This window comes from Variovorax sp. efr-133-TYG-130, from assembly GCF_030208835.1.
Taxonomy (GTDB): domain Bacteria; phylum Pseudomonadota; class Gammaproteobacteria; order Burkholderiales; family Burkholderiaceae_C; genus Variovorax.
In genome coordinates, this window is the sequence record NZ_JARVTD010000026.1 from 1 (window position 1) to 54,971 (window position 54,971).

58 protein-coding genes (1 of these 58 running past the window's edge) are annotated in these 54,971 nt (G+C 67.8%); 32 read left to right on the forward strand and 26 right to left on the reverse strand.

Annotation, left to right across the window (positions count from 1 at the left end; genetic code table 11):
- The first annotated feature begins 120 nt into the window (after nt 1-120).
- The 5 genes from QRN67_RS20790 to QRN67_RS20810 are packed head-to-tail and all read left to right on the forward strand — an operon-like array spanning nt 121 to nt 6,742.
- Nucleotides 121-1,932 (forward strand): branched-chain amino acid ABC transporter ATP-binding protein/permease, encoded by a 1,812-nt coding sequence (locus tag QRN67_RS20790; protein ID WP_081269945.1) that lies wholly within the window; start codon nt 121-123, stop codon nt 1,930-1,932.
- Between the two features lies 1 nt (nt 1,933).
- A complete protein-coding gene (locus tag QRN67_RS20795) occupies nt 1,934-2,668 on the forward strand; it encodes an ABC transporter ATP-binding protein (RefSeq protein ID WP_081269946.1) in 735 nt (244 codons plus the stop codon).
- A gap of 53 nt (nt 2,669-2,721) precedes the next feature.
- On the forward strand, nt 2,722-4,455 hold the full coding sequence (locus QRN67_RS20800; protein ID WP_285413364.1) for a tannase/feruloyl esterase family alpha/beta hydrolase: 1,734 nt from the start codon (nt 2,722-2,724) through the stop codon (nt 4,453-4,455).
- A gap of 14 nt (nt 4,456-4,469) precedes the next feature.
- The gene (locus tag QRN67_RS20805; RefSeq protein WP_285413365.1) at nt 4,470-6,215 is read left to right on the forward strand and encodes an acyl-CoA dehydrogenase family protein; all 1,746 of its coding nucleotides are present in this window, start codon (nt 4,470-4,472) and stop codon (nt 6,213-6,215) included.
- 35 nt (nt 6,216-6,250) lie between these two features.
- Nucleotides 6,251-6,742, forward strand: coding sequence for a MarR family winged helix-turn-helix transcriptional regulator (locus tag QRN67_RS20810; protein ID WP_081269949.1), 492 nt, complete (start codon nt 6,251-6,253; stop codon nt 6,740-6,742).
- Nucleotides 6,743-6,756: 14 nt separating this feature from the next.
- Here the strand turns inward: QRN67_RS20810 and QRN67_RS20815 are convergent, their stop codons facing one another.
- On the reverse strand, nt 6,757-7,410 hold the full coding sequence (locus QRN67_RS20815; protein ID WP_106936876.1) for a TetR/AcrR family transcriptional regulator: 654 nt from the start codon (nt 7,408-7,410) through the stop codon (nt 6,757-6,759).
- 132 nt (nt 7,411-7,542) lie between these two features.
- Between QRN67_RS20815 and QRN67_RS20820 the strand changes: the two genes are divergently transcribed.
- From QRN67_RS20820 to QRN67_RS20835, 4 genes are all read left to right on the forward strand, one after another.
- On the forward strand, nt 7,543-7,986 hold the full coding sequence (locus QRN67_RS20820; RefSeq protein WP_285413366.1) for a VOC family protein: 444 nt from the start codon (nt 7,543-7,545) through the stop codon (nt 7,984-7,986).
- Nucleotides 7,987-8,109: 123 nt separating this feature from the next.
- Entirely contained in the window at nt 8,110-8,529 is a 420-nt protein-coding gene (locus QRN67_RS20825; RefSeq protein ID WP_285413367.1) for a VOC family protein, read from the forward strand.
- 5 nt (nt 8,530-8,534) lie between these two features.
- A complete protein-coding gene (locus QRN67_RS20830) occupies nt 8,535-10,004 on the forward strand; it encodes a DHA2 family efflux MFS transporter permease subunit (protein WP_285413368.1) in 1,470 nt (489 codons plus the stop codon).
- Nucleotides 10,005-10,074: 70 nt separating this feature from the next.
- On the forward strand, nt 10,075-10,434 hold the full coding sequence (locus QRN67_RS20835) for a DUF1428 domain-containing protein (protein ID WP_081269953.1): 360 nt from the start codon (nt 10,075-10,077) through the stop codon (nt 10,432-10,434).
- 18 nt (nt 10,435-10,452) lie between these two features.
- Here the strand turns inward: QRN67_RS20835 and QRN67_RS20840 are convergent, their stop codons facing one another.
- Together QRN67_RS20840 and QRN67_RS20845 are read right to left on the reverse strand one after the other, a co-directional pair.
- Entirely contained in the window at nt 10,453-11,211 is a 759-nt protein-coding gene (locus QRN67_RS20840) for a sulfite exporter TauE/SafE family protein (protein WP_285413369.1), read from the reverse strand.
- Between the two features lie 93 nt (nt 11,212-11,304).
- Complete coding sequence (locus QRN67_RS20845; protein ID WP_285413371.1) at nt 11,305-12,150, reverse strand: intradiol ring-cleavage dioxygenase; 846 nt, start codon at nt 12,148-12,150, stop codon at nt 11,305-11,307.
- A 167-nt stretch (nt 12,151-12,317) separates the two neighbouring features.
- Here QRN67_RS20845 and QRN67_RS20850 point away from each other — a divergent pair, with 167 nt between their 5' ends.
- Nucleotides 12,318-13,247, forward strand: a complete 930-nt coding sequence (locus QRN67_RS20850; protein ID WP_285413373.1) for a LysR family transcriptional regulator — start codon at nt 12,318-12,320, stop codon at nt 13,245-13,247.
- Nucleotides 13,248-13,362: 115 nt separating this feature from the next.
- Nucleotides 13,363-13,836, forward strand: coding sequence for a DoxX family protein (locus QRN67_RS20855; RefSeq protein WP_285413374.1), 474 nt, complete (start codon nt 13,363-13,365; stop codon nt 13,834-13,836).
- Between the two features lie 12 nt (nt 13,837-13,848).
- On the opposite strand, the gene QRN67_RS20860 is transcribed toward QRN67_RS20855, so the two are convergent.
- Nucleotides 13,849-14,577 carry a Crp/Fnr family transcriptional regulator gene (locus tag QRN67_RS20860; RefSeq protein WP_285413375.1) on the reverse strand — a complete coding sequence of 243 codons (729 nt, stop codon included), beginning with the start codon at nt 14,575-14,577 and terminating at the stop codon, nt 13,849-13,851.
- A gap of 65 nt (nt 14,578-14,642) precedes the next feature.
- Between QRN67_RS20860 and QRN67_RS20865 the strand changes: the two genes are divergently transcribed.
- Both QRN67_RS20865 and QRN67_RS20870 read left to right on the forward strand, forming a co-directional pair.
- Nucleotides 14,643-16,304 carry an adenylate/guanylate cyclase domain-containing protein gene (locus QRN67_RS20865; RefSeq protein WP_285413376.1) on the forward strand — a complete coding sequence of 554 codons (1,662 nt, stop codon included), beginning with the start codon at nt 14,643-14,645 and terminating at the stop codon, nt 16,302-16,304.
- Nucleotides 16,305-16,421: 117 nt separating this feature from the next.
- Nucleotides 16,422-16,787, forward strand: coding sequence for an alpha/beta hydrolase (locus tag QRN67_RS20870; protein ID WP_106936869.1), 366 nt, complete (start codon nt 16,422-16,424; stop codon nt 16,785-16,787).
- 27 nt (nt 16,788-16,814) lie between these two features.
- Here QRN67_RS20870 and QRN67_RS20875 read toward each other — a convergent pair whose 3' ends face one another.
- From QRN67_RS20875 to QRN67_RS20905, 7 genes are all read right to left on the reverse strand, one after another.
- The gene (locus QRN67_RS20875) at nt 16,815-17,879 is read right to left on the reverse strand and encodes a maleylacetate reductase (protein WP_285413377.1); all 1,065 of its coding nucleotides are present in this window, start codon (nt 17,877-17,879) and stop codon (nt 16,815-16,817) included.
- Nucleotides 17,880-17,956: 77 nt separating this feature from the next.
- Entirely contained in the window at nt 17,957-18,994 is a 1,038-nt protein-coding gene (gene rtcA / locus QRN67_RS20880; RefSeq protein WP_285413378.1) for an RNA 3'-terminal phosphate cyclase, read from the reverse strand.
- Nucleotides 18,987-19,838 carry a nucleotidyltransferase domain-containing protein gene (locus QRN67_RS20885; RefSeq protein WP_285413379.1) on the reverse strand — a complete coding sequence of 284 codons (852 nt, stop codon included), beginning with the start codon at nt 19,836-19,838 and terminating at the stop codon, nt 18,987-18,989. Before QRN67_RS20885 ends, rtcA begins: the two co-directional genes overlap by 8 nt.
- A gap of 26 nt (nt 19,839-19,864) precedes the next feature.
- On the reverse strand, nt 19,865-20,821 hold the full coding sequence (locus QRN67_RS20890; protein WP_285413380.1) for a ribonuclease Z: 957 nt from the start codon (nt 20,819-20,821) through the stop codon (nt 19,865-19,867).
- Nucleotides 20,822-20,829: 8 nt separating this feature from the next.
- The gene (locus QRN67_RS20895; RefSeq protein WP_285413381.1) at nt 20,830-21,471 is read right to left on the reverse strand and encodes a zinc-ribbon domain containing protein; all 642 of its coding nucleotides are present in this window, start codon (nt 21,469-21,471) and stop codon (nt 20,830-20,832) included.
- A 96-nt stretch (nt 21,472-21,567) separates the two neighbouring features.
- The gene (locus QRN67_RS20900; protein ID WP_503010935.1) at nt 21,568-22,800 is read right to left on the reverse strand and encodes an RtcB family protein; all 1,233 of its coding nucleotides are present in this window, start codon (nt 22,798-22,800) and stop codon (nt 21,568-21,570) included.
- A gap of 83 nt (nt 22,801-22,883) precedes the next feature.
- Complete coding sequence (locus QRN67_RS20905; RefSeq protein ID WP_285413382.1) at nt 22,884-24,035, reverse strand: slipin family protein; 1,152 nt, start codon at nt 24,033-24,035, stop codon at nt 22,884-22,886.
- A gap of 689 nt (nt 24,036-24,724) precedes the next feature.
- On the opposite strand from QRN67_RS20905, the gene rtcR reads away from it, so the two are divergent.
- The 6 genes from rtcR (at nt 24,725) to QRN67_RS20935 (ending at nt 29,722) form a co-directional block, all read left to right on the forward strand.
- Complete coding sequence (rtcR, locus tag QRN67_RS20910; protein WP_285413383.1) at nt 24,725-26,344, forward strand: RNA repair transcriptional activator RtcR; 1,620 nt, start codon at nt 24,725-24,727, stop codon at nt 26,342-26,344.
- A gap of 80 nt (nt 26,345-26,424) precedes the next feature.
- A complete protein-coding gene (locus QRN67_RS20915; RefSeq protein WP_285413385.1) occupies nt 26,425-26,904 on the forward strand; it encodes a 2'-5' RNA ligase family protein in 480 nt (159 codons plus the stop codon).
- Entirely contained in the window at nt 26,901-27,500 is a 600-nt protein-coding gene (locus QRN67_RS20920) for a 3'-5' exonuclease family protein (protein ID WP_503010936.1), read from the forward strand. The genes QRN67_RS20915 and QRN67_RS20920 overlap by 4 nt, the downstream gene beginning before the upstream one ends.
- Nucleotides 27,497-28,363, forward strand: a complete 867-nt coding sequence (locus tag QRN67_RS20925; protein ID WP_285413386.1) for an alpha/beta hydrolase — start codon at nt 27,497-27,499, stop codon at nt 28,361-28,363. The genes QRN67_RS20920 and QRN67_RS20925 overlap by 4 nt, the downstream gene beginning before the upstream one ends.
- Complete coding sequence (gene lhpI, locus QRN67_RS20930; RefSeq protein WP_285413387.1) at nt 28,360-29,319, forward strand: bifunctional Delta(1)-pyrroline-2-carboxylate/Delta(1)-piperideine-2-carboxylate reductase; 960 nt, start codon at nt 28,360-28,362, stop codon at nt 29,317-29,319. The genes QRN67_RS20925 and lhpI overlap by 4 nt, the downstream gene beginning before the upstream one ends.
- A gap of 136 nt (nt 29,320-29,455) precedes the next feature.
- Nucleotides 29,456-29,722, forward strand: coding sequence for a hypothetical protein (locus QRN67_RS20935; protein WP_081269970.1), 267 nt, complete (start codon nt 29,456-29,458; stop codon nt 29,720-29,722).
- Here QRN67_RS20935 and QRN67_RS20940 read toward each other — a convergent pair.
- Nucleotides 29,713-30,324 (reverse strand): TetR/AcrR family transcriptional regulator, encoded by a 612-nt coding sequence (locus QRN67_RS20940; protein ID WP_285413388.1) that lies wholly within the window; start codon nt 30,322-30,324, stop codon nt 29,713-29,715. The genes QRN67_RS20935 and QRN67_RS20940 overlap by 10 nt on opposite strands.
- A gap of 122 nt (nt 30,325-30,446) precedes the next feature.
- Between QRN67_RS20940 and QRN67_RS20945 the strand changes: the two genes are divergently transcribed.
- Nucleotides 30,447-30,956 (forward strand): DinB family protein, encoded by a 510-nt coding sequence (locus QRN67_RS20945; RefSeq protein WP_285413390.1) that lies wholly within the window; start codon nt 30,447-30,449, stop codon nt 30,954-30,956.
- Between the two features lie 23 nt (nt 30,957-30,979).
- Here the strand turns inward: QRN67_RS20945 and QRN67_RS20950 are convergent, their stop codons facing one another.
- Entirely contained in the window at nt 30,980-31,396 is a 417-nt protein-coding gene (locus tag QRN67_RS20950) for a hypothetical protein (protein WP_081269973.1), read from the reverse strand.
- A 278-nt stretch (nt 31,397-31,674) separates the two neighbouring features.
- Between QRN67_RS20950 and QRN67_RS20955 the strand changes: the two genes are divergently transcribed.
- Complete coding sequence (locus QRN67_RS20955; protein WP_285413391.1) at nt 31,675-32,136, forward strand: hypothetical protein; 462 nt, start codon at nt 31,675-31,677, stop codon at nt 32,134-32,136.
- Nucleotides 32,137-32,175: 39 nt separating this feature from the next.
- On the opposite strand, the gene pcaF is transcribed toward QRN67_RS20955, so the two are convergent.
- The 3 genes from pcaF to QRN67_RS20970 are packed head-to-tail and all read right to left on the reverse strand — an operon-like array spanning nt 32,176 to nt 34,761.
- Entirely contained in the window at nt 32,176-33,381 is a 1,206-nt protein-coding gene (gene pcaF / locus QRN67_RS20960; RefSeq protein WP_081269975.1) for a 3-oxoadipyl-CoA thiolase, read from the reverse strand.
- A 34-nt stretch (nt 33,382-33,415) separates the two neighbouring features.
- Nucleotides 33,416-34,063, reverse strand: coding sequence for a 3-oxoacid CoA-transferase subunit B (locus tag QRN67_RS20965; RefSeq protein ID WP_081269976.1), 648 nt, complete (start codon nt 34,061-34,063; stop codon nt 33,416-33,418).
- A complete protein-coding gene (locus QRN67_RS20970; RefSeq protein WP_081269977.1) occupies nt 34,060-34,761 on the reverse strand; it encodes a 3-oxoacid CoA-transferase subunit A in 702 nt (233 codons plus the stop codon). Before QRN67_RS20970 ends, QRN67_RS20965 begins: the two co-directional genes overlap by 4 nt.
- A gap of 126 nt (nt 34,762-34,887) precedes the next feature.
- Between QRN67_RS20970 and QRN67_RS20975 the strand changes: the two genes are divergently transcribed.
- Nucleotides 34,888-35,673, forward strand: a complete 786-nt coding sequence (locus QRN67_RS20975) for an IclR family transcriptional regulator domain-containing protein (RefSeq protein WP_285413392.1) — start codon at nt 34,888-34,890, stop codon at nt 35,671-35,673.
- A 30-nt stretch (nt 35,674-35,703) separates the two neighbouring features.
- Here the strand turns inward: QRN67_RS20975 and QRN67_RS20980 are convergent, their stop codons facing one another.
- Complete coding sequence (locus QRN67_RS20980) at nt 35,704-36,708, reverse strand: Bug family tripartite tricarboxylate transporter substrate binding protein (protein ID WP_106936853.1); 1,005 nt, start codon at nt 36,706-36,708, stop codon at nt 35,704-35,706.
- A gap of 184 nt (nt 36,709-36,892) precedes the next feature.
- Here QRN67_RS20980 and QRN67_RS20985 point away from each other — a divergent pair, with 184 nt between their 5' ends.
- On the forward strand, nt 36,893-37,396 hold the full coding sequence (locus QRN67_RS20985) for a hypothetical protein (protein WP_285413393.1): 504 nt from the start codon (nt 36,893-36,895) through the stop codon (nt 37,394-37,396).
- On the opposite strand, the gene QRN67_RS20990 is transcribed toward QRN67_RS20985, so the two are convergent.
- From QRN67_RS20990 to QRN67_RS21030, 9 genes are all read right to left on the reverse strand, one after another.
- Nucleotides 37,374-38,405, reverse strand: a complete 1,032-nt coding sequence (locus QRN67_RS20990) for a branched-chain amino acid ABC transporter permease (protein WP_253819971.1) — start codon at nt 38,403-38,405, stop codon at nt 37,374-37,376. The genes QRN67_RS20985 and QRN67_RS20990 overlap by 23 nt on opposite strands.
- Before the next feature lie 14 nt (nt 38,406-38,419).
- Nucleotides 38,420-39,286, reverse strand: coding sequence for a branched-chain amino acid ABC transporter permease (locus QRN67_RS20995; RefSeq protein ID WP_285413394.1), 867 nt, complete (start codon nt 39,284-39,286; stop codon nt 38,420-38,422).
- Nucleotides 39,279-39,995, reverse strand: coding sequence for an ABC transporter ATP-binding protein (locus tag QRN67_RS21000; protein WP_106936849.1), 717 nt, complete (start codon nt 39,993-39,995; stop codon nt 39,279-39,281). Before QRN67_RS21000 ends, QRN67_RS20995 begins: the two co-directional genes overlap by 8 nt.
- Nucleotides 39,996-40,140: 145 nt before the next feature.
- On the reverse strand, nt 40,141-40,860 hold the full coding sequence (locus tag QRN67_RS21005; protein WP_285413395.1) for an ABC transporter ATP-binding protein: 720 nt from the start codon (nt 40,858-40,860) through the stop codon (nt 40,141-40,143).
- A 1-nt stretch (nt 40,861) separates the two neighbouring features.
- Nucleotides 40,862-42,115: an ABC transporter substrate-binding protein gene (locus QRN67_RS21010; RefSeq protein WP_285413396.1), complete on the reverse strand. Its 1,254-nt coding sequence runs from the start codon at nt 42,113-42,115 to the stop codon at nt 40,862-40,864.
- A 51-nt stretch (nt 42,116-42,166) separates the two neighbouring features.
- A complete protein-coding gene (locus tag QRN67_RS21015; RefSeq protein WP_285413423.1) occupies nt 42,167-43,630 on the reverse strand; it encodes an aldehyde dehydrogenase family protein in 1,464 nt (487 codons plus the stop codon).
- A gap of 134 nt (nt 43,631-43,764) precedes the next feature.
- Nucleotides 43,765-44,772, reverse strand: a complete 1,008-nt coding sequence (locus QRN67_RS21020; RefSeq protein WP_081269986.1) for a hydroxyquinol 1,2-dioxygenase — start codon at nt 44,770-44,772, stop codon at nt 43,765-43,767.
- A 13-nt stretch (nt 44,773-44,785) separates the two neighbouring features.
- Nucleotides 44,786-45,307 (reverse strand): cupin domain-containing protein, encoded by a 522-nt coding sequence (locus QRN67_RS21025; RefSeq protein ID WP_285413399.1) that lies wholly within the window; start codon nt 45,305-45,307, stop codon nt 44,786-44,788.
- Nucleotides 45,308-45,428: 121 nt separating this feature from the next.
- Nucleotides 45,429-46,391, reverse strand: a complete 963-nt coding sequence (locus QRN67_RS21030; RefSeq protein ID WP_081269988.1) for a LysR family transcriptional regulator — start codon at nt 46,389-46,391, stop codon at nt 45,429-45,431.
- A gap of 139 nt (nt 46,392-46,530) precedes the next feature.
- Between QRN67_RS21030 and QRN67_RS21035 the strand changes: the two genes are divergently transcribed.
- The 9 genes from QRN67_RS21035 to QRN67_RS21075 all read left to right on the forward strand — a co-directional run.
- Nucleotides 46,531-47,664, forward strand: coding sequence for a nuclear transport factor 2 family protein (locus QRN67_RS21035; protein WP_285413401.1), 1,134 nt, complete (start codon nt 46,531-46,533; stop codon nt 47,662-47,664).
- Nucleotides 47,664-49,130 (forward strand): L,D-transpeptidase family protein, encoded by a 1,467-nt coding sequence (locus QRN67_RS21040; protein WP_285413402.1) that lies wholly within the window; start codon nt 47,664-47,666, stop codon nt 49,128-49,130. Before QRN67_RS21035 ends, QRN67_RS21040 begins: the two co-directional genes overlap by 1 nt.
- Nucleotides 49,131-49,545: 415 nt before the next feature.
- Nucleotides 49,546-49,731 carry a Flp family type IVb pilin gene (locus QRN67_RS21045; protein ID WP_285413404.1) on the forward strand — a complete coding sequence of 62 codons (186 nt, stop codon included), beginning with the start codon at nt 49,546-49,548 and terminating at the stop codon, nt 49,729-49,731.
- Between the two features lie 53 nt (nt 49,732-49,784).
- Nucleotides 49,785-49,973: a Flp family type IVb pilin gene (locus QRN67_RS21050; protein ID WP_285413405.1), complete on the forward strand. Its 189-nt coding sequence runs from the start codon at nt 49,785-49,787 to the stop codon at nt 49,971-49,973.
- Between the two features lie 20 nt (nt 49,974-49,993).
- Nucleotides 49,994-50,497 carry an A24 family peptidase gene (locus tag QRN67_RS21055; RefSeq protein ID WP_285413406.1) on the forward strand — a complete coding sequence of 168 codons (504 nt, stop codon included), beginning with the start codon at nt 49,994-49,996 and terminating at the stop codon, nt 50,495-50,497.
- Nucleotides 50,498-50,578: 81 nt separating this feature from the next.
- On the forward strand, nt 50,579-51,586 hold the full coding sequence (gene cpaB / locus QRN67_RS21060; protein WP_285413407.1) for a Flp pilus assembly protein CpaB: 1,008 nt from the start codon (nt 50,579-50,581) through the stop codon (nt 51,584-51,586).
- A 38-nt stretch (nt 51,587-51,624) separates the two neighbouring features.
- Complete coding sequence (locus tag QRN67_RS21065; RefSeq protein ID WP_285413409.1) at nt 51,625-53,022, forward strand: type II and III secretion system protein family protein; 1,398 nt, start codon at nt 51,625-51,627, stop codon at nt 53,020-53,022.
- Between the two features lie 40 nt (nt 53,023-53,062).
- Nucleotides 53,063-54,346, forward strand: coding sequence for a CpaE/TadZ family protein (locus tag QRN67_RS21070; RefSeq protein ID WP_285413410.1), 1,284 nt, complete (start codon nt 53,063-53,065; stop codon nt 54,344-54,346).
- A gap of 4 nt (nt 54,347-54,350) precedes the next feature.
- Nucleotides 54,351-54,971, forward strand: the 5' end (the start) of a protein-coding gene (locus QRN67_RS21075) for a TadA family conjugal transfer-associated ATPase (RefSeq protein ID WP_106936837.1). Its footprint extends 693 nt past the window's final position; the window shows 621 of its 1,314 coding nt (coding positions 1-621); it begins with the start codon at nt 54,351-54,353; the stop codon falls past the right edge of the window.

Consider the following 54,971-nt stretch of genomic DNA (forward strand, 5'->3'; position numbering starts at 1 on the left):
GGGGCGCAGCCCCGGGGGACATTCGCGGAGGGGAGTACCCGGTGGCCTGTGCACAAGCCCCGAACAAACCAACGACAAAAGCGACAAGCAAGCAAAGACAACGCGCAACGGATCACTGACATGGAAGCGCTAATCAACACAACGCCGCCCCAGGCGCCCGACAAGAGCGCGCTGCGCACCTGGGGCCCGCTCGCGCTGATCCTGGTGCTGGCCGTGCTGCCGTTCCTGCCGCTGCCCGACTTCTGGATCATCCAGCTCAACTACATCGGTATCTACACGCTGCCGGTACTGGGCCTCGTGCTGCTCACCGGCGTGGGCGGCCTCACCTCGTTCGGGCAGGCCGCCTTCGTCGGCATCGGTGCGTACACCACGGCCTACCTGACGGTGAACACGGGGCTGTCGCCGTGGGTCACGCTCTTCATCGGCCTGGCGCTCACCGGCGTCAGCGCCTCGATCATCGGCGCCATCACGCTGCGCATGTCGGGGCACTACCTGCCGCTGGCCACCATCGCCTGGGCGCTGTCGCTGTACTACCTGATGGGCAACCTCGATGCGCTGGGCAAGTACGACGGCATCCTGGGCGTCAAGGGCCTGTCGCTGTTCGGCTTCGAGTTCGGCCAGCAGCGGTTCTTCTACGGCGTGGTCTGGGTCATCGCGATCGTCGCGGCATTCGCGGTGATACGCCTGCTCGACTCGCGCAGCGGCCGCGCCATTCGCTCCCTGGCCGGCGGCTCGCAGATGGCCGAGGCCATGGGCGTGAACACGCTGCGCTTCAAGATCGGCATCTTCGTGCTGGCGGCCATGCTGGCCTCCATCTCGGGCTGGCTGTTCGCGCACTTCCAGCGCACGGTCAACCCCTCGCCCTTCGGGCTGAAGATGGGCATCGAGTACCTGTTCATGGCGGTGCTCGGCGGCGCGGCCCACGTGTGGGGCGCCATTGCCGGCGCGGGCGTGGTCAAGCTGCTCGAAGACCAGCTGCAGGTGCTGCTGCCCAAGCTCATCGGCACGGCCGGCAGCTACGAGCTGATCGTGTTCGGCATCATGATCGTGCTGGTGCTCAAGTACCTGCCCGAGGGCCTCTGGGCCTTCGTCGACCGGCGCCTGCCGCGCCCGCGCCGCAGCGTCGACTGGCAGCACGCCAGGGACCTGCCCGCGCGTGCCAAGCCGGCCGCGGGCGATGTGGTGCTCGACGTGCAGGCCATCCGCAAGACCTTCGGCGGGCTGGTGGCGGTGAACGACATCAGCTTCCAGACGCGCGCCGGCCAGATCGTCGGCCTGATCGGGCCGAACGGCGCGGGCAAGTCGACCACCTTCAACCTGATCACGGGCGTGCTCGGCCTCTCGGGCGGCGCGGTGCGCTTCCGCGGCGAGGCCATCGGCGGGCTGGGCGCGCGGCAGATCGCGCAGCGCGGCGTGTCGCGCACCTTCCAGCACGTGAAGATGGTGGCGGACATGACGGTGCTGGAGAACGTGGCCCTGGGCGCGCACCTGCGCGGCCGCAAGGGCGCCGTCGCGGCCATGCTGCGCATCGACCGCCAGGAAGAGCGCGCGCTGTTCCGCGAGGCCGAGCGCCAGCTGCGGCGCGTGGGCATGGGCGACTACCTGCACGAACTGGCGGGCAACCTGGCCATGGGCCAGCAGCGCCTGCTGGAGATCGCACGCGCGCTGTGCGCCGACCCGGCCCTGCTGCTGCTCGACGAGCCCGCGGCCGGCCTGCGCCACAAGGAAAAGGAAGCGCTGGGCAAGGTGCTGCGGCAACTGCGCGACGAGGGCATGAGCATCCTGCTGGTCGAGCACGACATGGGGCTGGTGATGGACATCTGCGACCACATCGTGGTGATGGAGTTCGGCACCCACCTGATGGAGGGCACGCCCGCCGAGGTGCAGAACAGCGACAAGGTGCGCGCCGCGTACCTGGGAACGGAACATTGACATGACGACACCCCTGCTTCGCATACGCGACCTGCACGCCGGCTACGGGCGCGCCGAGGTGCTGCACGGCATCGACCTGCAGGCCGACCAGGGCCGCGTCGTCACCGTGATCGGGCCGAACGGCGCGGGCAAGTCGACGCTGCTCAACGCGCTGATGGGCGTGCTGCCCTCCAAGGGCGTCATCGAGTTCAAGGGCCAGCCCATCTCGGCGATGACGCTCGAGGAACGCGTGATGCTCGGCATTGCACTGGTGCCGGAGAAGCGCGAGCTGTTCGGCACCATGCCGGTCGAAGACAACCTCGTGCTCGGCGCGTTCCGCCAGGTGCGGCTGCGCAACAAGCAGTGGCGCGACCGCATCGACGAGGTCTACACGCTGTTCCCTCGCCTGAAGGAGCGGCGCGCGCAGCTGGCCGGCACGCTCTCCGGCGGCGAGCGGCAGATGCTGGCGGTGGGCCGCGCGCTGATGTCTCGCCCCACGCTGCTGATGCTCGACGAACCCAGCCTGGGGCTGGCGCCGCTGGTGGTGCAGGAGATCTTCCGCACGGTCGATGCGCTGCGCGCCACGGGCGTGACCATTCTGCTGGTGGAGCAGAACGCGCGCGCCGCGCTCGAAGTGGCGGACCACGGCTACGTGCTCGAAATGGGCAGCGTGAGCCTCGAGGGCGAGGCACGCAAGCTCGCGGTCGATTCGCGCGTGATCGACACCTACCTGGGCGCGGCACGCAAGGCCGCCTGACGAGAAAAGAAGATCGACCGAGACACCCGCCGCGCACGCGGCAAGGAGACGACATGACGAGACAGCGCCACTTCACATTCGGCCTGTGCGCAAGCGCGCTCGGCGTTGCCACGCTGCTCGCGGCTTGCGCGGGGCGCCCACCCGCCCCGCATGCGCCGCTGGCCGCCGCGCGGCCCGGCACGCTGCAGGCCTGCGCCGACCTGGCCACGCGCGCGGCGCTGCCGGGCACGGTCTACAGCTCCGTCACCGACGTGCCGGCCGGCATGGTCACGGTCGGCGGCGTCGCGATGGCGGCGCCCGCGCACTGCCTGGTGCAAGGCCGCATGAACGAGCGCACCAGCCCGGTCGACAATCAGCGCTACGCCGTCGGTTTCGAGATGCGGCTGCCGGTGGCATGGAACGGCCGCTTCTTCTACCAGGCCAACGGCGGGCTCGACGGCGTGGTGGTGCCCGCGCTCGGCGGCATCGGCGGCGGCGGCCCGCGCAGCAGCGCGCTGCAGATGGGCTTTGCCGTCATCAGCTCCGACGCCGGCCATGCGGGTTCGATGGGCCCGCGCTTCGGGCTCGACCCGCAGGCGCGGCTCGACTACGGCTACAACGCGGTCGCGCAGCTCACGCCGATGGCGAAGAACCTCATCGCCAAGGCCTACGGCCGCGGCCCCGACCGCTCCTACTTCGGCGGCTGCTCGAACGGCGGGCGGCATGCGATGGTGGCCGCGGTGCGCTCGTCGCAGCAGTACGACGGCATCCTCGCGGGCGACCCCGGTTTCAACCTGCCGAAGGCGGCCGTGGCGCAGCTCTATGGCGCGCAGCAATACGCCGCCGTGGCCAGCGCGAAGACGCCCGCCGGCCAGCCCGACCTGCAAAGCGCCTTCACTCCGGCCGAACTGAAGCTGGTGGGCGACAAGGTGCTGGCGCGCTGCGACGCGCTCGACGGCCTGGCCGACGGCATCGTGTCGAACGTGCAGGCCTGCAGGACGCGCTTCGACATCCAGCGCGACGTTCCCACCTGCGCCGCCGGCACGCGCGACGGCATGTGCCTCAGCGCGCCGCAGAAGAATGCGCTGGCCAACGTGTTCAAGGGCGCGCGCAACAGCGCGGGCCAGCCGATCTACAGCAGCTTCCCGTTCGACGCGGGCGTGAGCGGCGGCAACTGGCGCGAATGGAAGTTCGCGAGCCCGGCGACGCGCGACGCGGGCGCCGTGGCCTTCATCTTCAGCACGCCGCCGCTGGCCGACCGGCCGCAGGGCCTGCCGTTCGCGCTGGGCTTCGACATGGACCGCGACGCGCCGCGCATCGCCGCGACGGACGGCGTGTTCCGCGAGTCGGCGCTGTCGTTCATGACGCCGCCGGACGCGGCCAACCTGGGCGCGCTGCGCGACAAGGGTGGCCGCATGATCGTCTACCACGGCACCAGCGACCCGGTGTTCTCGTCGGACGACACCGCCGCCTGGTATGAACGCGTGCAGGCCGCGAACGGCGGCGATGCATCCTCGTTCGCGCGCTACTTCCCCGTGCCGGGCATGAACCACTGCTCGGGCGGCCCCGCCACCGACCAGTTCGACATGCTCAGCGCGCTGGTCGACTGGGTCGAACAGGGCAAGGCGCCCGCGTCGATCACCGCCTCCGCGCGCGGTGCCGGCACGCCCGTGCCGAACGCCGAGGTGCCGGCCAGCTGGTCGCCCCAGCGCACGCGCCCGCTGTGCCCCTATCCGCAAGTCGCCACCTACACCGGCGGCGACACCGAGCGCGCAAGCAGCTTCGCCTGCAAGACGCCTTCTCCCTAGATTTCCGAACCCCCATGGATTACAAGCCCCGCCCCGAAGATGTCCGATTCCTGCTGAACGCGGCGCTCGATGCGCCCACGCGCCTGGCCGCGCTCGCGCCTTTCGCCGAGGTTGACGAAGCGCTGCAGTCGCAGGTGCTGGAGGAGGCAGGGCGCTTCGTCGGCGAGGTGATCGCGCCGCTGAACCGGACCGGCGACGAGACCGGCTGCCGTTTTGCCGGCGGCGAAGTGACCAGCCCGCCGGGCTTTCGCGAGGCCTACCAGGCCTTCGTCGACGGCGGCTGGCCTGCTCTTTCGGCCGCGACCGAAGACGGCGGACAGGGCCTGCCCGCCGCGCTCGAGGCCGTGCTCTACGAATGGCTGGCCGCCGCCAACCACGGCTTCACGATGGCGCCCGGCCTGCTGCACGGCGCCTACGCCTGCCTCAAGCACCACGGCAGCGACGAGCTGAAGCAGCGCTATCTCCCGAAGATCGCGACCGGCGAGTGGCTGGCCACCATGTGCCTCACCGAGGCGCATGCGGGCAGCGACCTGGGCCAGGTGCGCACGCGCGCCGTGCCACAGGCCGACGGCAGCCTGCGCGTGAGCGGCGGCAAGATCTTCATTTCCGGCGGCGAGCACGACCTGACGCCGAACATCGTGCACCTGGTGCTGTGCCGCCTGCCCGACGCGCCGGCCGGCCCCAAGGGCCTGTCGCTGGCGCTCGTGCCCAAGCTGCTGCCCGACGGCACGCGCAACGCGGTGCACTGCGAACGCATCGAGGAAAAGATGGGCCTGCACGGCAGCCCGACCTGCACGATGCGCTTCGACGACGCCACCGGCTGGCTGGTCGGCGAGCCGGGGCGCGGGCTGGCCGCGATGTTCGTGATGATGAATTCGGCGCGCCTGCATGTGGCGCTGCAGGGCATCGGCCTGCTCGACGCCGCCTGGCAGAAGGCCGACGCCTATGCCGCCGAGCGCCGCCAGATGCGCGCGCCCGGCCCCGTGCCCGCGAGCCGCGGCAACGAAAGCGCAGACCTGATCGCCGAGCACCCGGCCGTGCGCCGCATCCTCGACACGCAGCGCGCCTGGATCGACGGCGCGCGCACCCTCGCCTACCGCAGCGCGCTGATGCTCGACGTGGCCGCGCACGACGCCGACCCCAAGGCCCGCGAGCGCGCGCAGCGCTGGTGCTCCTTCGTCACGCCGGTGCTCAAGGCGGCGTGCACGCAGCAGGCCTTTCAGGGTGCGAGCGAGTGCCTGCAAGTGTTCGGCGGGCATGGCTACGTGCGCGAATGGGGCATCGAGCAGATCGTGCGCGACTCGCGCGTGACCATGATCTACGAGGGCACCAACGAGATCCAGGCCATCGACCTGCTGGTGCGCAAGGTGCTGCCCGACGGCGGCGCCGGCATGTCGGCGGTGCTGCTCGAGATGCGCGACACGCTCGACGCCTCGCGCGAGGCCGATGCCGACGTGCAGCGCCGGCTCGCGCAGCTGCGCTACCTGGGCACCACGGTCGCGATGGCCGCGCACGCCAACCCGGCGCTGCCCTGCGAAGTGGCGGACGACTACCTGCGCGTGGCGATGCTCACGATGCTGGCCTGGGCCTGGGCGCGCATCGAGGCGGCGGCGCCGCAAGACGGCGCCAGGGCACGGGTGGCGGCGGCCTTCCGGCGCTGGGTGCTGCCGGAGTTCGAGATGCGGCTGGGCATCGTCAAGCGGGCCTGCGAGACGGTCGCGCTGACCCACGCGGCGCAGCCGCAGGCTGTCGCGCGCTAGGCTGCCGGGCAACATTCACGCGGTACGCTCGGGCCATGCCTTCCTCTTCGAAATCCGCTCCCGCGAAAAGCGAGCCGAGCATCGCGCCGCCGGGCAAGGCGGACCGGCTGGACGCGCGCATGCTCGAAACCCTGGTCGGCTACAACGCCCGCCGCGCATGGCTGATCGTCAGCGACTTCTTCGCGGAACGCATGGCGCCCTATGGGCTCAAGCAGATCGATTTCTCGGTGCTGTCGCTGCTGGCGCACAACCCGGGCGCCACGTCGCGGCAGCTGTGCAGCACGCTGGACATCCTGCCGCCCAACCTGGTGAGCCTGGTTGCCACGCTCGACAGCCGCGGGCTCATCGAGCGCCGGCCCCATCCGCACGACGGCCGCGCGGTGGGCTTGTATCTCACGCCGGCCGGCGATGCGCTGATCCGCGAGGCCGAGCAGGCCGTGATGCAGCTCGAGGCCGACGCCAGCGCCAGGCTCACCGCGCGCGAGCGCGAGACGCTGATCCGCCTGCTGCAGAAGATCTATCTCTGAGCGCCTGAGGGCGCCTACAGCCCTCGCTCGACCATGTCGATGAGGCGCTGGCCCAGCGCGTGGGTCTCGGCGGGCGGCATGGCGCGCAGTGGTCCGTCGATGATGAGCAGCGCCAGCCCGTGCACCGACGACCACGCGAGGTATTCGGCATTCGGGCGCCGCGCCGGGTCGAGCACGCCCGCGTCCACCAGCCGGTCGATGGCCTTGCCCAGCAGCTGGAACGGGTCCAGCCCGCTCGCGCCGGCCTTGCCCGGGCCGAGCTGGCCGTCGCCTTCGGCGGAAACCACGAACGCGGTGCGGAACAGGCCAGGCTCGGCCTGCGCGAACCGCAGATAGGCGGTGCCGATGGCGCGCACCTGGGCGCGCGCGAAGTCGGCGGGCGGCTGGTCGCAGGGCAGCACGGCCAGTTCCTTTTCCATCGCACCCGCTGCCGCGGCCAGGGCCGCCTCCCGCACGGCCCACAGCAGTTCCTGGCGGCTGCCGAAGTGCCGGTAGGCGGCATTCGGCACCACGCCCGCGCGCCGCGTGGCTTCGCGCAACACCACGGCGTCGGGGCCCCCGTCGCGTGCGAGCTCGATGCCCGCGTCCAGCAGCGCCCGGCGCAAGTCCCCGTGGCGGTAGGTGCTGCGGGCAGGCGGCAGGCTTTCAGGGACGTTGTTGAGCTTCATTGCACTTCCATGTGGACACCGTCCATTATCCCTGCTATTCTTTGTGGACGGCGTACACAAAGTAATCCGATTGTTTGCGGCCCGATACACCGGGGCCCCACCGACCCACCTCATCCGCCAGAAGGAATCGCAATGAAAGTCCAGTCTTACCTCTCGTTCGAAGGCCGCTGCGACGAAGCGCTCGGCTTCTACCAGCAGGCGCTCGGCGCCGAAACGATCCAGCTCATGCGCTATGCCGACGCGCCGGCACCCGAGCCCGCCGCTTCCGGCAACCCCGACGCCAGTTGCGGCGGTGCCGGCCCCGCGCCCGACAAGGTGATGCACGCGGTGGTCCGCATCGGCGAGACCGAGCTCATGGCCTCCGACGGCCGCTGCTCGGGCCAGCCGAAGTTCGAGGGCATCATGCTGGCCCTCACCGCCGGCACCGACGCCGAAGCCGTCAAGTGGTTCAACGCGCTGGCCGAGGGCGGCCAGGTGATGCAGCCGCTGATCCCGACCTTCTTCACCTCCAGCTTCGGCATGCTGACCGACCGCTTCGGCGTGGGCTGGCTGCTGGTTGTGGCGCAACCGGCCTGACCGCGCATCTTTCTTTCGTCACGGGTCACCTGGTTCAAGCACGGCCCGAGCCCCCATGTCGCCAAGCTCATGGGGCTCTGCCAACCTCGAGACAGCCACTCAAAAGCAACCAAGGAAACTCTCATGTCCCCCATCAACGCCTACCTCACGTTCGACGGCAATGCAGCCGAGGCCATGCGCTTCTACGAGAAGACGCTCGGCGGCAAGATGCAGATGATGATGACCATGGCCCAGGCGCACGGCGCCGAGCAGTTCCCGCCCGGCGCGGCCGACCGCACCATGCATGCGGCCCTCGCCTATGGCGACGGCCTGCTCATGGCCTCCGACTCCATGCCCGGCATGCCCTACGAAGGCATGAAGGGCTTCGGCGTGGCGCTCACGCTCGACACGGTGCCCGAAGCCCGGCGCGTGTTCGACGCCTTCGCCGATGGCGGCAAGGTCACGATGCAGTTCGGCCCGACCTTCTGGGTCGAGGGCTTCGGCATGGTGACCGACCGCTTCGGCACGCCCTGGCTCATCAACGGCGGCAAGCCCCTGGTGTGACGCGCATGACGGACGCACTCGACAGCCGAAAGCGCTGGCTCGCGCTGATGGTGCTGTGCCTCGGCGTGCTGATGATCGTGCTGGACACCACCATCGTGAACGTCGCGCTGCCCTCGATCCGCACCGACCTCGGCTTCTCCGAGACATCGCTGGTCTGGGTGGTGAACGCCTACATGCTGACCTTCGGCGGCTTCCTGCTGCTGGGCGGGCGGCTCGGCGACCTGTACGGCCACCGCAAGCTCTTTCTCATAGGGCTGGTGCTGTTCACGCTCGCCTCGCTGGCCTGCGGCATCTCCAACTCGCAGGTGCTGCTGGTGGCGGCCCGGGCGGTGCAGGGGCTGGGCGGCGCGGTGGTGTCGGCCGTGTCGCTCTCGCTCATCATGAACCTCTTCACCGAGCCGGCCGAGCGCGCCAAGGCCATGGGCGTGTACGGCTTCGTGTGCGCAGGCGGCGGCAGCATCGGCGTGCTGCTGGGCGGCCTGCTCACGAGCACGCTGAGCTGGCACTGGATCTTCCTGGTGAACCTGCCGATCGGCGTGGCGGTGTATGCGCTGTGCGTGGCGCTGCTGCCGAGCGCGCGCGGCCATGCGCACGGCGAAAAGCTCGACGTGGCCGGCGCGCTGACGGTCACGCTGTCGCTCATGCTCGCGGTGTACGGCGTGGTCAACGGCAACGAAGCGGGCTGGGGCTCCACGCAGACCGCGGGTCTGCTCGGCGCGGCCGTGGTGCTGCTGGCGGTTTTCATCGCCATCGAGGCGCGCGTGCAGCATCCGCTGATGCCGCTGGGCCTGTTCCGGCTGCGCAGCGTGTCGGTGGCCAACGTGGTGGGCGTGCTGTGGGCGGCGGCCATGTTCGCGTGGTTCTTCATCTCGGCGCTCTACATGCAACTGGTGCTGCAGTACACGCCGATGCAGATCGGCCTGGCCTTTCTGCCGGCCAACATCATCATGGCGGTGTTCTCGCTGGGCCTGTCGGCGAAGATCGTGATGCGCTTCGGCATCCGCAAGCCGCTGGCGGCGGGGCTGTGGCTCGCGGCCATCGGGCTGGCGCTGTTCGCGCGGGCACCGGTCAACGGCAGCTTCGTGGTCGACGTGCTGCCCGGCATGATGCTGCTCGGCCTGGGCGCGGGCATGGCGTTCAACCCGGTGCTGCTGGCGGCCATGAGCGAGGTGAGCCCGTCCGATTCGGGCCTGGCCTCGGGCGTGGTCAACACCGCCTTCATGATGGGCGGCGCGCTGGGCCTGGCCGTGCTGGCCAGAGCCGCGGCGGCGCGCACCGCCTCGATGGAAGCCGCCGGCGCGCAGATGCCGCTGGCGCTCACCGGCGGCTACAACCTTGCGTTTCTCGTCGGCGCCGTGTTCGCGGCGGCGGCGGGCCTGATCGGGGCGTTGCTGCTTCGCTCCACCATGCCGGGGCAGATGCAGGACAACAACAACGAAGAAGAAGCGGCACCCCGTGGATCGGCGGCATCGTGAGCCAGGAGGCCACATGCAGCCGCCGGTATTTTTTCTTCAACGGTTCCACTCTTTGTTCAGGAGAACTTCCATGGCTCGTTATGTAGACGGTTTCATCGTCGCCGTTCCCAGTGCCAACGTAGAGGCCTACCGCAAGCTGGCGCGCAAGGCCGGCAAGGTCTGGATGGAATACGGCGCGCTCGAATACGTCGAGTGCATCGCCGACGACGTGAAGCCCGGCAAGCTCACCTCGTTTCCACAGAGCGTGAAGCAGAAGGCCGACGAGACGGTGGCCTTCTCGTGGATCACCTACAAGTCGCGCAAGCACCGCGACACGGTGAACGCCAAGGTGATGGCCGACCCGCGCATCGCATCGATGGACCCGAAGACCATGCCCTTCGACGCCAGGCGAATGATCTTCGGCGGCTTCAAGTCAATCGTCGAGTTCTGACGGGCCGCCGCGCGGGCCTCAGGCGATGAATCCGTCGTAGACGAGCTTCAGGCCCGTGAGCAGCATGCCCAGGTACACGAAGCGGTAGAACCAAGTCGCGTCGATGCGCCGCGCGATGCGGATGCCGACCCACACGCCGAACGGCGCGATCGGCATCAGCACCAGCGAAGTGGCCAGCGTGCGCAAGTCGATGAGGCCCAGCCACGCGTAGGGAATCCACTTGCTGAGGTTCACCACGAAGAAGAAATACGCCATGGTGGCCGTGAAGATCACGGGCTTGAGCCGCAGCGGAATCACGTAGGCGTTGATGGGTGGGCCGCCCGCATGCGCGATGAAGCTGGTGAAGCCCGACACCGTGGTCAGCACCGCGCCCACGCGGCGCGAGGGCAGCGCGTCGTCGGGCTTGGGCGGGAACAGCATGCGCTGCGCCAGGAACACCAGCGTGAACACGCCGACGATGCCCGCCACAGTATGCGCCGGCAGCATGCGAAACAGCAGCGTGCCGATCACCGTGCCCAGCAGGCCGAACGGAATCAGGAACTTGAGCAGCGAGCGGTCGAAGTCGCGCCGGAACGCGGCCAGGCCCAGAACGTCCATCAGCAGCAACAGCGGCATCAGGATGGCGGCTGCCTGCGGCACGGTGACGGCCAGCGCCATCATCGGCACCGCGAGCGACCCGAAGCCGGCGCCGAAACCGCTCTTGCTGATGCCGAGCAGCAGCACGGCGGGAATGGCGACCGCATAGAAATGCGGGTCGGTGATCAGGGGGAAAACCATGGGCGGAAGGCAAAAGAAAACCCGCCATGCGGGCGGGCCTTGCGAGCGTAGCAGGATGCCGGAAAACGCGCCCGGCGCCGCCTGCCTTGCCTCCTACTGCCGGGCCGGCTGCTTCAGCGGATTGAGCACGAAGTCGAAGTCCAGGCGCCAGCGGCCGTTGTCCTGCTTCTTCCACGGCGCGACCAGCGACTGGCGCACCGCGAACACGGCGTCGGAGTCCAGCCATTCGTCGCCGTCGCGGAACACGTGGGTGATGAGCCGCTCGTAGCCCGGCGCCTCGATCTTGAAATGCAGGTGCGCGGGCCGCCACGGGTGGCGCTTCGTCGCGCGCAGCAGGTCGCCCACCGGCCCGTCGACCGGGATCGGGTACGCCACCGCCACCACGCTGCGGAAATGCAGCGAGCCGTCTGGCCCGGTGCGCAGGGTGCCACGGTTCTCCGCATGATCGAGCCCGGCGTGCTGCACGTCGTAGTGGCCGCCGGCGTCGGCCTGCCACACATCGACGACCGCGCCGGACACCGGCTCGCCGCCGAGCCCGCGCACGGTGGCATACACGTCGCAGGGCTCGCCCTCGGCGCCGTTGGCCACGTCGTCGCCATGCTCGTACTCGGGGGCGCCGTCGAAGTAGAAGGGGCCGAACACCGTGGCCTCGGTGCAGCCCGCGGGCTTGTCGTTGTTCATCGCGATGGTGAGCATCGACAGGCCCAACACGTCCGACAGCAGGATGAATTCCTGCCGCTTGTCGTCGCACTTCTGGCCGGTGGCGGTGAGGTACTGGATGCCCTGGAACCACTCGTCCTCGGTGAGCTTCACCTCGCGCGCAAAGGCGTGCAGGTGCTGCACCAGGATGGTCATGATCTCGCGCAGGCGAAGGTCTGGCGTGTCGGCGAAGCGCGCAAGCACGGCCTGCGTGATGTTGTCCTGGTTGAGGTTGCGCATCGTGGTGTCTCCATGTCGTCTCGTAGGTACGGCGCACTTTAGGCCGCGCGCCGCCGCCACGAAAGCCGCCGGGCGCAAATGATTTTTCCGCCCAGCGGAACGGTCGCAACGCCGCTGCGCCAAAATCGTCCGGACACACAGAAGACAAGCCCCGGAGACACCGCCCCATGGACCGCTGGACCGAAATCGCCCTGCTCGTGCAGATCGCCGATGCCGGCAGCCTGAGCCGGGCGGCCGAGGCGCTGGGCCTTTCCAACGCCGCCGCGAGCCGGCACCTGAGCGCGCTGGAGGACCGCCTGGGCGCGCGGCTGGTGGAACGCAACACCCGCCGGCTCTACCTGACCGACACAGGCCGCGAGTTCTGCGGCCGCGCCCGCGCCATCCTGAGCGACCTGGCGGTTGCGGAATCGACGGTCAACGCCACTGCGTTCAACCCGACCGGCACGCTGCGGGTGACGGCGTCGCTCTCGTTCTCCATCCACCACATCGCGCCGCTGCTGCGCGAATACACCCAGCGCTATCCGGGCGTGACGGTGCACGTGGAAGCCGCCAACCGGTACTTCGACCTGATCGACAACAACATCGACGTGGCGATCCGCACGCGTGAGTTCGAGCCCGACTCGAACGTCACGATCCGCCGGCTGGGCGAGACGCGGCGCATCCTGGTGGCGTCGCCGCGCTACTTTGCGCAGCACGGCTTTCCGAAGACGCTGGAAGAACTCGCGCGGCACAAGCTGCTGATCTACACCCACGCCAACAACCCGAACGAGCTGCGCTTCAGCCGCCGGGGCGAGACGCGCACGGTGTCGGTCACCGGGCTGCTCGAGTCGAACGACGGCCAGGTGCTGCGCGCCGCCGCGCTCGACGGCATGGGCATCCTGGTGCAGCCGACCTACATCGTCTACGACGACGTCGTGGCCGGCCGGCTGGTGCCCACGCTGGACGACTGGGACCTGCCGCACCTGACCATCAACCTGGCGTACCCGAGCCGCAAGCACCTGTCGGCCAAGGTGCGCAGCTTCATCGACTTCATGGCGGCGCACTTCGCGAAGATGGACTACGAACGCAAGTGGACCAGCCATTTCGGCGCGCGCTGAGGCGGCTTTGCGGCAAAACATGTGCGTTTACGCACATCCCGCTTTCCGGCGGCTGCGCACACTGGCGGCGCAACCGTCGCATTTCGCGGCGGCCTTCAATTTCCAAGGATCCGCCATGAACACCCAGGCCGCAGCCGCCAACACCCCGCGTGCGCCGATCGCATCGCCGCTTTCCACCGTCTCCCCCACCACGCTGGACGACTCCGGCAAGCTGCTGATCCGCGTGACGGTCGGCTTCCTGGTGCTGCTGCACGGCATCTTCAAGCTGTCGGCGGGCGTCGGCTTCATCGCGGGCATGCTGGCCAAGGCCGGGCTGCCGGGCGGCATCGCCTACCTGGTGTACGTCGGCGAAATCGTCGCGCCGCTGCTGATGATCGCGGGCCTCTTCACCCGCGCCGCCGCCGGCGTGGTGGTGATCAACATGCTGGTGGCTTTCGGCCTCGTGCACATGGCCGACCTGTTCGCGCTGACCAAGCAGGGCGGCTGGGCGCTGGAACTGCAGGGCCTGTACCTGTTCGGCGCACTGACGGTGGTGCTGCTGGGCGCCGGCCGCTTCAGCATCGGCGGCCGCAACGGCCGCTTCAACTGACGGCCGGCCGGTTCAGCCGGCGTCGCCCCGCACCTGCGAGACCATCGCCTCGAGGCGGGCGATATCGGCCACCAGCAGGGCCTTGTCGTCCTTGCGCAGCACGCCGCTGCGCACCAGCACGTTGAGTTCGCGCGTCACCTGCTCGCGGTTGGTGCTGATCTGGCTGGCCAGCGCCGCATGCTTGGGCGCGGGGTCCAGCCGGGCCTGGTTGGCGTCCCCGCCATGCGGGCCGGCGGCACGGGCCAGACGCAGCAGTTCGGCATGCAGCCGGTTCTGCACGCCCAGGGTGCTCAGGTCGATCACCCGTTCGGACAGCTGCCGCACCAGCGAGGCCAGCCGCAGCATCACCCGCTCGGCCACCAGCGGCTCGTCGCGCAGCAGGGCCATGAAGGCGGCACGGTCCAGGCTGGCGACCACGCTGGGCGCAAGGGTGACGACGTCGGCGGAGCGCGGACCGCCGTCGATGGCGGCGATGTCGCCGAAATGCTCCCCGGCCTCCGAGTCGCGGAAGGTCACCTGCCGGCCGTTGGCCGAATAGGTCGTCACCCGCACCCGGCCCGAGACCAGCAGGAACACCTCGCCCTGCTGCTCGGCGCGCAGCAGCAGGAGCTTGCCGGCTTCCACGCTGTGCCACAGGCATTGCCGGGCCAGCAGGTCCAGCCGCTGGTCGGAGAGGCCTTCGAACAGCGCGATCTGGCGCAGTGCGAGGCTGGAACGCGGGACAGGGTCTGGTTTGTCCATGCCGGGGTCTGTGGTCAAGGGGATGAGCGCGCGGATTATGCTCGGGAGCCGCTTCGAACCCGTTCATGGACAGACGTTCCCCCCAACCGCACTTTTCCCCGAGAACGCCGACACGGCGCAATCTCCGCTGGGCGAGCGGGCTGGTGCTGATGGCCTACATCACGGTTCACCTGCTGAACCATTCGCTCGGCATCTATTCGTTTGCCGCCGCCGAGACCGTGCTGCGCGGCGTGCAGAAGTTCTGGCACAGCCTGCCCGGCACCGCGCTGCTGTACGGCGCCGCCGGCACCCACCTCATGCTGGCCGTGGTCGCGCTGTGGGAGCGCCGCACCCTGCGCATGCCGCCGCTGGAGGGCCTGCGGGTGCTGCTGGGCTTTGCGCTGCCGCTGCTGCTGGCCACCCACCTCACCGCCATGCGCGGCGCCTACCTGGCCTACGGCATCGAGGGCTCATACGTGCGGGTGGTCTGGGGCCTGTGGGACTGGCAGGGCGCGGCCGCGCAACTGGCGATGATGCTGGCGGCCTGGACTCACGGCTGCCTCGGCCTGCATTTCGCGCTGCGGGCGCAGCCGGCGTACCGGCGCTTTTCCTACGTGCTGCTGGCCGTGGCCGTGACGCTGCCGCTGACGGCGGCGATGGGCTTCGTGTCGATGGGCCGGGAGTTCCAGTGGACCGGCGTGCCGCCCGTCGTGCTGCCGACGCCCGAGCAGGGCAAGGCGCTCGGCACGGCCGAAGACAGCATCAAGTGGTTCTACGGACTGGCGCTGGCCCTGCTGCTTCTGGCGCGCTGGGGGCGCAACGCTTTCGCACGCTGGTCGCGACAGCCGTCGATCACGCTGCGCTACCCCGACCGCACGGTGCAGGTGCCGCGCGGCTGGAGCGTGCTGGAGGCGAGCCGCTCGCACGGCATCGACCACCTGTCGATCTGCGGCGGCCGGGCGCGCTGCTCGACCTGCCGGGTGCGCGTGGCCGGCCCGGCGGAGCACATCGGCGAGGCGGGCCGCGACGAGCAACGCACGCTGGAGCGCGTGCGCGCGCCCGCCGACGTGCGGCTGGCCTGCCAGCTGCGCCCGCGCGGCGACATCGAGGTCACGCCGCTGTTCGCGCCGCTGCCCAACGAAGGCCGGCCCGCGCCGGTCGGCAGCTTCGGGCGCGAGCGCGACGTGGCGATCCTGTTCGTCGACCTGCGGCGCTGGTCAGGCCTGTCGGAACGGCAGTGGCCTTTCGACCTGGCCTATGTGCTCGACCGCTACTTCGCCACCGTGGGTGCAGCCGTGCGCGAGAGCGGCGGCGTGCCCAACCAGTTCATCGGCGACAGCGTGATGGCCATCTTCGGGCTCGACTGCGACCTGCCGACCGCCTGCAGGCAGGCGCTGCGCGCGACCGAGCTGATCGGCGAGCGCATGGACGCATGGAGCCAGGGCTTCGAGGCGCAGTTCGGCCAGCGGCTGGAGTTCGGCATGGGCCTGCATGCGGGCCGCGCCGCGGTCGGCGAAGTGGGCTACCTGGAAACCACCACCTTCACCGCCATCGGCGAAGTGGTGAACACCGCGAGCCGGCTGCAGGACCACTCGAAGACGGCGGCTTCGCGCCTTGTCGTCTCGCTGTTCGCGGCCGAGCAGGCGGGCGTGGCGCACACCCTGGGCACGCCTGAAACGCTCGCGGTGCGCGGGCGCTCCGAACCTCTTGCGGTGCTCTACGCATCCACCGGTGCGGTCTCCGCATAGAAGTTGCCGAATGCGGTGCGCAAACGCACATCGCAAACCGCACGGCGGTTTCACACTTCAGCTCGTGGCAACGACGAATGTCCGCCGCCCACACAGTGAACCGAAGGGACTCTCACCATGAACACCAAGCAACGCATCGCCGCTTCCGCTTTTGCCGCCGCCTTCGCCCTGCTGGGCGCCGCCGGTGCGGCACATGCAGAAACCTATGAGGGCGTGCATGCCATCACCTCGTCCGCCAGCCGCGCCGACGTGAAGGCCGAAGCCGTGGCCGCCACGCGCGAAGGCAACGCCTATTCGGACACCGCCGCCGAAGGCGCTGTAGCATTCAATTCCACGCTCGACCGCGGCACGGTCCGCGACCAGGCCGTGGCCGCCGCGCACAACCCGCTGCAAAGCCTGGACCGCCGCGCCTTCTACCGCGACGAAGTGCCGCAGGCCTACAAGAAGCCCAGCGTGTCCTTCACCCGCCAGGCCGGCCTGTAAAGCCAGACGCGGCCCTGCCCCGCCGGTTCAGGGCCGCACGCCTTCCCAGGCGTTCTGCAGCAGGGCGCGGATCGCATCGCGCTCCAGCGGGCGCGGATTGGGATACTGGTTCTTGAGCGCGTGCTCGCAGGCCAGGTCGAGATCGGACTCCTTCATGCCGATGTCGCGCAACGCGACAGGCGCGCCGTTGTCGCGTGCCAGGTCGTACACGGCCTGCGCGGCGCTGCTGCTTCCCCCGAGCGCCTTCAATATGCGCGCCATGGCCTGCGGCGCCGCTTCTGCGTTGTAGGCCAGCGCATGCGGCAGCACGATGGTGTGGGTCTCCGCGTGCGGCAGGTTGAAGCTGCCGCCCAGCGTGTGGCACAGCTTGTGGTGCAGTGCCATGCCGACATTGCCCAGCACCGCGCCGCAGAGCCAGGCGCCATAGAGCGCATCGCCGCGCGCGCCCGGGTCTTGCGGTGTGGCGCGGATGGCGGGCAGTGCCCGGCCCAGCGCGGCAATGCCCTCCTGCGCCATCAGGTCCATGACCGGATTCGTATCGACCGCGTAGAGCCCCTCGGCCGCATGCGCGATGGCATTGATCCCGCTCGTCACGCTGATGCCCACGGGCAGGCTCAAGGAAAGCTCCGGGTCGTAGATCACCGTGCGCGGCAGCACCCGGATGTCCTTGCCCGTCTTCTTCATGCCGGCTTCGGTGATGCCGTAGATCGGCGTCATTTCGGAACCCGCATAGGTCGTCGGTATGGCGAGGATGGGCAACCCGGAGTCGAGCGCGATCGCCTTGCCCAGACCGGTGGTGGAGCCCCCGCCGATGGCCACCGCGCAATCGGCGCCCAGGCGCTGCGCCACCTCCCTGGCCTCGCGTGCGGTCTCGATGGGCACGTGCATCACCGCCCGGTTGAACACACCGGCCGCGTGGCCGCCCAGCATGGCCGCCACGCGCTCGGCCTGCGGGCGCTGCTCGGGCGTGGAGAGCACCAGCGCGCGCCTTGCGCCCAGCGCATCGATCTCGCGCGCCAGATGCTGCAGCGACCCCGCGCCGAACACCACCCGCTGGGGCACGCTGTTGTAGACGAATGAGGAGGTGGTCATGGCTTTCCTGTCTTTGTCCCGAGTTTCCCGCCGGCCCGCGCCGCGTTCAACCACGACAGCGGAAAGGAGTTTTCCGCTCAGGCCGGAGCGACCTGCACCCTGCAGGCATCGCCGCCCTCGGCGATGGCGAAACGCACCGGCAGGAACCGCTCAATCACCGCGCAATTGGTGCGCGTGTGCTCCGTCACCTCGCTGCAGGTGAAGGCGCAGGCCTTCCTGCCCTGCCACGCGGCAAGCGCCTGCAGCAGCGCCAGTTGGTCCGCAAGGTGCGGTCCGACCGCCGCCTCGCTCTTCTGGAACGCGCGCAGCTCCCTGGCCAGGCCATGCGCCACCTGCTCCGCGCTCATCGATTTTTCGCCGAAGGCGGTGAACACCTCGGTGACGTGTTCGTAGGCCAGCGTGGCCATCAGCGCATTGCCCGGCCCTTCGTTCTGGCGCACCGCGCCCAGGCGCAGCTGCTCGCCGGACCAGCCCATCGCGCCGCCCAGCGTGTCGAGTTCGCGCGTCGGCACATGGCGCGGCAGGCCCGGTGCCAGGCACTCTGCGTGACCGGCCCGGTGCGCGCCGCGCGCGATCAGGTCGAAGGGCTGCAGCGGGCCGGCCGCCGGCACGATGACCGCCTCCACCTCGCCGCCACCGGCCGGGTAGAAGCCGCAGCGGCGCAGCGTCAGTTGCAGGTCCGCCCCCAGGCGGCGCACAAGCGGCGCGAAAGCGCGCTCCAGGAAATGGAACGGCGGCGCCATCGGGTTGTGCGTGCCGCCGCTCAGGTGCACGCGGCTCTGTGCGCCAGCCAGCAGCAGCGGCGGCAGCACGGTCTGCAGCACCAGCATGCAGCTGCCCGCACCCGAGATCGCGAAACGGTACTCGCCCGCGCGCACCGCGCCGGGCGTGAAGCGCAGCGACTGCGATCCGAGCTCGGCGCCTTCGACCTGTGCGCCACTGATCGCCGCAGCCGCGTTCACGCACGCCAGATGCTGGCGCATCAGGCCCGGCTTGGCACGGCCCGCACGGATCTTCTCGATGGCCAGCGGCTGGCCGGTGGCCACCGACAGCGCGAGGCCGGTGCGCAGGATCTGGCCGCCGCCCTCGCCTTGGGAGCCGTCGAGTTCAATCATGGACGGCCTCCTTCTTCTTGTTCACCGCCTCGAGACGCAGCACCGTGTCGTACAGGAACGCATCGAGCCCCGAACCATCGGCCGACGGCAGCGGCGTCACCGGCTCGGCTGCATTGGCTGCCAGCTCGGCTTCGATGAACGCGTGGATACCCGGCCAGCGCGGGCTGGTCGCGGCTTCGTTGGCGCGCATCTTTACCTCGAGCAGCGCGTTGATCTCGGCGATCAGCGTCGCGTCGCGCACCGGGTCGAGCGTGTGCTGCGCCAGGTCGGCGAAGCGCATGGGCGGCACGCCGGCGCGCGAGCGGATCCAGCGCGCGGCCAGCAGAGGTCGCAGCACGTAGAGGTACTTCTTGTAGCGCACCTCGTCGGCCTGCAGATGCTCGCGGAAATTCTTCTTCGCCATCGAGCTGTAGTGATGCCAGCCGCGCGCGTTGGAGAACACGGCCTCCGACAGCGCGCGAAAGCGCGGCATCGCCACCGCGTCGTCGCGGTAGACGATGGGCGAGCGCAGCCACTCGAGCAGCGTCGGGTTCGACTCGCGCATCAGGCCCAGCGCCTTGCGCAGGTCCCAGCCGTTGATGTCGAGGTCGCCGCTGATCGGCACCTCGATCACGTCGCGACGCGGTGCCACCGTGAGGTACCACGGCAGGCGGTTGACGTAGATGAAGCGCACGTCGTAGTCGCTGTCGGGCGAGGCGAAGCCCCAGCCGCGGCTGCCGGATTCGCAGGCGAACAGCACGGTCACGTCATGCGTTGCTTCGATGTCGCTCAAGGCCTCCATGATCTGCGTGCGCACGGCGGGCTCGATCGGGTGGGCGGAGCGCAGGAATTCTTCGGTACTCATGTCTTTCTTCTTGTCTTCTTTTCTCGTCAAGCCCGGGTGACGGTCACACTGCCAGCACTGTCGAGCTCGTAGACATCCAGGTCGCTGGCCAGGAACGCATGACCGCGGTAGTGCGTCTGCGTCTCTGCCATCAATGCAGCCATGCCCTCTTCGTTCTGGTGGCGCGCGCTGAAGTGCGTGAGGATCAGGTTGGGCACTTCGGCCGCCTGCGCGAACTCGGCCAGCAGGCGCGCGGAGCTGTGCATCGGCCCGGGGCCGACCTTGTCGAGTGCCTCCTGCGTGAAGGTGGCCTCGTGCACCAGCAGTTGCGCGCCCCTGCAGGCGTCGTGCAGCAACGCGGGTTTGGCGTTGTCACCGCCCACAACGGCGGCAACCGTTTCGACCTGGGTCTCGGTGTAGTCGGCACTGCGCAGCACGCCGCCATTGAAAGGCACGTCCTCGCCTTGCTGCAGCGCACGCCATGCGGGACCGGGTGGCAGGCCGATGGCGCGCAATGCGTCCGCTTTCAGCCGCACGCGCCGCGTCTCGACTTGCATGCGGTAAGCGTGGCTGGGCACACGATGCAGCAGCGCATGGCTTTCGATGCGCAGGCCCGGCACCTCGTACACCAGTGACGGTCCGCCGATATCCACGTGCTCGACTTCGTAGGGCAGATGCAGATCGGTCAACGCGCGCGTCGCCTCGAACCACTCCCACACCGGCAGCGGCGCAATCAGCTTCAGCGGCTTCGTGCGCTTGTTCATGCCCGCACTCGCGAGCAGCCCCGGCAGGCCGTAGCAGTGGTCGCCGTGCACATGCGTGATGCAGACGGCGGCCAGGTCGTTCAGGGACAGCGGCGTTTGCAGCACGCGATGCTGCGTGCCCTCGCCGCAGTCGACCAGGAACCACTCCGGGCCGAGCACCGTCTGCACGGCGAGGCCGGAGACGTTGCGGTGTCGCGTGGGGGTACCGGAGGAGGTACCCAGGAAAGTCAGCTTCATCATCTCGTTGATCACTCCCTGCGCATCAATGCGCTTCTTGCAGCGTCCGCGGCGACGCGCTCCCAACCGAAGTATCGGCGACCTCCCTCCGGACGAGCCGCCATGAACGCGTGGAGCCGTGCGAGGTTCTCTTCACCGCCCCAGCGCCCCATTGCCTGGATCGCCACGACACGCAGGCTCCACCATTTGCTTTGCAATGCCGCCTCGATTTCGGCCCTGGCTTGAACGCTCGGCTTTGCCGCACCCAACGCACGCAGTCGACACGTCTTCTCGAGCAGAAGGTCGGCGCCAGGCGCAACGGCTCGCAAGCGCTCGCGCCTCGCGCGCCTGCATGCGAGGCATCGCACGGCACGGCTGTCGATATGACCGTGAATCGTCTCGTACCACCATTTCTGCTGCTTGGCCGTCCATACCTCTTCGGCACCGCAATCGCGGCAGATGAATGGACGCGCGACATAAAAGTCAGGCAGCACGCCGTAGGTGTTGTTGTGTTGCTGCAGAACAGCTCGATCCGCCGGCTCGCAACCGGGTGCATCGGCGAAGTCGGCTTTCGGCAGCCGAATATCCGGCAGGCGCAGGCGTGCTGCCAGCGCGGCAGCACGCTCGCGGCGGTGCGCCTTGATCTCGGCGCGGCGTTGCTTGTTGCTCTTCATTTTTCAGACCTTCGCAATACAGCGCTGCGAAGGCGAGCCTATCGAAAGCTCTCCCTCTACAGCGCCATCGTGAGGCCGTACTTGGACCTCACCCTCTCACCCCTTCACGCAAACAACCTGCTTGAGCGTGTAGACCACCTCCACCAGGTCCTGCTGCGCCTCCATCACCGCGTCGATGTCCTTGTAGGCCATCGGGATCTCGTCGATCACGTCGGCGTCTTTTCGGCATTCCACGCCTTCGGTCGCGGCGACTTGGTCGGCCACGGTGTAGAGCTTCTTCGCCTTGGTACGGCTCATCTTCCGGCCGGCGCCGTGGCTGCAGCTCATGAAGCTCTCGGGGTTGCCTTTTCCGCGCACGATGAAGCTCTTGGCGCCCATGCTGCCGGGGATGATCCCCAGCTCGCCGGCCTTCGCGCTCACCGCGCCCTTGCGGGTGACGAGCACGTCTTCACCGAAGTGCGTTTCGCGGCTCACGTAGTTGTGGTGGCAGTTCACCGCTTCCACGTGCGCCTCGAAAGGCTTGGTGATGACCTTGCGCACGGCCGCTACCACGCGCTGCATCATCACTTCGCGGTTCGCACGCGCGAACTTCTGGGCCCAGCCCACGGCGCGCACGTAGTCGCCGAAGTACTGGGCGCCTTCCTCGAAGTACGCCAGGTCCTGATCGGGCAGGTTGCGCTGATGCAGTTCGGCGTCTTTCTTGGCGAGCTCGATGAAGTGCGTGCCGATGGCGTTACCCACGCCGCGCGAACCCGAATGCAGCATGAACCACACCGAGCCCGCCTCGTCCAGGCACACCTCGATGAAGTGGTTGCCCGTACCCAGCGTTCCCAGGTGCTTGTGGTTGTTGGTGTTCTTCAGGCGCGGGTAGTCTTCGCAGATCGCGTCGAACTCGTCCTTCAGCGCACCCCATGCAACGTCGGTTTCGTTCGGTGGCGTCTCCCACGAGCCCTTGTCGCGGCCCATGCGCTTGGGGTTCGAGCCGTGCGGCACGGCCTTCTCGATCGCCGAGCGCAGCGGTCCCAGGTTGTCGGGCAGGTCGTTGGCATGCAGCGTGGTCTTGCACGCCATCATTCCGCAGCCGATGTCCACGCCCACCGCGGCGGGAATGATGGCCTTGAAGGTCGGGATCACCGACCCCACCGTAGCGCCGATGCCGTAGTGCACGTCGGGCATGGCCGCGATGTGCTTGAACACGATGGGCAGGCGCGCTGCGTTCTCCAGCTGCTTCTGCGCCTCGGGCTCCACGGGCACGCCGCGGGTCCACATCTTCACGGGCACGCCGTTCTCGACTTCATGCAGGTCGTAGTTCATTTCTTCTTCTTTCATCATCGTTTCACTCCTCTGTTCAAGTCATTTTCTATCTGCCTGGCACCCCTTCGGCGCCGGTCGAACCTTCTCGAACTCGCAGCTCAGGAAGCGTTCGGCCGAAGCGTCACCAGCCCGTTGAGCACCTGGTCCAGACCGCCGATCACGGAGATCTTGTCGATCCGCTCGGCCACTCGTTCCAGCGTTTCGAGTTCCTTCATCCGCAACGCGACGGGGTTGCCCTCCATCACCTTGGCGGTGTTCAGCAGCGAGCGCGTGGCCGCGGTTTCCTCGCGGCGGCGGATCACGTTGGCCTGGGCCGACTTCTCGGCCTCCACCACCTGGGCGAGGATGGTCTTCATCTCGCCGGGCAGGATGATGTCCTTCACGCCCACGCTTTCCAGCGCAATGCCGGAGCCTTCCAGCCGCTCGCGCACTTGCGCCAGCACCGTCTGGTCGATGGCCGCCTTGTTTTCCAGCAGCGCGTCGAGCGTCTGTTCGCCCACCGCGGCGCGCAGCCCGAACTGCAGCTCGCGGTACACATGGTCGGCCGGCTTCGGCATCTGCGCCATCGCCCGCCGCACATCGGTGAAGCGCCACACCGCCGACATGTTCAGCCGCAGGCCCACCTTGTCGCGGGTCAGGATTTCCTGGCCGCTCACTTCGGCGATCTGCGAGCGCATGTCCACGCAGGTCACTGCCACCTGCCGGTTGAAGCGCCAGAAACCGTGGTTGCCCGGTGCCAGAAGCTCCTGCATCTGGCCCTGCAGCGTCAGCACGCCGACGTGGAACTCCGGAACCTGAACCAGCAGCACGCCGTCGAGGCCAGCCACCGCACGCGGGCGCAGCGCCACGCTCTGCAGCTTCGACACCAGTTCGGCCGGCAGGCGCACGTCTTCGGCCACGTCGATCACGTCGATGCGCTGTTCGCGCAGGCCACGCCAGTACAGCTTGCGGGTGGCGGGCGGCAGGATCTGCACCAGCACGCCGTCTTCCAAGCGCAGGCCGGCCTGGGTTTCGCCGAGCGACACATGCACGAACTCGCGCTCGACCAGCTCAGGCTCCTGTGCCAGGAAGTAGTCGACCAGCTCGTGCTCGAAAGCCGGCTCGGTCAGCGCAAAGCACTGCAGCTGGATCTTGTCGAAACCGGAAAACACCCAGTGCTTTCCAGCGCCCAGCAGTTGCTCGAAATCGCCATTGCGAAGCAGCAGCGCGCGTTCGTTCTTCTTGATCGTGATTCGGTTGAAGCCCAGCATCTTTTTCTTCCACTCGTTATTCGGTTCGTTTCTTCGTTCAGTCTTCAGTCATTCGGTCCGGGCCCTCGAAAGGGCAGGCGGCGGGCACTGCGGCAGCCAAGGCCTGACGTGCGGCGGTCGCCCGGCTCGGCAGGTGCCTCCCTCGTCGCTTTTGCAACGCCGTCACCTGCCTCGCCTTCGATGGCCACACGCAGTTCCTTGCCACGCACGCGGTGCGCAAGCCGCCTGCGCTTGGCACTGTGTCGCGCGCCGCAGGACATGTTTGCCCTGCGCCATCGCTCCGGTGTGCCGGGGCGGAGGGGCTTTCGCCCCCATCAGATGGCGGTGCAGGCACCGCCGGGCTTTTTGCGGGAATCGAACCCGCGGCTCCATGTGGTTAGCACGGCGCTCAACCATGAGCGGAACTGAATCAAGTTCAGTTGCCAGACAGCCCAACCACGGCATACGGCAAACCCAAGGACTTGCCTGGCTTGCTGCACCGGGCCGCTTCTACGCGGCACCTGCGAGTGGATGGACTGCATCCTGACGGGATATCCATTGCAGTCGGCGTGCCAGCTTTGGGCAGTTTTCACGATCGGGGATGCAAGTCATTGACGGGAAAGGAGAAATTCCATTTCGTCCTGTTTCGAGAACTAGATCCATACCTATAAAATCCCGCAACATCTATAAATTTAGCTAGTTTCATATCCATGAAGCCAATCGTCGTCATCGGCTTTCTAGGCACCCAGCTCGACGCCGGCCAGGGCGCGGGCCGCTGGAACAAATGGCGCCCCACCGTTTCGCTCGCCCAGCACGAGGACATGGTCGTCTCGCGCATGGAGCTGCTCTACACGCTCAGGCACAAGGCGCTGGCCGAGCTCGTCAAGGCAGACATCGCCACCGTGTCGCCCGAGACCACCGTCAACCTCGTGCCGATCGAGCTCGCAGACCCGTGGGATTTCGGCGAGGTCTACACGCGCCTGTACGACTGGGCGCGCGGCTACAGCTTCGACACCGAGCGCGAGCAGTACTGGACGCACATCACCACCGGCACGCACGTCGCGCAGATCTGCATGTTCCTGCTGTCCGAGTCGCGCGTGGTACCGGGGGTGCTCGCGCAGACCTCGCCGCCCCACAAGCAGCGCCAGGGCGAGGCCGGCAAATGCACGCTGATCGACCTCGACCTCTCGCGCTACGACGTGATCGCGCGGCGCTTCGACGCCGAGCAGCGCGACGCGGTCGCGTTCCTGAAGAGCGGCATCGCCACGCGCAACGCGCGCTTCAATGCGCTGATCGACGAGATCGAGCGCGTGGCCGTGCGCTCGCGCGCGCCGATCCTGCTGGTCGGGCCGACCGGCGCGGGCAAGTCCTTCCTGGCGCGGCGCATGTTCGAGCTGAAGCAGGCGCGGCACCAGATGACCGGGCCGTTCGTGGAAGTGAACTGCGCCACGCTGCGCGGCGACGGGGCGGCGTCCACGCTGTTCGGGCACAAGAAGGGTTCCTTCACCGGAGCCGCCGCCGACCGCGCAGGCCTGCTGCGCACGGCGCACCAGGGCGCGCTCTTCCTCGACGAGATCGGCGAGCTCGGCCTCGACGAGCAGGCGATGCTGCTGAAGGCGATCGAGGAGAAGCGCTTCTTCCCGGTGGGTGCCGACAAGGAAGTGGAGAGCGATTTCCAGCTCATCGCCGGCACCAACCGCGACCTGCGCAGCGACGTGGCCGAAGGACGGTTCCGCGAAGACCTGTTCGCGCGCATCAACCTCTGGACCTACGACCTGCCCGGCCTCGCACAACGGCCCGAGGACATCGAGCCCAACGTCGACCACCTGCTGGCCATTCACGCCGCCGAAAACCACCGCGTGGTGCGCTTCAACGCCGAAGCGCGCACGGCCTACCTGCGTTTCGCGCAGAGCGGCGAGGCGGTCTGGAGCGGCAACTTCCGCGACCTGTCGGCCAGCGTGACACGGCTTGCCACGCTGGCCGACGGCGGCCGCATTCCGGTCGCGCTGGTCGAAGCGGAAATTGCACGGCTGCGATGGCTGTGGAAGCATGCGGGTGCGGCGCCCATGGTCCGCGGTGGCGACGACGTGGACCTGGACGCACTGATGGGCGAAGAGCGGGTGCAGGCGCTCGACCTGTTCGACCGGCTGCAACTCGAAGCCGTGGTGCGCGTGTGCCGCCGGTCGCGTAGCCTTTCGGATGCGGGGCGGCAGCTGTTTCAGGCCTCGCGTGCGCAGCGTAGCGTGGTGAACGATGCGGACCGGCTGCGCAAGTACCTGGTCAAGCTGGGTCTCGATTGGGGGCAGGTTTCGGGCGAGCCGAAGAGCTGATCGGAGTGCAGCATCGATGGGCTATCCTCCGCCCGATGGCCATCTCCGCATTCGTCGTGAAGGTTCCTGCTGCCGAGCCCATGGCCGGCGATCTGCGCCGCCGCTACGACGCTACCGTGGCGCTCGGCGTGCCGGCGCACATCACGGTTCTTGTTCCCTTCATGGACCCCGCGCTGATCACCGCCGATGTGGTGGCGCGTGCGCGGCATGCGCTAGCGCAAACGCCGTCGTTCGCGTTCTCGCTGGGCAAGGTCGGGCGGTTTCCCGAGACCGCATATCTGGCGCCCGAGCCCGCGGCCCCTTTCATAGAGATGACGCTGGCGCTCGCGAAGGCCTTTCCCGATTTCCCGCCATATGGCGGCGAGCATGAAGGCGTCATTCCGCATCTTTCAGTGGCACACGGCAACGTGCGCGACGCGGAAGATGCTGCCGTCGAACTGGGCACCCGGCTTCTTGCATCCGGCTCTGTGCATGCGCATTGCACCGAGGTCGCTTTGATAGAAAACTCTTCAGGGCGCTGGCGGGACCTGCATGTCTTCGCGCTGCCCGAGGCGGCCTGAAGAAAACGAACACCCATGCCAGAAATCTACATAAGCACAGCACAGACGTCGAATCCGACGGCCCCATTCCCGGCCCGCATTCGATGCTCAGCTTCGGCTCGGCCGCCTACACGGCCGACAAGCAACTGCTTTCCACCTTCAGCGCCAACCTGCACACGCTGCCCGGCGCCGAAGCCGACCCGAAGACCGCCGCCTGGTGGAAGACCCAACCTGAGGCCTGGGCCGCCTGCCGCACCGACCTGCAGGACCCCGCCCACGCCATGAAGAACTACCTGGGCTGGCTCAAGGGCCTGCCTGCGCGGCCCGTGTTCGTCGCGTACCCGGCGGGTTACGACTTCCTGTTCGTCTACTGGTACCTGATGCGCTTCGCGGGCGAGAGCCCGTTCAGCCACTCCGCGCTCGACGTGAAGTCGTTCGCGATGGCGATGCTCCAGCTCGACTACCGCGACAGCACCAAGCGCGCGATGCCGCGCCGCTGGTTCGACCCCGGGCTGCCGCACACGCATGTAGCGCTCGACGACGCGATCGAGCAAGGCGCCCTCTTCTGCAACATGCTCGCGGAGAACCGCGCGGCCGCCAAGGGCGCAACGCCATGACCATCGGCACCGGCCCGATCCGCCGATGGTGCGGAAAACTCGCGCTGTGCGCGCTGCCTCTGCTGCTGGCAGGCTGCGTGCAGTCGATGTTCTATTACCCCGACAGCGTGCGCTACGAGACGCCCGACGTGCTGGGCATGCGCTACGAGCCCGTGCAGTTCACCAGCGCCGACGGCACGCGGCTGAGCGGCTGGTTCCTGCCCGCGGCCGACCGCAAGAACCCGAAGGAGGCCAAGGGCACGGTGGTGCATTTCCACGGCAATGCGCAGAACATGAGCACGCATTGGCGCTTCGTGGCCTGGCTGCCCAAGCAGGACTACAACGTGCTCGTCTTCGACTACCGCGGCTACGGCCAGTCCGAGGGCAAACCGGAGCCCAAGGGCGTGTTCGAAGATTCCAACGCCGCGCTGAACTACGTGCGCTCTCGCCAGGACGTGGACCCGGAGCGGCTGTTCGTCTTCGGGCAGAGCCTGGGCGGCACCAATGCGATCGCGGTGGTGGGCTCGGGCAACCGCGCGGGCGTGAAGGCGGCGGCCATCGAGTCGACCTTCTATTCGTATTCCTCGATCGCCAACGACAAGTTCAAGGGCGCCGGCCTGCTGGTGAGCGACGACTATGCGGCGTCGAAGTACGTGGCGGCCGTTTCGCCGATTCCGCTGCTGTTCATTCACGGCACCGCCGACCAGGTGATTCCCGTGGAGCATTCGAAGCGGCTGCTGGCCGACGCGCGCGAGCCCAAGCGGCTGATCGAGGTGCCAGGCGCCGGACATCTCGAGCCGATGACGACCCTGCGCTTCGGCAACGCCTACCGCAAGGCGCTGACGGCCTTCTTCGAATCGTCCATGCAGCCGCTGCAGCAATGAAGCATTTCGACGAAACCGCCACCCGCGCGCCGCTGGCTTTCGAGCGGCTGGTGCCCGCGCTGCGCTCGGCGTTCGCGGCCGAGGCGCAGGTGCCGCCGCGCCATGTGCACACCATCGAGACCGCCGGCGCGGACGGCGCCGCCTGCAAGGGCACGGTGCTTATCATGCCGGCGTGGAGCGACGCGGGCTTCCTGGGCATCAAGACCATCAACATCTTCCCCGGCAACGGTGCGCGCGGCCTGCCCGGCCTGCACGCGACCTACGTGCTGTACGACGCGCGCACCGGCGTGCCGCTGGCGATGATGGACGGCAACGAGATCACCGCGCGCCGCACGGCCGCCGCGTCCGCGCTGGGTGCGTCGTTCCTCGCGCGCAAGGACGCACGCCGGCTGCTGGTGCTGGGCACCGGCCGCATCGCGCGAATGCTGCCTGCCGCCCATGCAAGCGTGCGGCCCATCGACGAGGTATGGGTCTGGAACCACCGGCCTGAAGGCGCCGAGGCGCTGGCGGCGCAATGGCGCGCCGAGGGCTGGAATGCGCGAGCCGCCATCGACCTGGAGGCCACCGTGCGCGGGCACGCCGACATCGTGAGCTGCGCCACGCTGGCCACCGCACCGCTGGTTCGCGGCGACTGGCTTGCGCCGGGGTCGCACCTGGACCTGATCGGCAGCTTCACGCCCGCGATGCGCGAGACCGACGAACACTGCTTCGCCGGTGCGCGCACCTTCGTCGACACCCCGGAAGCGCTGCAGAAATCCGGCGACCTGCTCGATGCGATGGCGGCGGGCACGCTGCGTGCGCAGGACATCCAGGGCACGCTGGCCGAGCTGTGCCGTGGGGAGCGGGCGGGCCGGTCGAGCGACCAGGAGCGCACGGTCTTCAAAGCCGTGGGCAGCGCGCTCGAAGACCTGACCGCCGCCACGCTGGTGTGGCATGCCGCGGCATCGCCGGCCTAACGCTTCCGGCTTAGTTGGAGCCGAGAAATCGCCCCCAGAGGGCTTTTTCCTACATCCGCATACGTCAAGCAGCTAATGGCGGCCCTGCAGGCGTGCCGGTATCTTCTTCGCACCAACCACGGAGGAGGCCCCGCGCATGCTCAGCACAAACCACAAAGCAAACATCCTGCGCAAGGCGGGGTACGACGTGCCGGCTTGTCCGATGGAGCCCGTCGCGCCAGGCGCGTACGCGGCAAGCCTTCCCGCCGACACGGTGCACCAGACGCCTCAAGCCTGGGGCAAGGCCATCGAAACGATGTATGTGTCTTATGCCGCCGCCCGCGCAGCCAAGAGCCTGCGCGATGCGGAAGAAGCGCGGATGCTGGCGATGCTGCAGCTGCGCTCGGCCAAGGCCTACGCCTGAGCCTCCGCGCCCCGGTCGCGCAGGTACACAAGGATCAGCCGGACCAATTCGGTCCTGAATGACGCCGCGCCGAGTTCATGGCGGCCAGCCGCCGAGTGGACGACGCCCTCTACGGCCGACGAGAGCATCCGCGCGGCCATGGCCTGCCCTTCGCCTTCTTCGCCACCACGGCCGTCGGAGGCGGCCACCAGGGCCCGATAACGCCGCTGGTACTCAGCCTCGAACGCCACGTAGCTCGAGCGGGCGCCGAGCGGCACCTCGTCGACCAGCACGTGATGCAGCGCCTGGTCGATGGAATGGGCGGCGATGACGCCATCGACGAACCGGGCAACCCGCTGCTCGAGCGAAAGGGTTCCGTCCTGCTCATCCGCGGCGGACAACACCCGGAGCACCTCGTCGAGGTGGCGCTGGCGGATCGCCTCGGCGATGGCCAGCTTGTTCGGAAAGTACTGGTACAGCGAACCCACGCTGACGCCCGCGACCGCCGCGATCTCATTCGTCGTGAATCGCGCCCACCCCCTGCGGCCCAGAACGCGAGCAGCGGCTTCGATGATGACGTCGACCGTGGCGCGCGAACGCTGCTGCCGCGGTGCTTTGCGCATGCTCCTGTGCTGCGAAGGAATGCGAGTACCCAAGTTCGAGGCTCCACTCAAGAATAAGACCGCCCGCACACGCCGTCGGCCGATGGCTGCGAAGTGTGCCGTTTTTATCCAATGGAACCGCGATGACCACGCAGACGCTTTTGAATTCCTTGTTCCGCTACAAGTCGTGGGCGGACGAAGGGCTGCTGGAGGGCCTGGCCGCACTGGCCGAAAAGGCGCCGCAGGCCGAATACGAGGCCGCAGTCCGCGTCTTCAACCACGCATGCATCGTAGATCTCATCTTCGTGGCGAACCTGCAGCGCCTGGACCACGGCTGCACCGCGACAGGGTCGGACACCGCGCCGCCGCTGCGGACACTGGCAGAAGCAGTGAGGGAAACGGACCGCTGGTATGTCGCCTACACGGCGCGCCTGAGTGCGCAGGAGCTTGCCGAGAGCATCGACTTCGACTTCACCGACGGCGCCGCCGGGCGGATGTCGCGCGAGGAGATGCTGGGCCACGTCGTGACCCATGCCGGATACCACCGGGGCGAGGTCGGCCGGATCATGTGGCGGCTCATGGGCTCGTCGCCTCCCGACACGTTCACCGGCTTCCTGCATCAGGACGAGCCCGCGCGCCGCATGCGCGCTTGAAAAGCCCGGCGCGCTCGTCTTGCTTACTTGCTTTGCGCGGCCTTCAGCACCGGGTTCTCCATGGTGGAGATCACCTTGCTGTTGACGCGCGAGCCGCCGGTCACGTTCTGGTCGGGCGCTGCCGCGGTGGCCATGGCTTCCTGGTAGACCTGGGCCGGGTCGCGGCTCGAGGTGAAGGGATCGGGACCGCGCGAACCGCGGGTCACGTTCTGGTTGGGCGCATGGGCCGTGTCGACGGCCTGCTTGTAGACAGCTTCAGGATCGGCCACGGACTTGAACGGATCGGCGCCGCGCGAACCGCGCGTGACGTTCTGGTCCTTGGCGTGGGCAGCGGCAACTGCCTCTGCCTCGACGGCTTCGCGGGTGCGTTGCTGGGCGTTGGCGGAGGCGACGGCCAGCACGGTGAGTGCGGCGGCGATGGCGAGGTGAGTGGTCTTCATGGTTCCGTCTTTTCTGTGGGTTGTCTGTCTGGATGGGGTCTTGCCGCTGCGATGCGGGAAAACCCTGAGCAAGACTATTGACGGCACAAGGCATGTCCATGACGGCCCCGAGGCGCGGAGTAGCTCTTTGGCGAGCGCTGCAACCTGCGCGAACTTCTGTTAGCTGCGCCGGTGTACTTCGAATTCCTGCTTGCGCGCGGACGGCGGGTTCTGACACAGTGAGCAGATTCCGAGCGCATCGCATCCATCCATCCATTCGACGAAGGAAAACCGCAACCATGGGACTGTTCGACCTGCTGAAGAAAAAGAAGCCGGCCATGCCCGAGACGATCGAGGAAGGCATGGCCTCGCAGGCCGAGGATTTCGTCGGCGCGTTCTCGCGGCCCGGCGCGCCCATCGATGGCTCGCGGCTGGACTACACGGCGTCTTCGCTGTCGCTGGTCGACCGCGTGCTCGACGACTTCTTCAGGCAGCAGGCGCCCTTGCCGGACGACCTTCACTTTCTCGCGTCGGCATACGTGTTCGAGGTCGCGCGCCGCGAGTTCGGCGGGCGCTACCTGCGGGGCGACGAGGACAACCCCTTCGTTCTCGTCATCGGCAAGGACGACGCCCAGGTCGGCGTCTGCGCGATGAGCAAGGTGCGCGGGCGCGCCGTCAACGGCCCCGAGGACGACCTGGGCTTCTTCTACGCCGGCATCGCCCCCGCCGTGGCGCGCGGCGTGAGTGCGACGCTCATCTGAGGCCAGGGCGGCCTGGCGAGCGCCGCAACGAATGCGGCGTCAGACGCGCTCGAGAATCACCGCGATGCCCTGGCCCACGCCGATGCACATCGTGCACAGCGCATAGCGGCCGCCGCCCTTGTGCAGCTGGTTCACCGCCGTGGTGGCCAAGCGGGCGCCGCTGGCGCCCAGCGGGTGGCCCAGCGCGATGGCGCCGCCGTTGATGTTGACGCGGGCGTCGTCGTCCTTCAGGCCCAGAAGGCGCAGCACGGCGAGGCCCTGGGCTGCGAAGGCTTCGTTCAGTTCGATGACGTCGATCTGGTCGAGCGTGAGGCCCGTGAGCGCCAGCACCTTCTGCGTGGCGGGCGCGGGGCCGATGCCCATCACGCGTGGCGCGACGCCGGCAGTGGCCATGCCGACCACGCGGGCGCGCGGCGTGAGGCCGTGCTTGGCGGCGCTGGCTTCGTCGGCCAGCAGCAGCGCGCAGGCGCCGTCGTTCACGCCGCTGGCATTGCCGGCGGTCACGGTGCCGTCGGGGCGCACCACGCCCTTGAGCTTGGCGAGCGACTCGAGGCTGGTCTCGCGCGGATGCTCGTCCTTGCTGACGATGATGGCGTCGCCCTTCTTCTGCGGCACGGTCACGGGCACGATTTCAGCGTCGAAGAAGCCGGACTTCTGCGAAGCCACTGCGCGCAGCTGCGAGTTCAGCGCCATCAGGTCTTGCGCCTCGCGCTCGATCTTGTAGTCGGTGGCCACGTTTTCTGCCGTTTCGGGCATCGAGTCGACGCCGTACTGCGCCTTCATGAGCTTGTTGACGAAGCGCCAGCCGATGGTGGTGTCGTACACCGCGTTGTTGCGGCTGAAGGCGCTTTCGGCCTTGGGCATGACAAAGGGCGCGCGGCTCATGCTTTCCACGCCGCCGGCGATCATGAGGCCGGCTTCACCGGCGCGGATGGCGCGCGCCGCGGTGCCCACGGCATCGAGGCCCGAACCGCACAGGCGGTTGATGGTCGCGCCGCCGAGTTCGAGCGGCAGGCCCGCCAGCAGCGCCGACATGCGCGCGACGTTGCGGTTGTCTTCACCGGCCTGGTTGGCGCAGCCGTAGAGCACGTCGCTCACCGCCTGCCAGTCGACGTTCTTGTTGCGTTCCATCAGTGCGCGCAGGGGCACGGCGCCCAGGTCGTCGGCGCGCACGCTGCTGAGCGAGCCGCCGTAGCGGCCGAAGGGGGTGCGAACGGCGTCGCAGATGAAGGCTTGGTTGGTCATGGTGTGGTGTGTCTCTGCAATGGCTTGAAAGGGATCAGGCGGCGATCGGAAGGCCGACGAGCTTCTCGAGTTCTTCGCGGCTCAGGCCGTCGACCAGGTCGATGAGCTTCAGGCCCTGCGGCGTGCATTCGAGCGTGGCGAGATCGGAATACACGCGCTTGACGCAGGCGATGCCGGTCAGCGGATAGGTGCATTCCTTCACCAGCTTGCTCGCGCCCTGCTTGGTCAGCAGGTCCATCATGACCCACGTCTGCTTGGCGCCGATGGCCAGGTCCATGGCGCCGCCGACGGCGGGAATGGCGTCTTTCTCGCCGGTGTGCCAGTTGGCGAGGTCGCCGGTGGCCGACACCTGGAACGCGCCGAGCACGCAGATGTCGAGGTGGCCGCCGCGCATCATCGCGAAGCTGTCGGCGTGGTGGAAGAAGGCGCCGCCCGGCAGCAGCGTGACGGGCTGCTTGCCGGCGTTGATGAGGTCGTAGTCTTCTTCGCCGGCCTCGGGCGCGGGGCCCATGCCGAGGATGCCGTTCTCGCTCTGCAGGATGACCTCGCGGCCCTTGGGCAGGTGGTTGGCCACCAGCGTGGGCTGGCCGATGCCGAGGTTGACGACGGCGCCGTCGAAGATGTCCTGCGCCACGCGGGCGGCGAGCTGGTCCTTGGTGCGACGTGTGTAAGTCATGGTCATGCTGCCTTCTTGAAACCGCCGGCCTGGGTCGCCACGCGTTCGATGCGCACCACCTGGTGCACGAAGATGCCCGGGGTCACGATGGTCTCGGGGTCGAGGGTGCCGAGCTCGGCGATGTCGTGCACGGTGGCGATGGTCTTCTTCGCGGCCATGGCCATCACCGGGCCGAAGTTGCGCGCCGCCTTGCGATAGACCAGGTTGCCCCAGCGGTCGCCGCGCTCGGCCTTGATGAGCGCCACGTCGCCGTGGATGGGGTACTCGAGCACGTACTGCTTGCCGTCGATCTCGCGGGTCTCGCGGTTGCCGGCCAGCTGCGTGCCGTAGCCCGTGGGGCAGAAGAAGGCGCCGATGCCCGCGCCCGCGGCGCGGATGCGCTCGGCAAGGTTGCCCTGGGGCACGAGTTCGAGTTCGATCTTGCCGCTGCGGTAGAGCCCGTCGAACACCTGGCTGTCGGCCTGGCGCGGGAAGCTGCAGATGATCTTGCGCACGCGGCCCGTCTTGAGCAGCGCCGCGAGGCCGGTCTCGCCGTTGCCCGCGTTGTTGTTGACGACCGTGAGGTCCTTGGCGCCCTGCTCGACGAGGCCGTCGATGAGTTCGCCGGGGATGCCGGCGGTGCCGAAGCCGCCGATGAGAACCGTGGCGCCGTCCTGGATGCCCGACAGGGCATCGGCGACCGAGCGCGCGATCTTGTTGATCATGAAGCTTGTCTCCGGGTGAGAGGAAAGAAGAAACCGAACCGCGATCCGCCCGATTCTGCGAACCGACAATTTGTTCGTCTAAAGAACATTTGTTCGTATAATGAATTCTAGAGAGGATCGCTCAGCATGGCAACCCACGCGACACAACCCACCGCACCCGCGCCCGGCGACAGCTACGTGCAGTCTTTCGCACGCGGGCTGCAGGTCATCCGTTCGTTCAGCGCGAACGCGCCGCACCAGACGCTGAGCGAGGTGGCGGCCGGCAGCGGCCTCACGCGCGCGGGCGCGCGGCGCATCCTGCTCACGCTGCAGACGCTGGGCTACGTGGTGACCGACGGCAAGCTGTTCACGCTCACGCCGCGCATCCTCGACCTGGGCTTCGCGTACCTGTCGTCGATGCCGATCTGGAACCGCGCGGAGCCGGTGATGGAAGCACTGGTGCAGCAGGTGCAGGAGTCATGCTCGGCCGCCGTGCTGGACGCGACCGACATCGTCTACGTGCTGCGCGTGCCGACGAAGAAGATCATGCACATCAACCTGGGCGTGGGCTCCCGCCTGCCGGCCTACTGCACGTCGCTGGGCCGGCTGTTGCTGGCGGACCTCGATGACGACGAAGTGCGCACGCGCTTCGAAGCCTCCGACATCCAGACGCTGACCAAGCACACGCTGACCGACATCGACGCGCTCATGGCCAAGGTGGCGCAGGCGCGCAAGCAGCAGTGGTGCCTGGTGAACCAGGAGCTGGAGGAAGGCCTGATTTCGGTGGCCGCGCCCATCGTCGACCGGCAGGGGCGCATGGTGGCGGCGCTCAACATCAGCGGGCAGGCGAACCGCACCAGCGCGAAGGTGATGCAGGAGACCATGCTGCCTGCGCTGGTGGATGCGGCGAAGCGGGTGTCGCAGCTGCTCTGAGCGCACACCCGCGGCCACCGTTGCGCGCGCTCAGGCGTCCGAGCGGATGCCCTTCATCAGGATCACGCCGCCAAGGCGCGTGGTGTCGGCGCGCATGCGCTTGGCCAGCGTGTCGGGAGAGCCGGGCTGCGCCTGCCAGCCGGTCTTGAGCAGCGCCTGGCTCACCTCGGGCGAACTGATCACTTCGACCAACGCGGCATTGAGCCTTGCCACGGCGGCGGGCTTCATGCCGGCGGGCGCGGCGAGTGCGGTCCAGATCTCGAGGTCGGCACCGCGCACGTCGGCGTCGCGGATGGTGGGCAGCTCGCTCGCCAGCGGGCTGCGCTCGGGCGAGGTCACGCCGATGGCCTTGATCTTTCCCGACTTGATGTGCGGCATGGCAAGGCCGGGCGGCAGCAGCGCCAGCTGGATCTCGTTGGCCAGCAGGCCCGCGATGACCTGCGGGTTGCCGGTGTAGGGCTTGTGCTGCGCGGTGATGGCGGCGCGGCTCTTGATGAGTTCCATGCCCAGGTGGCCCACGGTGCCCACGCCCGGCGTGCCGTACTTGCCGCTGCCGCCGAGATTGCGCACCCACAGCAGCTGCTCGGCCGCCGTCTTGCCCGTGGCGCTGCCCGATACGGCCAGCACCAGCGGCGCGGTGCCGATCAGGCCGACCGGGGCGAAGTCTTTCTCGGGGTCGAAGGGCAGCGACGGGTTGAGCAGCTTGGCGATGGTGAGGTTGCCGTTGATCAGCGCGCCGATGGTGTGGTCGTCGGTGGCCTTGGCCACCTGGTCGGCCACGGTGTTGCCGCTGGCGCCCGGCTTGTTCTCGACCGTCACCGGCTGGCGCAGGATCTTCGACAGTGGCTCCGCGATGGCGCGGGCCGCGAGGTCGGGCGACGCGCCGGCGGGAAAGCCCACCAGGATGTGCAGCGGCTTGGTCGGCCAGGCATCGCCGCCCGTGTTGCGTTGCTGTGCCCAGGAAGCCTTCGCGAGCAGCGAGGCGGCGACGGCTGCCGCGCCGCCTTCGAGCAAGCGGCGTTTGGTGATCGTCAAGATGACTCCATGAAGAATGAAAAGACCGGGAATGACGAACGTGACTGACGTTTCGTTTACACAACGTTACATGACGGGCAAGTATTAATCAAGTCTGAACGAACACCAGGCAGGGCTTTAACATGGGCGGACAGGGCAGCGTCGACCTGACAGCCGCCACATGCCACAAAGGGAGCACACGCCGTTGATCGAGTTTTTCCACACCAAGGACCGCCTGCGATTTCTGCTGTACGTGGGCGCCATTGCGGCGCCGCTGTTGCTCATCAGCGCATGGGTCGTGAGCAGCATGGAAGAGTCCGCCGCCGCGAAGGGCGAGCCCAACGCGCAGGGCGGCCTGAGCTATCGCATCCAGGAAAAAAGCGGCGCCAGGACCTTGCCGCCGCCGCTTGCCAGCCTGCTCTCGGTGCCGCCGAACACCGCAATGACCGACGTGGACGTGACCGCCGACAGCACCGGCCGCCTGAGCAGCGCGGCCGTCAAGGCGTTCAGCACCGACGGCTTCAAGACGGTGGCCGCCTTCCACAGGCCCACGCTCTCGCCCGTGACCACCGACAGCGCGAACTCGCTGGAGGGCGTGCGCGACGGCTACCAGATCAGGATCTCGCAAGAGACCAGGTTCTTCGACAACGATCCCTACAAGGACCGCACGAAAATCGAGTACTACATCAACCCCGTGAAGAAGCCTTGACGCCGGCCGGCGCGTGCACCGGCGACAGCTTGCGCTGCGTCGGAAACAGCGACCAGCCCCAGCGCTGCTGCGCGTAGCCCCACAGGCCCTGCTTGAAGAACAGCGTGACGAGAATCGCGAGCAGCCCCAGCCCCAGCAGATACCAGGTGCCGTAGTCGCTCAGGAACTTGTTGAGCGCCCAGAAGATGAGCGCGCCGACCAGCGGCCCTTCGATGCGGCCGATGCCGCCGATGACCACCATGAAGATGGCGAAGGCCGTCCAGTTGACGCTGAAGGCCGCATCGGGGCTGATGCGCAGGTTGCCCACGAAGTACAGCGCACCCGCGAGCCCGGCGCCGAAGGCCGCGACCACGTACACCGCCAGCTTCATGCGCGCGACCGGAATACCCTGCGACTCCGCCGCCACCTCGTTGTCGCGTATGGCCAGCAGCGCAAGGCCGCGCTTGCTGCGCAGGAACAGGTAGACCAGCGCGACGGCCGCGACCACGCAGGCCAGCGCCATCCAGTAGGTGGTGCTTTCGCGGGTGGCCTTCTCGATGCCGCGCAGCGCGGTGAGCGTGGTGCCCGAGCCGCCGCCCACCGCCGACACGTTGGCGAAGCTCAGCCGGAACACTTCGGCGATGACCCATGTGCCGATGGCGAAGTACCCACCCGACAGCCGGAACGCGACGAAGGACACCGGAATGGCGACCAGCCCCGCCGCCAGCGCCCCCAGGGGTATCGCCACGAACGGATTGACGCCCGCGAAGTTGCCCAGCATCAGCATCACGTAGCCGCCGAAGCCGAAGAAGGCCTGCTGCCCGATGCTCACCATGCCGCCATAGCCGGCGAGCAGGTTCCACATCATCGCGAAGATGAAGTAGCAGGCGATCTCGACGAATTCGCGCATCCAGCTCGACTCGCCCCACCAAGGCAGGCTGGCTGCAACAAGCACCAGGGCAATGCCGACGGCCAGCGCGGCGCGGCTCGCGGCGGTGGCGCGCTCTACGGCGATGAGTGTGGGAGGCATGTTCGTCATTCGCTTCATCCGCGCGTCTTTGGAAAAAGCCCCTGCGGCCGCAGCACCAGCACCACCAGGAACACGATGTGCCCGAACCAGATGCCCCAGCCCGGGTCGAGCCTGAAGCCGATCTGCTGCGTGATGCCGAGGATCATCGCGCCGGCCAGCGTGCCCCAGAACGAGCCCATGCCGCCGATGATCACCGCTTCGAAGGCGAAGAGCAGCAGCAGAGGCCCATCCGAAGGAGACACCGTCGTGCGCATGCCCTGCAAGGCGCCCGCGACGGCGATGAGCACGAAGGCGATGGCGGTGGCAAAGGCGTAGACCTTCTTCGCGTTCAGCCCCATCAGTTCGGCGATCTCGCGGTCGTCCGACACGGCGCGGAACGACCGCCCCAGCGCCGTGCGCGCGAAGAGCCATTGCAGCGCGCCCGTCGGCACCAGTGCGATCGCCAGCACGACCAGCGGCAGCACGCCGACCGACATCGCGCCGCCCAGCGCAATGCCCTGGGTGCTGAGCCCGCCGGTGTCGATGGCGCGCGGGTCGGCCGAGAACAGCTCCAGCAGCAGGTTCTGGATCACGATCGACAGGCCGAAGGTCACGACCAGCGAAGGCAGCGGGTCCTTGCCGAGCGTGCCGTTGAGCACGTAGCGCTGCAGCGCATAGCCGAAGCCGAATGCCACCGGCAGCACCGCGAGCGCGACCAGCCACGGCGCCACCGCATCGCCCGTCAGCGACACGCCCGCGATGACCGCGAACGCGCCGAGGATGATGAAGTCGCCCTGCGCGGTGTTGGTGAGCCGCATCACGCCGAACATGAGCGACTGGCCGAGCGCGAACAGCGTGTAGAGGCCGCCGAGCAGCACGCCCTGGACGAGGGTTTCAAGCATGTGCGGCCTCGATACCGAAATAGGCTTGCGAGATCTGCTCGCGCGTGAGGTCGGCCGAATCGCCTTCGAGCGACACGCGGCCTTCCTGGAAGCAGTAGATGCGCTGCGAGACCTGGCGCGCCATGGTCACGTCCTGCTCGACGATGACCACCGTCATGCCTTCGCCCGTGATGGTGGGCATGGCCGCGTAGATCTCGCGGATGACGATGGGCGCGAGGCCCAGCGAAAGCTCGTCGCACAGCAGCACCTCGGGGTTGCTCATGAGCGCGCGGCCCAGCGCCACCATCTGCTGCTGCCCGCCCGAGAGCGATGTGCCCGGCTGGTGGCGCTTCTGGGCGAGGATGGGAAACAGCGCATACAGGCGCTGCAGGTTCCAAGGGCCGCGGCGCGCGGCGGTGGCGCCCATGAGCAGGTTCTCTTCCACGCTGAGGCTGGGGAACAGGCGCCGGCCTTCAGGAACCATCGCAAGGCCCTGCCGAACGATGTCGCCGGGCGGAAGGCCGCCGATGGGCCGGCCCTTGAACTCGATGGCTTCGCGCGGTGCGCGCACCAGGCCCGTGAGGCTCTTGAGGAAGGTCGACTTGCCCGCGCCGTTGGCGCCGATGATGGCGACGAGCTCGCCCTGCACGAGCGAGAAGTCGATGCCGAAGAGGGCTTGGGCGTCGCCGTAGAAGGCCTTGAGGGCGTGGGTGGAGAGCAGGGCTGTCATGGTCTTTGCTCCCTCCCCTTCCGGCGGAGGGCCAGGGTGGGGGCAAGGGGCGTTCGATGAGGCGCCACGGCGAAACCAGCGCCGTCGTGCTCCCATCCCGACCTTCCCCCGGAAGGGGAAGGAGCAATTCGAAGACGTGTCGCGCTCATGCTTCCATCCCCATGTACACCCGCCGCACTTCCGCATCGGTCATCACCGCGCGCGGCGCGCCCTCCGCCAGCTTCTGCCCGAAGTTGATGACGAACAACCGGTCCGCCAGCGACAGCAGCGCATGCACCACGTGCTCGATCCAGATCATCGTCACGCCGCGCGCCTTGATGCGCTTGAGCTCCGCCACCAGCACGGCGGCTTCCGGCTCCGTCAATCCACCGGCGATCTCGTCGAGCAGCAGCAGGCGCGGCCGCGTCGCCAGCGCACGCGCCAGCTCCAGCCGCTTGCGGTCGAGCAGCGTCAGCCCGCCCGCGGGCTTGTTCGCATGCGCCATCAGGCCCGTCTGCGAGAGCACCTCGTGCGCCGTCTGCCATGCCTCGCGCTCGGCCTGCTGCCCGCCGAAGCAGGCGGCCGTGACGAGGTTCTCGAACACGCTCATGTTGCCGAAGGGCTGCGGCACCTGGTAGCTGCGCCCGATGCCCGCATGGCAGCGCTGGTGCGGCTTGAGCCGCGTCACGTCGCGCCCCGCGTATTCCACGCGACCGGCATCGACGCGCACGTCGCCCGAGATCAGGTTGAACAGCGTGGTCTTCCCCGCGCCGTTCGGCCCGAGGATGCCCAGCGTCTCGCCCTCGGCCACCGACAGCGTGATGTCGTCCGTGACCTTGAGCGCGCCGTAGGACTTGCTCACGGCATGCAGTGCCAGCAGCGTCATGTCAGAGCAGCCGCAGCTTGCCGCCGGTGGGGATGCTGGTCGCCGCCTCGTTGTTGACGATGGTCAGCTCCACCTTGTACTTCGTGCCCTTGCCCCACTGGCCGAGCACCAGCGGCGTCTTGCTGACGTTCTTGAAGGGCCCCTGGCCGCCCCACTTCACCGGGCCGACCACCGAGTTGATCGAGGTCGAGGCCACGGCGTCGCGCACGTCAGAAGCCTTCAGCGACTTCGCGCGCCCCAGTGCATTCGCCGCCACTTCGAACAGCGCGTGCGCGAAGCCGATGGGCTGCGTCCACTGCTTCTTCACGCCGGCCTCGTAGGCATCGGCCAGCGCCTTCGCGCTCTGCTGCGTGAGGCTCGAGGTGAACGGGTGCGACGGGCTCCACCACACCTCGGTCGACAGGCCGTCGCCCAGATCGCCGAGTGCCTCGATGGCACCGGGGAACAGCAGCGCCTTGCCCAGCGTGATGACCTTGGGCCTGAAGCCCTGCTGCCGTGCCTGCGTGAGGAAGGTCTTGGCATCGGGCGGGATCACCACGCCGGTGACGATCTCGCAGCCCGCGCTCTTGAAGGCCGCGATCTGCGCGCTGAAATCCTGCGTGCCGTTCTGGAAGCGGCCGGGGTCGGTGAGCGTGAAGCCCATCTGCGCGAGCGGCTTGGGAAAGCCCAGCTCCTTGTCGCCCCAGGCATTGCCGTCGCCGTCATTCGGGAAAAGGCCGCCCACCTTCTTGTTGGTGGCCAGCGTCTTCCAGCCGTTGGTGAAATTGGCGATGACGTCTTCGAGCCCCCAGAACAGGTGGTACGTCCAGTTGAAGCCCTTCGCCGGGTCGCCCTTGCGGCCGAAGAACCACGGCTGCCACGGCACCACGCTGGAGATGCAGGGCACCTCGTTGAGTTCGCACGCATCGCTCACCGGGTTGGCGGTCTCAGGCGTGCCGGCGGTGAGCACCAGCGCGACCTTGTCCTTGAGGATCAGGTCGTTCGCCACTTCGCCCGCGCGGTTGGGGTTCGACTGGCTGTCCTTCAGCACGATCTGCACCGCGTACTTCCTGCCGCCGACGCTGATGCCGTCCTTGAAGGCGGTCTTCATCTGGTCGATGACCCACTTGTCGGCCTCGCCGAAAGGCGCGAGCGGCCCGGTCTGCGGCGACACATAGCCGATCTTCAGCGTGTCGGCCGCGAACACCAGCGGCGTTGCGCCCGAGGCCACCAGCGCGGCCGTGGCCTGCGTGAACTGTCTGCGATTGAATGTCATGGTTGTCTCCGTCTCTTGTGTTTTTGATGCCGCCTGGCCGGGGCCAGTCAGTCAGCGCGCGAAGTGCGGCGGTATCTGCGCGTCGACGTTCACCCACACGCTCTTGACCTGCGTGTATTCGCGCATCGCATCGAACCCCATCTCGCGGCCGTAGCCGCTCTGGCCGACGCCGCCGAAGGGCGAGCCGGGGTTCACGCGCTTGTAGCTGTTGATCCAGACCATGCCTGCGTGCAGGTCGCGCGCCACTTTGTGGGCGCGTTGCAGGTTGCCGGTCCACAGGCCGCTGCCGAGGCCGTAGTCGGTGCCGTTGGCGATCTGCATCGCCTCTTCGTCATTCTTGAAAGTGAGCACGGTGACGAAGGGCCCGAACACTTCTTCCTGCGCGACGCGGTCCTTGTATGACTTTGCGCGCATCACCGTCGGTTCGACGTAGCAGCCCTTCGCCAGGTCGCCGCCGGGCGACTTGCCGCCGGCGAGCAGTTCGCCGCCCTCGCCCTGCGCCACTTCCACATAGCTCAGCACGCGCTCGCGGTGCTGCGCGCTGGTGAGCGGCCCCATCTCGGTGTTCTCGTCGAGCGGGTTGCCGAGGCGGATCGATCTGGCCAGCGGTATGAACTGCTCGAGGAAGGCATCGGCGATCTTCTCGTGCAGCATCAGCCGCGAGCCCGCAATGCAGGCCTGCCCCTGGTTGTGGAAGATGGCCCACGCGCTGCCGTTGACTGCGGCCTGCAGGTTCGCGTCCTCGAAGACGATGTTCGGCCCCTTGCCGCCGAGCTCCAGCTGCACCTTCTTCAGGTTGCCCGCGCTGGCCTGCACGATGCGCCGGCCCGTGGCGGTGCTGCCGGTGAAGGCGATCTTCGCGATCTCGGGATGCTCGGCGATGTACTGGCCCGCCACGCTGCCCAGCCCCGGCAGCATGTTGACCACGCCCGGCGGCAGGCCGGCCTCGGCCATCAGCTCGGCGATGCGCAGCGAACTCAGCGGCGTGATCTCAGCCGGCTTCATCACGATGCAGTTGCCGGCCGCGAGCGCGGGCGCCATCTTCCAGCTGGTGAACATCAGCGGAAAGTTCCACGGCACGACCTGGCCGACGATGCCGACGGGCTCGCGCAGCGTGTAGTTGAGAAAGCCCTCTTCCACCGGAATGGTCTCGCCCTGGAACTTGTCGGCCATGCCACCGAAGTAGCGGAAGCACGCGGCCGTGCGCGGCACGTCGAGCCGGCGCGAATCGCGGATGGGGTGGCCGGTATCCAGCGATTCGAGGCGCGCGAGCTCCTCGGCATTGGCCTCGATGAGGTCGGCGAGCTTCAGCAGGATGCGGCCCCGGTCTGCCGCGGCCATGCGGCTCCATTTGGGAAAGGCGCGCTTCGCGGCGGCCACGGCCTTGTCGACGTCGGCCTTGCCGGCCAGCGCGACATCGACGATGGGCGTGTTGTCGTGCGGGTTGAGCGTGGCGAGCGTCTCGCCGGATTCGGCGTCGACGAAGCGGCCGTCGATGAAGAGCTGATGGCGGATGGACGGTGCGGGCATGGTCGTTCCTCTCCCTCCCCCGCTGGGGGAGGGTTGGGGTGGGGGCTTCTTCGAAGAGGGCGCGGGCCTGGAGAGCCCCCACCCCTGCCCTCCCCCGGCGGGGGAGGGAGCAAGGCAGATCAGAACTGCACGGGAATCTCGGGCGACTCGCCCTTCTGGATCTCGTACACCAGGCTCGGCGAACCGTTCTCCCACACCAGCAGCATCGAGCGCTTGGGGCTGAAGCCCTGGTGCCGGCAGTACGCGGGCATGGCTGCCATGTCGCCGGCCTTCATGATCACGCGTGCCATGGGCTTGCCGGTGTTCTTGTCGCCGCAGTCCCAGTGGATTTCGTCCGTCATCTGGAAGAACCACTCGACGCGGTCGTTGCCGTGGATGATCGGCAGGATGTGCTCCTCGGTCGTCGGGCACATGTAGCTGTGCTTCACCACCGAGGTGAAGCTCGGGTTCCACGTGACCTGCGAACGGCTCAGGAAGCCGAAGAGGTTGAATGCGTGCACATCGTTCTCGAAGCCGGGCTCGGGGTGCAGCTCGGGCTGGCCCTGCGGCACGTCGGCGAAGGCGCGGTTGACCGGCGCGCCGCGCTCGTCGCTGCGCAGGTCGAGGTCGCCCTTGAGGCCCACGCAGCGTTTGGCCAGCTCGCGTGCCCTCGTGATCTTGGCGGTGTTGTTGCCGTTCTTGCGGCCATAGGGCGAGCCGGTTTCCTGCGGCGCGGCGAAGGGGTCGAAGCTCTCGTTGGTCCAGTCGTCGAGCATGGCCTCGAAGGTGGCGCGGATCTGCGCGGTGGGGAAGTTCTCGAGCAGGTCGATGCCCGCGTCCTTCATGGTGCCGTTGAAGCTGCCGGCGTACAGGTCGACCGACTCGTAGTGGTTGACGGTGCCGAACACGTCGTCGAAGTTGACCCAGCCGTAGAAGAAGCCCCAGGCCACGTCGCGCATCAGCGCGCGCAGGTAGCTGCCGGCGTCCATGGTGTGGCTCATCGGGCGGCCGTCGCGGGTCTTCCAGCCGATGTGCACGAAGTATTCGTCGCGGCGGAAGCTGAAGCTGCCGAGAGAAAAGTCCTTGTAGCCGAGCGTGGCGTCGGGCTGCGACGCGATCACCTTGGCGAGTTCTGCGGGTGCGTTCATGGTGCGGTTCCTCTCAATGCGATTGGCAGATGTCGGCCCACTTTTCTACGGAGAGATCGCCCTTGCAGCTCTGCAGGACGATCACGCCCGGCTCGCCGGCGGTGCGGAACTGGTAGGCGGTGTTCTTCGGCAGCAGGCCCTGGTGGCCGCGCGAGAGCTTCATCCAGCCCATCTTCCTGCCCCTGGGCTCGCCCTCGACGAGCACGGCGCCGTTCTTTTCCTTGTCGGCCACGGTCTGCGCGGCGTCGAGCTGCACGAGGTGCACCTCGACCTCGCCGTCCATCACCAGCGCGAACTCGTCATGCGCGCAGGTGTACCAGGGCGAGGTGCCTTCGGCGCGCAGCGTCTCCAGCACGTAGATCTGGTTCTGGCCGAACACGACCTTCTCGTAGGGCTTGCTGATGCTCGCGATCTCGAAGCAGTTGGAGAACGCGTAGTGGCGCACGTCGTCGTCGATGGGTTCGACGTGGCCCTTCTCGAAGTGCTTGAGCGACCCGAAGCGGGTGCGGTAGGTGGTCGAAGTAGCGGCTGTCATGGCTTGTCTCCTTGAATGAGCGAACTCTAGGAGCCATGAGACGCCGCCGGTAGGGACCAGTTTGGAAGAGGATTATTCGGAGTCTCCGAATAATCGACCGGGTTTACCCCCTGTTCGTGCGCTATCCGCTGGAGCGGCTGAACTCGATCAGTTCGGCGGGAATGAGGCCGCGCTCGATCAGCGTGGCGTCCCACGGCGGCACGCGGGTGAAGCGCGTGGCGATGTGTTCTATGAAGAGCCGCAGCTTCAGCGCATTGCGCGAGGTGCCCGCGTACACCGCGCTCAGCGAGAACGACGACAGCTGGTGCTCGGCCAGCACCACCTGCAGGTCGCCGCGGGCGATGGCGTCGCCCGCCACCAGCGTCGGCAGGCAGACGATGCCGGCATGCTCCAGTGCATATTCGCGCAGCAGGTGCACGCTGTTGGTCAGCAGCGCGGCGGCGAGGTAGATGGTGGTCTGCTCGCCGTTGTGATGGAAGGTCCAGCGGTCGCGCGTGGGATAGCCCGAATACAGGCCCAGCTTGTGGCGGTGCAGTTCGCGCGGGGTGGCGGGCGTGCCGTGGGCTTCCAGGTAGGCGGGCGTGGCGCAGAGCACGCGCCGCACCGGGAAGAGCGGGCGCGACACCAGCTCCTGCGAGGCCGCCGGAAAGATCTGCAGCGCGCAGTCGACGCCGGCCTTGACCGGGTCGGCCACCGCGTCGCTCACGATCAGCTCGAGGTGGATGTCGGGGTAGGTGGTCTGGAACTCGCGCAGCAGCGAGGCGAAGCGGCCCAGCACCATGCCGGTCAGCGCATGCACCCGCAGCGTGCCCGAAGGCGTGCCGCGCGCGTCGCGCATCTGGTCGACGATGTTGTCGGCACGCACGACCAGCTCGGTGCAGTCGCGCAGGAAGGCCTGGCCCATGTCGCTGAGCCGCACCACGCGCGTGCTGCGGTGGAACAGCGGCGCACCGAGGAATTCCTCGAGCTGCTTGACCCGCGTGGTGACCACCGAGTTGGCCACCCGCAGCTGCCGAGCCGCTTCCGCGAAGCTCTGGGTCTGCGCGACACGAACGAAAGTTTCAATGCTTTGGAGGCGGTCCACGGCGGCACTGTACTGCGGCGCCGCCCGTTGCGGGCAAACCTGAAAGGCATCGAAAGACCGTCAGGCCTGTATCGGGGGGTTACCTGCCCCACTTACAATCCCTGCCGCATCACCCACCCCCTACGAGGTCTTGTCCGCAATGCCCAAGAGCCCCCGGCCACGCGCCCGTTTCAGCTTCTCCCCCTCCGTGCGTGCCCTCTTCCTGGCCGCTGCGACCTGTGCCGTGGCGCTGCCCGCGCTGTCCGCCGTCGAACATGAAGAAGTCGACAAGCTCATGCAGGCCGGCAAGCTCGACGAAGCCATGACGAAGGCCGACGCCTTCCTCAAGGACAAGCCGCGCGATCCGCAGATGCGCTTCCTCAAGGGCGTGATCCAGCTCGACACCGGCAAGCGCGCCGAGGCCATCGCCGCATTCACGCAGCTCACGCAGGACGCACCCGAGCTGCCCGAGCCGTTCAACAACCTGGCCGTGATCTACGCAAGCCAGAACCAGTTCGACAAGGCGCGCGCCGCGCTCGAAAGCGCCATCCGCACCAACCCCAGCTACGCCACCGCCCAGGAAAACCTCGGCGACGTGTATGCACGGCTCGCCAGCCAGGCCTACAGCAAGGCGCTGCAGCTCGACCAGAACAACACGGCCGTGCAGCCCAAGCTGGCGGTGATCCGTACGCTCTTCACGCCGACGCCTGCGCTGGCGGGCGGCAAGCCGGGCACGCTGGTTGCGGCGGCTGCGCCTGTACCGGCGCCTGCTCCCGCCCCTGCTCCCGTGGCAAAGGCCGTTACACCTGCACCTGCACCGGTTCCCGCACCTGCGCCCGCCGCACCGCCGCCCGCCAAGGTCGCGGCGGCGCCCGCCCCGGTGGCCGCCGCGCCCAAGGCGCCCGAGCCAGCGCCCGCCCCGGCACCGTCGCCCGCGCCCGCGGCAAGCCCGGCCGCCAACGCCGAGGTCGAATCGGCCGTGCGCGCCTGGGCTTCGGCGTGGGCCAGCCAGGACATGGACCGCTACCTCGCGGCCTACGGCAGCGACTTCACTCCCGGCGGCGGCCAGAGCCGCAAGAGCTGGGAACAAGACCGCCGCGCCCGCATCGTCGGCAAGTCCAGCATCAGCGTGAACATCGAGAACCTGGTCATCAAGGTCGACGGCGACAACGCCACGGCCAAGTTCCGCCAGATCTATCGCGCCGACAACCTCAACGTCTCCAGCCGCAAGACGCTGGACATGCAGCGCTCCGGCAATCAGTGGCACATTCGCAAGGAAAGCGTCGGCGGCTAGTGGCAGACATCGTCCGGCGCGGCCGGCTTCAGAATCCTCCGTTCCGTCCGCGCAGCGGACACCTGCTGGCAGCGCTGATGGCAGCCTCGGCGCTGATGCTCGCGGCACCGGGTGCCGCGCTCGCGTCGGCTGCGGCCAAGCAGAGCAACGCGAAAGCCGGCAGCGGCAGCGGCGCCTCCAAGTCCAAACCCAAGGCGGTGGGCAACAGCCGCGCTCCCGCCGCGCACGGCGCACGCGCTTCCGCCAGGGAGGCGAAGGAAGCCAGGGGCGGCAAGAAGGCCGCGGTGGCCGAAACCAAGGCAGCCGCCGCCAAGCCCGCCCGCAGGCCGGCGCGCGCCGCCGCGCCGATCCAGGAGGCCAGCAACGCCGAGGCACGCCTGATCGCCGTCTACGAAATGTTCGGCCGCGGCCAGGCTCGTCCCGCGCTCGCCAAGGCCCGTGACCTGGTGCGCGACTACCCGAACTTCCAGCTCGCGCAGCTCGTCTATGGCGACCTGCTCGCGGCCCAGGTGCCGCCGTCGAACAGCCTGCCCGACACCGCCAGCATCGCCAGGATGCGCGGCAACCCGGCCATGGCCGAACTGCACGAAGAATCGCGCCGCCGCCTGCAGGCCCTGCGCGAACGGCCACCGGCCAACACCGTGCCGTCGCAGTTCCTGGCGCTCTCCACGCGCAGCCGCTATGCCATTGCGGTCGATGCCTCGCGCTCGCGCCTGTACCTGTTCGAGAACAGCGACAAGGGCCTGAAGCTCACGGCCGACTACTACATCTCGGTCGGCAAGTCGGGCACCGACAAGGCCACCGAAGGCGATGCCCGCACGCCGCTGGGCGTGTACTACATCACCAGCAGCCTCGACCCGAAGTCGCTCAAGGACTTCTACGGCGCAGGCGCCCTGCCCATCAACTACCCCAACCCGTACGACGTGCGGCGCGGCAAGACCGGCGGCGGCATCTGGCTGCACGGCACCCCGCCCCAGCAGTTCGCACGGGCGCCACTGGCCAGCGACGGCTGCGTGGTCATGGCCAACCCCGACTTGAAGCAGCTTTTGCGAAAAGTGCAAATCGGCGCAACGCCGGTGGTCACCGCACGCAGCCTGCAATGGATTTCGCAGCCGCAGGCCGAAAAAGAATCGCAATCCATTTCCAGCGCAATAAATGGCTGGAAAGACGCGCGGGCCAATGGAAATGAAGCGCAATTGAAGAAATTCTATTTGCCGGATTTCCAGCGCATCAGCAAGAAATCCACCGAAGGCATTTCAGCCGTCGACGACGAAGTGAAATACGCGCAGGGCAAGCGTGTGCAGCTCAAGGACATGTCGTTCCTCCACTGGCGGGACGGTGACGACACGATGGTGGTTACCTTCGGCGAAGTGTTCGAAGGCGAGAAGAGCGGTCGCTCACGGCGCCAGTACTGGCTGCGCCAAGGCAGCGAGTGGAAGCTCTTCCACGAAGACATCCTCGGCTGAACCCCTGCTGACCACGCGGGTACGACCGCTGAGTCGTGACATTTTGCTCACGCTTTCCGGCTTTTTTCAGCGTTACAAATCGTGCTTTGTGGCCCCGTGCTACGTAACGCGTAACGGGTTTGTACCCGTAACGCAGCCCTTTCGCGCGTTCCCGGCGCCGTAACGTTCCCCTCCCCACTTCATGGGAGGTCGGACGCGGCCTACAGAGGGAAAAATTAACCTTCAAAGTGTTGGTTGGCCGATCGTCCTTCCCCCGGGACCCGGCCGGCGGAAAGCTGGCCGCCATCGTGCTTACACCTTTTGGCTAGCACAGCTAAGTGTGTGTCTTGTGGGTTTCTCTTGTTGATACACGGAGTTACTGTGTATAACATCCACCCCACCAGCCTTTGTTAACACTTACTGAAAGGGGTAAATCATGCATAGCTCAATTACTCGTTTTTTAAAGGACGAGGAGGGTGCGACCGCAGTTGAGTACGGAATTATTGCGGGATTAATTGCAATGGCGATCGTGGTCGCCACCACCGGCGTCGGCACCAAGCTCTCGGGCCTTTTTGACTACATTGCCGGCAAAGTCACCGCCCCCTCCACGCCTAGCTCTTAGCACCGCGCCGCCCCCTTTTTCCATCCGCCAAATACTCCTTGAAGGATCTAGTCATGCTCAACTCAATTTCTCGTTTTCTGCGCGACGAAGAAGGCGCAACTGCTGTCGAGTACGGAATCATTGCCGGCCTCATCGCCGTCGCGATCGTGACAGCCACCACTGGTGTGGGCACCAAGCTGACCGGACTGTTCAACTACATCGCCGGCAAGGTCACGGCCCCCGGCACCGCAACAGGAGCCTGAACGCAACCAGCAATTCCCCGATGCAATTGGCATGTCTGCTGTGGTTGCTGTTCGTCGCCGTCTATGACTTCCGTCAACGCCGCGTTCCCAACTGGCTCGTGCTCGCCGGCGCCGCAGTGGCGCTGGCCGCACTCGCCCTCGGGACGCAGCCCTTCGGCATCGAATGGTCCACCGCACTCACGGGAGCGGCCGTCGGCTTCGGCGCCTTGCTGCTCCTGTACGCCGTTGGCCTCATGGGAGCTGGCGACGTGAAATTCGCAGGCGCGCTCGGACTCTGGGTGGGCCTGCAGGCTTTGCTGCCGATCTGGGTCGTGGCCAGCCTGCTGGCAGGCCTTCACAGCGCGCTCTGGCTCGCGCTGCAGCGCTGGCCCGTGGCACCGCGGCTGTCTCTGATGTTGCTGGGGCGCTCGTCGGCGACCAGCAACGGCGCAGCGCCCACGACGGCGCGCAAGCGCATCGTTCCCTACGCAGCCTATCTGTCGCTGGCCACCGCGGCCTGGATGGTCTGGGGGCGACAGAGTTAGCAGTCATCTGCCTCTGTCACAGCAGGCCCTTCATTCCTCCAGTCCCATGATCGCTTGCCCCCAAATCTTCATCCGCCGTCCATGATCAACCTCACCAAGATCCTCGCCGCCATCCTCGTGCTCCTGGCCATCGCACTCGGTGGCTACGCCTGGATGCTGAGCCGCCAGGCACCCGCTCCCGTCGCGGCGGCCACGGGCCCCGCCGCAGCCCCCACCAAGGCCAAGGAGGTGCTGGTCTACCCGGTCGTCGTGGCAGCCAAGACACTGCCCGCAGGCGAGGCGATTCCCGCGGATGCACTGCGCGTGGAGCGCCTGACGATCAACCCGGCGGGCGCGTTCCAGGATGCATCCGTGGCGGCCGGACGCGTGCCGGTGATCGATCTCGCCGAAGGCACCCCGCTGATGGAAAACCAGCTCGTCTCCGGCCTTGCGCTGCGCGTCGCGGAAGGCGAGCGCGCGGTCGCGATCAAGACCGACGAGATCATGGGCGCGGGCAACAAGATCCAGCCCGGCGACTTCGTCGACGTGTTCATCACGCTCAAGTCGGACGGCAAGGACGTCGACCGCAGCCAGGCGCGACTGCTGCTCTCCCGCAAGCGCGTGCTGGCCTTCGGCAGCGCATCCGTCGACGGCATGCCGTCCAAGTCGCCCGACAAGGCGGCCGCCCAGCAGGCCCAGCGCAACGAGATGGCACGCACCGCCGTGCTGGCGGTGCCGGTGGACGAGGTGAACCGGCTGACCATCGGCGACGCCAGCGGCCGACTGATGCTGGCACTGCGCAATCCCAATGACATGTCGCAGCCGGACCCGAAGCTCTTCGCCGAACTTCCCACCGCATTGCAACCCGTGTCGTCCAAGGCGGGCGAGGCGCGCCGCGCGCCACTCGAAGGACTCGATCTCGCACAGGCCGGCCTGACCGCTCTCGACCTGTCCACCGGCGGCCAGGGGTCGAACGTCAAGCCCGCGGCCGTCGAAGCGCGCGCGGTTGCCGCCACTGCCAACCGGCGCGCCGCAACCGGCACCGGCACGCGCGGCGGCCTCCAGGTCGAAGTGATTCGCGGCGAGCGCAGCGAAACCGTGAACTACTGATCGAACAGCCAGCAGATACCGCCTTCCAGGAAGAACACATGCACCACACGCCTCGCGCGCAATCGACCCGAGCCGCTAGAAGCAGCAGCCCCGTCCAGCTTTCATCGCGGCTGCTGCGCCCGTCCCTGGTCGCCCTGTGCGCGATGACCCAAGCCGTCTGGCCGCTGGCATCCACCGCCGCCGATGCAAAGACCGCAATGCAGCAGCCCGTGCAGCGGGCACTCGTCCTGGATGCCGGTACGCAGAAAGAGCTGCTGCTCGACAAGGGAATCGACCGGATGGCGATCGGCGACGAGGCCGTGGCCAACGTCACCATCACCCGCAAGACACCGAGCTCCGCAGCGGCACGGCTGATCGTGACCGGCAAGGCCGCGGGGCGCACCTCGCTGATGGTCTGGGAAAAGGGCAGCACCGTGGCCACCACCTACCCTATCGAAGTGCGGCGCCGTTCGTCCACGCTCACCGGCACCATGGACAACATGATCACGCACCAGGCCGCGCGAGAGACGGCGCTGGCCAGCGCCCCCGAGAAGACGGAGCTGATCGACCGCTCGGTGGTGAACGTGCGCAGCAGCACGGTGCAGGTCGAAGTCAAGGTGGTGGAATTCAACCGCAGCGTGCTCAAGCAGGCGGGGCTGAACATCTTCAGCACCCGCCCCAATTCGAGCGGATTCAGCTTCGGCGTTTTCTCGCCGTCCTCCCTCTCGTCTGCAAGCTTTGCCGCCAATGGCCAGATCACCGGCGAATACAACAACCCGCTGGCGCAGGCCTTCGACCTGCTGTTCAACTTCAGCAAGGCCGGCATCGGCTTGAACGTCGGCTTCCTCGAAGGCAACGGCATGGCCCGCGTGCTTGCCGAGCCCACGCTGGTGGCGCTGTCGGGCCAGAGCGCCAGCTTCCTGGCCGGTGGCGAGTTGCCGATTCCCGTGCCGCAGGGACTGGGCACCACGAGCATCGAATACAAGCCTTTCGGCATCGGCCTCACGCTGACACCGACCGTGCTTTCCAACGAACGCATCGTGCTCAAGGTCGCGCCCGAGGCCAGCGATCTGGACTACACGAACGCACTCAACCTGAACGGCATCGCCGTGCCAGCCATCACCACGCGCCGCGCTGACACCACGGTGGAGCTCGGCGACGGCGAGAGCTTCATCATCGGCGGCCTCGTCAGCCGCACCACCTCCTCGAACGCCAGCAAGGTGCCATTGCTCGGCGACCTGCCGATCATCGGCACCTTCTTCAGCAAGAACAACTACCAGATGAGCGAGAAGGAACTGGTGATCCTGGTCACGCCGCACCTGGTGAAGCCCATTGCGCGCGGCACCGACCTCGCACCGTACCTGCCCGGCGGCGCCGAGCAACGCGATGGCGCGGTATGGCGCTCGTACTTCCTCGGCGGCTTGATCGACACGCCGGTTCCCGGCTTCTCCCGCTGAGCACGATGACGCGGACCATGCATCGCAGCAGGCAGGCCCCATGAACGCTCCACGCGACAGCATTCCCGAGACAGGCAGCGAGACCTACCTGTTCGCGTCGAGCAACGGCAGCCACATCACGTGGCTGACCGATGCGCTCGGCACGCTGGGGTCGGTGGTGATCCTTGCGCCGGACACCAAGTCGATCGACGAGCGCATCGCGCTGCTCGGGCCGGTGGCGGTGTTCATCGATTTCTCTCCCGACCAGGGCGCCCACGCCATCCAGCTCCACCAGCGCCTGAAGCGCGACTGGCCCACGCTGCCGGTGCTGGCAACCGGCGTGTCGGCCGAACCCGCCGCCATGCTCTCCGCATTGCGCGCGGGCGTGGACGATTTCATCGACATGGCCGCGCCGCCCGCCGATGCGGTGACGACGCTGCGCGCCCTGCTCGACCGCCGCAGCACCCTGCAAGGCGGCACACGCGGCAGCACGCTGGCATTGCTGGGCGCGCGTGCCGGACTCGGCGTGACCACGCTGGCAACCAGCCTGGCCCTGACGCTGCACGACCAGCTCGCGCAGGCACCCGCGCGCCCGCAGGGCCGCAGCTCCAGGCACGGCGTCGCGCTGCTCGACCTGGGCCTGCCTGCACGCGACGGCCTGCTCTACCTCGACACACAAAGCGGCTTCAGCTTCGTCGACGGCGTGCGCAACCTGCGCCGGCTCGACCAGACCCTGCTGCACACGGCGCTGGCGCACCACACCAGCGGCGTGGCCATCCTGCCGCTGCCCGCGAGCCTCGCGCAGGTGCGCGAGATCTCGCATGCCGACTCCGTCGCGCTGATCAAGCGGCTGGCCGACTTCTTCGACTTCCAGGTCGCCGACCTCGGCGGCTTCTCGACCATCGACTTCATGGCGCAGACGGTGCGCGAGGCGCAGCAGGCATGGGTCGTGTGCGACCAGAGCATCGGCGGCATCGTGTCCACCGCCAACATGCTCAAGGAACTGCGCGCGCGCAACGTCGAGACCGACCGACTCTCCCTGGTGGTCAACAAGTTCGACAGCCATGTCGGCCTCACGGCCAAGGACATCGCCGAACGGCTGGAGCTGCCGCTGCGCCATGTGCTGCCTTCGCGCAGCGCACAGCTGATGGCGGCTGCGAGCCGCGGAGAGATGCTGGTGCGTACCTCGCGCAGCGACCCCTACTCGCAGGCGGTGACGGGCCTGGCCCGCAGCCTGCACCAGGAATACATGTCTGCCACGGGCCAACCTCCGGCCAAGGATCCACGCTGGGTTGCGCTCATGTCGCAAGTCACCGGCCTCTGGAAGAGTTCACACGAAGGCTGAACCCATGTCCACCGATATCGAATTCGCCGACGACGACCAGGCGTTCATCAACTCCCAGCAGTTCCAGGACATCAAGAGCTGGACGCACGACCACCTGCTCAGCCGCATCGAGGAGCTGGGCGCGGAGTTCGGCCGCTGGTCGCGCGCCTCGATCCAGCAGTTCGTCGAACTGGAGGTCGACAGCTTCGTGCGGCTGCGCCGCGTGCCGATCAACGACCGCGAGATGCAGCTCATCTCCGACGCGCTGACCAAGGAACTCGCGGGCTTCGGGCCGCTGGAAGACCTGCTCAACGACCCGGCCGTGGAAGACATCCTGATCAACGGCTACCAGAACGTGTACGTGTCGCGCCACGGCATGCTGGAGCGCGAGACGGTGCGCTTCGCCGACTCGGAGCATGTGATGCGCATCGTGCGCCGCATCCTCGCGCCGCTGGGCCGCCGGCTCGACGAGTCGAACCCGATGGTCGACGCGCGCCTGCCCGACGGCGGCCGCATCAACGTGATCATCGAGCCGCTGGCCATCGACGGCCTCTCGGTGTCGATCCGCAAGTTCCGCAAGGAGCCGCTCACGCCGATGGACCTGGTGAAGCTCGGCACCTTCGACGCCGGCATGGCGCAGCTGCTG

Coding starts and splice junctions, on each gene's coding strand:
- QRN67_RS20865 (WP_285413376.1), top strand. CDS start 14,643: ATGGACAGACGTTCCCCCCAACCGCACTTTTCCCCGAGAACGCCGACA.
- rtcR (WP_285413383.1), top strand. CDS start 24,725: ATGAAGCCAATCGTCGTCATCGGCTTTCTAGGCACCCAGCTCGACGCC.
- QRN67_RS20860 (WP_285413375.1), bottom strand. CDS start 14,577: ATGGACAAACCAGACCCTGTCCCGCGTTCCAGCCTCGCACTGCGCCAG.
- QRN67_RS21070 (WP_285413410.1), top strand. CDS start 53,063: ATGAACGCTCCACGCGACAGCATTCCCGAGACAGGCAGCGAGACCTAC.
- pcaF (WP_081269975.1), bottom strand. CDS start 33,381: ATGACCAACCAAGCCTTCATCTGCGACGCCGTTCGCACCCCCTTCGGC.
- QRN67_RS20825 (WP_285413367.1), top strand. CDS start 8,110: ATGTCCCCCATCAACGCCTACCTCACGTTCGACGGCAATGCAGCCGAG.
- QRN67_RS20790 (WP_081269945.1), top strand. CDS start 121: ATGGAAGCGCTAATCAACACAACGCCGCCCCAGGCGCCCGACAAGAGC.
- QRN67_RS20800 (WP_285413364.1), top strand. CDS start 2,722: ATGACGAGACAGCGCCACTTCACATTCGGCCTGTGCGCAAGCGCGCTC.
- QRN67_RS20855 (WP_285413374.1), top strand. CDS start 13,363: ATGAACACCCAGGCCGCAGCCGCCAACACCCCGCGTGCGCCGATCGCA.
- QRN67_RS20925 (WP_285413386.1), top strand. CDS start 27,497: ATGACCATCGGCACCGGCCCGATCCGCCGATGGTGCGGAAAACTCGCG.
- QRN67_RS20805 (WP_285413365.1), top strand. CDS start 4,470: ATGGATTACAAGCCCCGCCCCGAAGATGTCCGATTCCTGCTGAACGCG.
- QRN67_RS20815 (WP_106936876.1), bottom strand. CDS start 7,410: ATGAAGCTCAACAACGTCCCTGAAAGCCTGCCGCCTGCCCGCAGCACC.
- lhpI (WP_285413387.1), top strand. CDS start 28,360: ATGAAGCATTTCGACGAAACCGCCACCCGCGCGCCGCTGGCTTTCGAG.
- QRN67_RS20900 (WP_503010935.1), bottom strand. CDS start 22,800: ATGAAAGAAGAAGAAATGAACTACGACCTGCATGAAGTCGAGAACGGC.
- QRN67_RS20890 (WP_285413380.1), bottom strand. CDS start 20,821: ATGATGAAGCTGACTTTCCTGGGTACCTCCTCCGGTACCCCCACGCGA.
- QRN67_RS21050 (WP_285413405.1), top strand. CDS start 49,785: ATGCTCAACTCAATTTCTCGTTTTCTGCGCGACGAAGAAGGCGCAACT.
- QRN67_RS20870 (WP_106936869.1), top strand. CDS start 16,422: ATGAACACCAAGCAACGCATCGCCGCTTCCGCTTTTGCCGCCGCCTTC.
- QRN67_RS20810 (WP_081269949.1), top strand. CDS start 6,251: ATGCCTTCCTCTTCGAAATCCGCTCCCGCGAAAAGCGAGCCGAGCATC.
- QRN67_RS21010 (WP_285413396.1), bottom strand. CDS start 42,115: ATGACATTCAATCGCAGACAGTTCACGCAGGCCACGGCCGCGCTGGTG.
- QRN67_RS20950 (WP_081269973.1), bottom strand. CDS start 31,396: ATGAAGACCACTCACCTCGCCATCGCCGCCGCACTCACCGTGCTGGCC.
- QRN67_RS20905 (WP_285413382.1), bottom strand. CDS start 24,035: ATGCTGGGCTTCAACCGAATCACGATCAAGAAGAACGAACGCGCGCTG.
- QRN67_RS20940 (WP_285413388.1), bottom strand. CDS start 30,324: ATGCGCAAAGCACCGCGGCAGCAGCGTTCGCGCGCCACGGTCGACGTC.
- QRN67_RS20830 (WP_285413368.1), top strand. CDS start 8,535: ATGACGGACGCACTCGACAGCCGAAAGCGCTGGCTCGCGCTGATGGTG.
- QRN67_RS20885 (WP_285413379.1), bottom strand. CDS start 19,838: ATGAGTACCGAAGAATTCCTGCGCTCCGCCCACCCGATCGAGCCCGCC.
- QRN67_RS20935 (WP_081269970.1), top strand. CDS start 29,456: ATGCTCAGCACAAACCACAAAGCAAACATCCTGCGCAAGGCGGGGTAC.
- QRN67_RS20915 (WP_285413385.1), top strand. CDS start 26,425: ATGGCCGGCGATCTGCGCCGCCGCTACGACGCTACCGTGGCGCTCGGC.
- QRN67_RS20820 (WP_285413366.1), top strand. CDS start 7,543: ATGAAAGTCCAGTCTTACCTCTCGTTCGAAGGCCGCTGCGACGAAGCG.
- QRN67_RS21055 (WP_285413406.1), top strand. CDS start 49,994: ATGCAATTGGCATGTCTGCTGTGGTTGCTGTTCGTCGCCGTCTATGAC.
- QRN67_RS20965 (WP_081269976.1), bottom strand. CDS start 34,063: ATGACCATGACTTACACACGTCGCACCAAGGACCAGCTCGCCGCCCGC.
- QRN67_RS21045 (WP_285413404.1), top strand. CDS start 49,546: ATGCATAGCTCAATTACTCGTTTTTTAAAGGACGAGGAGGGTGCGACC.
- cpaB (WP_285413407.1), top strand. CDS start 50,579: ATGATCAACCTCACCAAGATCCTCGCCGCCATCCTCGTGCTCCTGGCC.
- QRN67_RS20975 (WP_285413392.1), top strand. CDS start 34,888: ATGGCAACCCACGCGACACAACCCACCGCACCCGCGCCCGGCGACAGC.
- QRN67_RS20895 (WP_285413381.1), bottom strand. CDS start 21,471: ATGAAGAGCAACAAGCAACGCCGCGCCGAGATCAAGGCGCACCGCCGC.
- QRN67_RS21035 (WP_285413401.1), top strand. CDS start 46,531: ATGCCCAAGAGCCCCCGGCCACGCGCCCGTTTCAGCTTCTCCCCCTCC.
- QRN67_RS20945 (WP_285413390.1), top strand. CDS start 30,447: ATGACCACGCAGACGCTTTTGAATTCCTTGTTCCGCTACAAGTCGTGG.
- QRN67_RS21020 (WP_081269986.1), bottom strand. CDS start 44,772: ATGAACGCACCCGCAGAACTCGCCAAGGTGATCGCGTCGCAGCCCGAC.
- QRN67_RS20850 (WP_285413373.1), top strand. CDS start 12,318: ATGGACCGCTGGACCGAAATCGCCCTGCTCGTGCAGATCGCCGATGCC.
- QRN67_RS21000 (WP_106936849.1), bottom strand. CDS start 39,995: ATGACAGCCCTGCTCTCCACCCACGCCCTCAAGGCCTTCTACGGCGAC.
- QRN67_RS20795 (WP_081269946.1), top strand. CDS start 1,934: ATGACGACACCCCTGCTTCGCATACGCGACCTGCACGCCGGCTACGGG.
- QRN67_RS20835 (WP_081269953.1), top strand. CDS start 10,075: ATGGCTCGTTATGTAGACGGTTTCATCGTCGCCGTTCCCAGTGCCAAC.
- QRN67_RS20955 (WP_285413391.1), top strand. CDS start 31,675: ATGGGACTGTTCGACCTGCTGAAGAAAAAGAAGCCGGCCATGCCCGAG.
- QRN67_RS20995 (WP_285413394.1), bottom strand. CDS start 39,286: ATGCTTGAAACCCTCGTCCAGGGCGTGCTGCTCGGCGGCCTCTACACG.
- QRN67_RS20990 (WP_253819971.1), bottom strand. CDS start 38,405: ATGCCTCCCACACTCATCGCCGTAGAGCGCGCCACCGCCGCGAGCCGC.
- QRN67_RS20970 (WP_081269977.1), bottom strand. CDS start 34,761: ATGATCAACAAGATCGCGCGCTCGGTCGCCGATGCCCTGTCGGGCATC.
- QRN67_RS20845 (WP_285413371.1), bottom strand. CDS start 12,150: ATGCGCAACCTCAACCAGGACAACATCACGCAGGCCGTGCTTGCGCGC.
- rtcA (WP_285413378.1), bottom strand. CDS start 18,994: ATGATTGAACTCGACGGCTCCCAAGGCGAGGGCGGCGGCCAGATCCTG.
- QRN67_RS21065 (WP_285413409.1), top strand. CDS start 51,625: ATGCACCACACGCCTCGCGCGCAATCGACCCGAGCCGCTAGAAGCAGC.
- QRN67_RS21005 (WP_285413395.1), bottom strand. CDS start 40,860: ATGACGCTGCTGGCACTGCATGCCGTGAGCAAGTCCTACGGCGCGCTC.
- QRN67_RS20840 (WP_285413369.1), bottom strand. CDS start 11,211: ATGGTTTTCCCCCTGATCACCGACCCGCATTTCTATGCGGTCGCCATT.
- QRN67_RS21025 (WP_285413399.1), bottom strand. CDS start 45,307: ATGACAGCCGCTACTTCGACCACCTACCGCACCCGCTTCGGGTCGCTC.
- QRN67_RS20875 (WP_285413377.1), bottom strand. CDS start 17,879: ATGACCACCTCCTCATTCGTCTACAACAGCGTGCCCCAGCGGGTGGTG.